The organism is Microbacterium sp. NPDC090281 (assembly GCF_044769635.1).
Classification (GTDB): domain Bacteria; phylum Actinomycetota; class Actinomycetes; order Actinomycetales; family Microbacteriaceae; genus Microbacterium.
Genome location: NZ_JBIVYH010000001.1, coordinates 2,212,486 through 2,270,156, shown reverse-complemented (window position 1 = coordinate 2,270,156; position 57,671 = coordinate 2,212,486). Strand labels below are relative to the sequence as shown.

Here is a 57,671-nt window from a genome sequence, read left to right as displayed (position 1 = left end):
GACGTTCGAGTCCGCGCGGGCGGATGCACCCGCCGGTGCGCCGGAGTGGTTCTACCCGAACGCCGACACTGCATATGTGAGCAACTTCCACACGACGATCGAGGGCATCGACTTCATCGGCCTCGACTACAACGGCACGAGCACGTTCGGCTACGGCGGGCAGCGCACCGGATATCAGGCCTTCCTCACCAGCACGCTGCAGGGCATCGCTGCGAAGCCCGACTACGACCCCGCCAAGCCGATCTTCGTCTCGATCCACAGCGGCTACTCCGGCACCTCACTCGGCGGACCGTTCCACGGCGACTACGACCTCGCCGGCCCCGATCTGCAGCGCATCCTCGCCTCCTATCCCCAGGTGATGCTCGGCTCGGCGCACACGCACTTCTCATCGAACCCCGAGACGAGCATCTTCCAGAAAGACTTCACGGTCTACGAGAACGCATCGATGAACTACATCTACCAAGATGTTCCGAGCGACTTCATCGGCGGTGGGTACTTCGGTGGCAACCAGGGCGATGCCGCCGCCGGAGTACCGCAGAAGAGCGCGAACTTCGTCTCGGTGCTCGCCGACGGCAGCACCGTCATCCGCCGTTTCGATGTCACCCACCAGCGCTGGATCGGCATGCCCTGGGTGGTCGACACGGCCAAGGGCAAGAGCGGTTTCACATACACCGCCGCGCAGCGCAGTACGACCGCGCCGTGGTGGGGCGTGGCCGCTATCACTGCTACCGATGTCACCGAGGAGTCGCTCACGCTCCGCTTCGACCAGGCCAAAGACGACGAACTCGTGAACTACTACGAGGTCGAGGTTCGCGACCAAGCCGGCAATCCGGTCTCGTTCACCGCGAACCAGATGCCCGACTTCGGGAACAACCCGGCAAAGTCCGTCACCGGATCGTTCAAGGCGTACTCCCGGTTCTACATGACTCCGAACACGATGGGCTTCGACATCCGCAGCCTGAAGGCGGCCAAGAACTACACCGTCACGGTCACCGCGTACGACGACTTCCAGAACGCGTCGGAGCCGCTCACCGGCACGGTGCGCACAGCCGGTGAGCTCATCTTCCCCGACTTCCCCGAGGCACCGGCGCCCGCTCCTGACGGCGAATTCCTGCACCTCGCCTTCGAGGGCGACCTCGGCGACACCGGCTCGCACGCGGGCACAGCACCCGTGGCGAAGCCTGTGGGCTCGGTCTCCTATGTCGCCTCCGACCGCCCCGGGTCTTCGGGAACGGCCGCGCGCATCGGCGGCGGCGCAGGCAGCTACATCGACCTCGGGTCGCGCCCCGAGTTCGACCTCGGCACCGACAAGGACCTGACGATCGGCTTCTGGACGAAGGTCACCGGCGTCAGCGGGTACGGCGCGATCATCAGCAACAAGAACTGGGCGAACTGGTACCGCTCCGGCATCAACCTCGCACCGGAGGGAACCAACACCGGCAAGCTCGAGTTCACGCTCGGCGACGGCACCAACGGCGTCTACGCCACCGGCGACGTCGGCGAGTACCGCGGCTCCTGGCACCACATGACGCTCACGGTCGACCGCACGCGCAACATCGCGAGCACTTACATGGACGGCGTGCTCGCGAAGGAGACGAGCATCGCGGGCATCGGCAGCATGACCAGCGGGCTGAACATGCTCGTGGGCGTCGACGGGAGCAAGAGCTACGGCATCGGTCTCGACATGGACGACCTGAAGATGTGGGACACGGCGCTGAATGCAAGCGAGGTCGCGGGGCTGTACGCCGCGGACGATTCCTCCGCCGAGACTGCCGCTCTCGCACAGGCGGTCGAGTACGCGACCGAGCTGATGAACGCGAACGATGTCGAGGCCGTGAACGGCCGGGTCTTCGATCAGACGCTCACCGATGCACTCGCCACGGCGACGGCGAACAGCTCCGCCCTACTGGCGGGGACTGCGGCCCCGGTCGACAGTGCGGTGGCCGCGGCTGCTGCCAGGGCCGCTGCCGCGACACCGACGAAGGAACAGCTGCGCACGAGCTTCGATGCGCTGAAGACCGCCGTCGACGCGGTGGAGGCGCAGCCCGTGCGATTCAGCTATCGAACCGAGGTCCGGGGCGGGACCGTGTCGCCTGCGGAAGGCGTCGCCGATCGTGGCGGCGTGGTGCGCCTGGCACTCGCTCCGGCTGACGGCTTCCGGATAGAGGGCTCCACGGTCGCGGTCAGCGGCGTCACGAGCTTCGCCATCGAAGGCAGCGAGCTGGTGTTGACCGGCGTGGAGAGCAGGGTGCTCGCCTCGGTGGAGTTCGCCCAGGTCGATGACGGCGGCCCCGGGGAAGGCGAGAACGGCGGCCCCGGCAACGGCGGCAACGGGAACGACGGCACCGGCGGCACCGGCACGAAGCCCGGATCCGATGACGCGTCGAAGGCCCTGGCCACGACGGGTGCGGACGCAGCGATGGGCTGGGTCTGGGCGGGCCTCGCCGCGACGCTGATGGCTGCCGGCGCCTGGCTCCTCCGCCTGCGTCGACGCTCGGCCTAGCAACGCTCGATGCTGCCCCCTGCATCCGATCCCGTCCGCGGATGATCGGATGCAGGGGGCAGCATCATTCCCGGCGCGACGGGCCGCTCCCGCCGCGCGCCTGGCCTGCACCGACCACTAAGACGGGGCACGTCTCAGCCCGCGACGGCGCCACCGTCGCCGGCCAGCCCGAGCGCTGCCAGAGCATCCCGCGCTTGTGCACCGGCGGTTGCCCGATCCGGCGCAGGGCGCAGACCCAGTAGGCGCTGACGATGGGGCTCCCCGAGAAGCAGCGTGAAGAGCTCCTCGGCGCGGACGACGTCATCGTCCGGCAGCAGCGACTGCAATCTCGCGATGTACCCACGAGGGCCCTCCTCGTAGAACCGGCGAGCGAGCTCGGGGAACCGTCGAGCCTCGCCGATCATCAGTCCATGCAGGCCCACCGCCTCGTCCGACTGCAGCGTGAACACGATGTCTTCGGCGAGTTGCTCGAGACCTTCGTCCGGCTCGTGCTGCCGGAGCGTCCGCTCGCGGAGACGTTCCACCGCAGCGAGGAAGATCTCGGTGCGGTCGCCGATGTAGACGTAGATCGTCCGCTTCGTCACGTGCGCCTCGGCGACGATGTCGTCGAGTGTGACCTGTTCGAACCCGCCCTCGACGAAGAGCCGCACAGCGGCGTCGAGGATGTCGTCGCGGCGCTGAGCCCGCTCATCCGCGGTAGGCCGACCGCGCTTGCGTCGTGGCGGGCTGTCCTCGATCTCCGGCATCCGATCCTCCTCGTGCACAGAACAACTATCATCGATTCTGGAATGATCCGTAGTTAGTTTCATTACTGGCGCGACGATCGCACCGCTCACCCCAGGCGAGAAGGAGAACCCTCATGCCCCCAGCCCGCACCGCCCGAACGACGAAGACCACGGCCGCACGTCCGCCGCAGTCCTCCCCCTCCGACGACCAGCTGCGCGCCCTCCATCGTCAGATGGTCCTGATCAGACGCTTCGAAGAACGAGCCGCACGCGCATACGCCGAAGCCAAGGTCGGCGGATACTGCCACCTCAACCTCGGAGAAGAAGCGACCGTCGTGGGGCTCATGGCCGCCCTCGAGAAGAGCGACTACGTCTACGCCAACTACCGGGAGCACGGCTACGCGCTCGCCAGAGGGATTTCGCCGGAACGGGCGATGGCCGAGCTCTACGGACGCACGGACGGGGTCTCGCGCGGGTGGGGCGGGTCCATGCACATGTTCGATCTCGACTCCCGATTCATGGGCGGCTATGGAATCGTCGGCGGACAGATCCCCCTCGCTACGGGCACCGCACTCGCGATCGACTATCGCGGCGGCACCGAGGCCGTCATGTGCCTCATGGGCGATGGCACGACGAACATCGGAGCCTTCCACGAGTCACTCAACATCGCCGCGCTCTGGGAACTGCCGATCGTGTACGTCGTCAACAACAACGGACTCGGGATGGGGACGACCGTCGAGCAGTCCTCGGCAGAACCTGAGCTGTACAAGCGCGCCTCCTCGTACCGCATGGCTTCCGCCCGCGTCGACGGTGGTGACCCGGTCGCCGTGCTCGATGCCGCACGCATCGCACTCGCCAGCGCCAGGGCAGGCCGGCCCTATCTCCTGGAGACGATGACCGGCCGGATGAAGGGGCACTCCGTCGTCGACCCCGCCCGCTACCGCTCCGAAGACGAGCGCGCCGCCGCCCGAGCCGCCGATCCGGTCGCGATTTTCGCCGCTTCCCTGCGCGAACGAGGCGTCCTCGGAGAGGGGGAGATCGAGAAGATCGATGCCGAGATCACGGCCGACGTCGCCGCCGCGGCGGCATTCGCCGACGCGAGCCCGGAACCAGACGTCTCCACGCTCTTCGACTACACGTACGCGACACCCGTTCCGAACGACTCACGGCGCCTCCCCGGCGACGCTCTCTTCCCCGCACCGCCGAGACCGCACGAGCTCGTATCCCCAGGGGGTGTCCGTTGAGCGTCATCAGCTACCGGCAGGCTCTGCACGATGCACTCCGTCTCGAGATGCTGCGAGACGACGACGTGTTCCTCATCGGAGAGGAGATCGGGCGCTTCGAAGGGTCTTACAAGATCACGGCCGGCCTGCTCGACGAATTCGGCCCGAAACGCGTCCGGGACACCCCCATCGCGGAAGAGGGCTTCACCGGTGCGGCGATCGGAGCGGCGATGGTGGGGCTCCGCCCGGTCGTCGAGATCATGACGATCAACTTCTCGCCGCTCGCGCTCGACCAGATCGTGAACCACGCCGCGAAGATCTACGGCATGTTCGGCGGCCAGGCCCATGTGCCCCTCGTCATCCGCACCCCCGGAGGCGGCGGGCAGCAGCTCGGCGCGACCCATTCGCAGAACATCGAGCTGTACTACGCGTTCGTCCCCGGGATGAAGGTCGTGGCCCCTGCCACCCCCGCCGATGCCAAGGCACTGATGCTCGCCGCCATCCGCGATGAGGATCCCGTCCTCGTCCTCGAGAACCTGGCGCTGTACAACACCACCGGCGAGGTGCCCGACGAACTCGAGCCGGCCGAGATCGGCCGCGCCTCGGTCGCCCGTGAGGGCAGCGACATCACCGTGGTCGCCTACTCCCAGATGACGCTCGTCGCTTTGGAGGCCGCTGAGCGCCTGGCCGCCGAAGGCATCGACGTCGAGATCGTCGACCTGCGCAGTCTGCGGCCTCTCGACCGCGAGACCATCGTCGCATCCGTGCGCAAGACGAACTGCGCCGTGACCCTGGAAGACGACTGGCTCACCTACGGCATCGGCGCGGAGATCGCCGCCACGATCAGCGACGGCGCCTTCGACTGGCTCGACGCCCCAGTCCGCCGGGTCGCCATGGCAGAGGTGCCGATGCCGTACGCCAAGTCCCTGGAAAGCGCCGCGCTGCCGTCTGTCGACGACGCCGTCACCGCCATCCGCGAAACGCTCGACGCCGTCGCCCGGCGCCGATGAGAACGAAGAAGAGACCATGATCGACATCCTCATGCCCCGCCTCTCCGACACGATGACCGAGGGAGCGATCGCCGCCTGGCACAAGAAGCCGGGCGACGTCGTCGCCCCCGGCGATCTCCTGCTCGAGGTCGAGACCGACAAGGCCCTGATGGAACAGGAGGCCTATGACGCCGGCGTGCTCGCGGAGATCCTCGTACCCGAGGGCGAGAACGTCGCCATCGGCACACCGATCGCACGGCTCGACGACGGCAGCGGCACCCCCGCCCCTTCGGCAGGAGACGTCCCCGCCCCGAACAGCGCCATGCCGGCACCATCCGCTCCGGTGCCGACGAGCGTCGAAGACGCGACAGCGACGGCGGTTCCGGCAGCGGCGGCGCGCGTGGCGGCGACGCCGCTCGTGCGCCGCATCGCCAGGGAGCACGGAATCGACCTCTCGGTGGTCACCGGCACGGGACCAGGAGGGCGCATCGTCAGGGCCGACCTCGACAGCCCGATCGTCGCGCCTGCTCCGGCGCCCGAAGACCGCGCACTCGCTGCGGACGTGGTCCCCTTCGACGCCACTCGCCGGATCATCGCCGCGCGGATGTCTGAGACCACGTCAATCCCGACCTTCACAGCGACATCCTCGGCACGGATCGACGAGCTCCTCGCGCTGCGCGCGCGTATCAACGAGACCACGGCGTCCGCGGCGCGCATCAGCATCAACGACCTCTTCGTCAAGGCGGTGGCCCTGGCCCTGCGGGCTCACCCCGGGATCAATGCCTCCTACTCCCCTGCCGGCGGCGGCGCCACGCTCCTGCACCGCGACGCCCATATCGGAGTGGCGATGGCGGCTCCCGCAGGACTGGTGGTCCCCGTGGTGCGTGCGGCGGACGCCGCGACGATAACGACCATCGCCGCTCGCACACGGGATCTCGCGGAGCGGGCCGCTGAGCGCCGGCTCAGTGCGGCAGAGCTGAGCGGTGGCACCTTCACCGTCAGCAACCTCGGCATGTTCGGCGTCGACCACTTCACGGCGATCATCAATCCGCCGCAGGGAGCCATTCTCGCGGTCGGAGGAATCCGCGAGGAGCTGACACTCGTCGACGAGCGGGTGATCGCCCATCGGCGGATCAGCTACACGCTCACGGCCGATCACCGGATCATCGACGGCGCCCTGGGCGCTCAGTTCCTGGCGACGCTGACGCACCTGCTCGAAGAACCGCTGCAGCTGCTCCTGTGAGCCGAAGTGCGGGGGCTTCAGGGCTCCCGCACCTGGCGGTCGATCACTTCCACGCACGCCTCGGAAACGAAGAAACCCCCGCCTGAGCGGGGGTTTTCATCTTGCTGGGGTACCTGGACTCGAACCAAGAACAACGGAACCAGAAACCGCCGTGTTGCCAATTACACCATACCCCAAGGGCGAAACCTGAGCCTCGCACCGAGATTCAAGCTTACCCGAGCGACGGCCGAACGCCAAAACCACCGGCGTGTGCCGCCGCTCGGGCGCGTCGCACCTCAGCTCGCGAGGAAAGCGGAGAGCGCGCGCAGACGGCGCAGGGACTCGTCCTTGCCCAGCAGCTCCATCGACTCGAACAGCGGCGGCGAGATCCGCCGGCCCGTGATGGCCACGCGCGGCGGGCCGTAGGCGATGCGCGGCTTGAGCTCGAGCTTCTCGACCAGCTCTGCGGCCAGCGCCTCCTGGATCTTCTCGGGCGTGAACTCCTCCACCGGCTCGAGAGCCACGATGCACGCGTCGAGCACCTCGGCGGCGTTGGCCGGCAGACCCTTGAGCGCATCCTCGGCGTACGAAACCTCGTCGCTGAAGAGGAAGCCGACCATACCGGGGACCTCACCCAGCAGCTGCACGCGCTCCTGCACGAGGGGCGCGACGCGGAACGCCATCACCAGCTGCTCGTGCGTGGGCTCGTCGAAGAGACCGGCTGCGGCGAGGTACGGGATCGTCCGCTCGGCGAAGTCCTTCTCCCCCAGCATCCGGATGTGGTCGCCGTTGATCGACTCGGCCTTCTTCTGGTCGAAGCGTGCCGGGTTCGGGTTGACGTTGACGATGTCGAACGCGGCGGTGAACTCGCCGAGCGAGAACACGTCGCGGTCGGGGCCGATCGACCAGCCGAGAAGCGCGAGGTAGTTGAGCAGCCCCTCGGGGATGAAACCGCGGTCGCGGTGCAGGAACAGGTCGGCCTGCGGGTCGCGCTTGGAGAGCTTCTTGTTGCCGGTCTCGCCCAGCACGAGCGGCATGTGCGCGAAGCGGGGCACGAACGTCGTGACGCCCGCGTCGATGAGTGCGGCGTAGAGCGACAGCTGGCGCGCGGTCGACGGCATGAGGTCTTCGCCGCGCAGCACGTGAGTGATGCCCATGAGCGCATCGTCGACCGGGTTCACGAACGTGTACAGCGGCACGCCGTTCGGGCGCACGACCACGAAGTCGGGGAACGAGCCGGCGGGGAACGTGACCTCGCCGCGGATGAGGTCGACGTAGGTGACGTCTTCGTCCGGCACGCGCAGGCGCAGGGCGGGCTGACGGCCTTCGTCGCGGAACGCCGCCTTCTGCTCGTCGGTCAGGTCGCGGTCGAAGTTGTCGTACCCGAGCTGCTTGGCACGGCCGGCTGCCTCGTTGCGGGCGTCGATCTCCTCGGCCGTCGAGTAGCTCTCATAGAGCGCACCCGTGGCGATGAGCTTGTCTATCACCTCACGGTAGATGTCGTGGCGCTCCGACTGCCGGTACGGAGCGTGCGGTCCGCCGACCTCGACACCCTCGTCCCAGTCGATCTTGAGCCACGTGAGAGCGTCGACGAGCTGACGGAAGCTCTCCTCGCTGTCGCGGGCGGCGTCGGTGTCCTCGATGCGGAACACCATCTTCCCGCCGTTGTGGCGGGCGTAGGCCCAGTTGTAGAGAGCCGTGCGGACCATGCCGACATGCGGCAGACCGGTCGGCGAGGGGCAGAAACGGACGCGGACGTCGGCACCACTGACAGTCGTGGTGAGGGGGTGAGGGGTAGCCATAGCCCTTCGATTCTACGGGGACGCCGCGTTCCGCCGTCGGCCTTCCGGACCGCTCAGTCGGCGGTGCCCACCGCCGCGCTGCAACCTCACCCTCCCGGGCAGTCGCAGTCGCCTCCGCTGTGGCATTGGCAGACCGGTGGCGGGTAGTCCGCCACCGTGACCACCTCCCGTACCTGCAGGTCCCCGAAGGGTACGACTTGTTCGTAGCCGGCTACATCGGCGACGTCACCGCATGCGGCACCCTCCACGCGGATCTCGGCGGCGGCCGTCGGGAAGACGAGATCGATGCAGGTCACGGCGTTCGACTGCTGGTACCCCAGCCCTCCGCCTGTCTGCGCGCCGCCGTCTACTGCGAGGGTCAGGGTGACGCTGTCCTCGGACTCGTCCAACGCCAACAGGGTGTACGAATGGTTGCCGTCGTCCGCACCGACTCGCGCATCACCGATGAAGTCGAGTCCCGCGATGGCGGCTTCCGGGTCGCTGACGATCTGGTCGCGGTACTCCCACAACACGTCTTGGGCCCCTTCGACCGCGTCAGCGAGGCTGTCCCTGACCAGGGTATCGATGCTCGGTGCGCAGCCTGTGGTCACGCCGATCGTCAGGGCGAGCACGACGCCCGCGGCGACTCGTCCGGCGAGGTGGGTCATGGATATGACCGTAGCGCAGGGCCGTGCCCCATCCGCGAACGCTCAGGGCAGCGCTCGCGGCCCCGCGCTCACGGCCACCGCCGCGCGATGCTCCAACGGCAGCGCCCCCTGCACACTCCGCTCGGCCGCGACCACCTCGAACGCCGCGCGGAAGCGGTGCCGGTCAACAGGTTCGAGCCCCGCATAGAGGGCCCCGGCGCCGGCCACTCCCCCTTCGACCGAGCGCCACAGTGCGGCCGGATCCGCGTTCCAGATCCAGCCGACCTCTGTGACCGTGACGGACCGCAGCCCGGCTTCCTCCAGCATCCGCCCGAATCCGTCGGCCGTCCGCTCGAAATCCTCGGTGGTCGGGAGTCGATCGCCCGCTAACGGAACGATCCCGGCACGCTCACTGATCTCGGCCCAGAGCCAGGAGGGCGAAAGCGTCCAGGTCGTCGCCACGACGGCACCCCGGCTGATCCGTCGCAGCTCCGCAGCGGACGAGCGCGGAGATGCGACATGATTCAGCACGAAGTTCGCGACCGCGACGTCGAACGCTCCGTCCGCGAACGGAAGTTCAGGAAGTGCGCCGTCGATCGTCTCGATCAACGGGTGCAGCCGACGCGAGGCCGCGCGCATGGTGGGCTCCGGTTCACATGCGCTGACACCCCAGCCCTCCGCCGACCATGCCGCCGCGAGCGTGCCGTCTCCGGCGCCGACGTCGACCAGGCGGCGGCCGTTCGGTTCCCCCAGCGCATCGCGCATCGTGGGGAACGTGCCCGCGCACAGGGCGGCGTACGACGCGGAGTAGGCCTCGCCGACACCGGCCCAGTCCTTCATCGTGCCCCGGAGCGCGCCAGTGGAGACAGCGCGACGATCGCGACGACCAGGACGAACGCGGCGATGCCGAGGCCCGAATACTGGAAGTTCGACAACACCACACCGGCCAGCACCGAGCCTGCCGCTGCCGAAAGACTCATCAGAGAGTCGCTGCGGCCCTGTCGGCGCGTGCGGAGCTCGGGTGCCGAGGCCTCGGTGAGTAGAGCGGCACCTGCCACCGTCGCCGCGCTCCATCCCAGGCCCAGCAGAATGAGCGCGACCATCACCCCCCAGGCCTCCGTGCCCGTGAACACGGCGAATGCGAGGGCGCCGGCGAGCAGTATCTGTCCGAGCAGCACGACCCTGAGTCGGCCCCAGCGGTCGGCCAGCACACCGAACACCGGAGACAGAGCGTACATCCCGCCGACGTGCAGAGCGATGGTGATCCCCACCAGCGCAGACACATCAGCCGGAGTCGCGGCCATGCCACCGGCGCCGTGCGCCATGTGCGACAGGTGCACTGGCGTCATCGCCATGACCGAGGCCATGACGACGTGAGAGCCGGCGATCGCGAAGATCGCATATCGCGCGACTCGCGGGCGGTCGGCCTGGGACACCCCTGTCGCGGCAGCCGCCGCCTTCGCCAGACGCTGTGCCGCGAGGAGCGGGTCCGGGCGCAGGGCGACGATGTACAGCACCAAAGCCACGCACTGCGCGACGAAGGAGAACAGATAGGAGCCGGTCTGCGGCGGCATCCCGACCGCCTGGCCGACGATCTCGCCAGGACCGAGCAGAAGCGGCCCTGCGACTCCGCCGATAGTGGTCGACCAGACGACGATCGAGAGATCGCGGCCCCGATGCTGCGGCGCGGCGAGATCGGTCGCGGCGAATCGCGACTGGAGGTTGCCGGCGTTGCCCGCGCCGATCATCAGGATGCCGGCGAGCAGAAGGGGGAACACCCGCAACGAGGCGGCGAGGATCACGACGGCGATGCCCACCAGCGCGAAGAGGTTGCCGAGCGTGAGAGCACGACGCCGTCCGACGCGAGCCGCGAGCCGGGCGAGCGGGATGGCACATGCCGCCGCACCCAACGTGACGGAGGCCGTGGCGAGACCCGACAGTGCGTCGTTCCCCGAGATGTCGGCCGCCAGGAGCGCGCCGAGCGAGACCGTGGCCCCGAAGGCGATCCCACCCAGCACCTGCCCGAACGACAGCACCAGCACGGTGCGCCGCTGGACCGCCGTCTGCTGCGCCGCCGTCAGGGCGACGTCGGTCATGGCGCTGGTACGGCGTCGCGCACGGTGTTGCGCAGGATTCCCAACCCCGAGATCTCGACCTCGACGACGTCTCCGGCAACGAACGTGCCGACACCGGCCGGCGTTCCCGTCATGATGACATCGCCGGGAAGCAGGGTGAACACCGCCGAGGCGTATTCGATGATCGCCGGCACCGAGTGGATCATGTCGGTGAGCGGCGCGTGCTGGCGCACCTCGCCGTTGACCCGTGTCTCGATCGTGGCCTTCGAGGAATCGAAGTCGGTCTCGATCACCGGCCCGAGCGGGCAGAACGTGTCGAAGCCCTTCGCACGCGCCCACTGGCCGTCCTTGCGCTGCAGGTCGCGTGCGGTCACGTCGTTGCCGATCGTGTAGCCGAGCACGTAGTCGAGCGCGTTCTCCGCCTTCACGTTCTTCGCGATCTTCCCGATGACCACGACGAGCTCGCCCTCGTACTCGGTGCGCTCGGACAGCGTCGGGCGCACGATCGTGTCGCCGGGGCCGATCACAGAGGTGTTCGGCTTGAGGAACAGCAGCGGCTCCTCGGGAGCCACTCCCCCCATCTCAGCGGCGTGGTCGTGGTAGTTCTTGCCGACGCAGACCACCTTGGACCGCGGAATCACGGGCGCGAGCAGAGCCGCATCCGCCAAGGGCACGCGTGCCCCGGTGGTCTCGTACCCTGCGAACATCGGGTCTCCGGCCAGCACCACGAGCTCACGCTCGTCGATGATCCCGTACATGATGGCTTCGTCGTGGCTGAACCGGGCGATCTTCATGGGATCCAGCCTACCGAGCGCAGTCCACCTCGCCGAGACCCACCGCAGACGCCGAGACCCACGCCCGCAGGTGGCAGCAGGCGTGGGTCTCGGCGGTGAGCGTGGGTCTCGACCGATCAGGCGTCGAGGCGCAGGAGCCAGCCGTGCTTGTCCTCGCGACGGCCGTACTGGATGTCGGTGAGCTCCTCGCGCAGGGAGAGCGCGAGCTCGCCCAACGGCTGCGGCTCGTCGAAGCCCTCGCCGACGAGCGCGCCGATCGGGGTGACGACCGCGGCCGTGCCGCACGCGAACACCTCGACGATGTCGCCGGAGGCCACGCCTTCGCGCCACTCGTCGATCGAGATCGGTCGCTTCTCGACCGTGTAGCCGCGGTCCTCGGCGAGCTGCAGGAGAGAGTCGCGCGTGATGCCCTCGAGGATGCTGTCCGACTCCGGGGTGACGACACGGCCGTCCTTGAAGACGAAGACGACGTTCATACCGCCGAGCTCCTCGACGTTGCGGTGCTCGTTCAGGAACACGACCTGGTCACAGCCCTTGGCACTCGCCTCGCTCTGAGCGAGCAGGCTCGATGCGTAGTTGCCGCCGGTCTTCGCCTTGCCCGTTCCGCCCTTGCCCGCGCGGGCGTACTCCTCGGAGAGCCAGATGCGCACCGGCTTCACACCGCCGGAGAAATAGGCGCCTGCGGGGCTCGCGATCACGTAGTAGGCGACCTTCTGCGCCGCCCGCACGCCGAGGAACGCCTCTTTGGCGAACATGAACGGGCGCAGGTACAGGCTCTGGTCGGCTCCGCCCGGCACCCAGCGTCCGTCGACGGCGACGAGCTCGCGCAGCGACTGGATGAAGTACTCGGTCGGCAGTTCGGGCAGCGCGAGGCGACGAGCACTGGCCTGCAGACGCGCGGCGTTGCGGTCGGGCCGGAAGGTGTGGATCGAGCCGTCGGCGTGACGGTAGGCCTTGATGCCCTCGAAGATCTCCTGCGCATAGTGCAGGACGGAGGCCGCCGGGTCGAGCGGGATCGGACCGTAGGGCTGCACACGCGGACGGTGCCATCCGCCCTTGGCCGACCAGCAGATGTCGACCATGTGGTCGGTGAAGACCACACCGAACCCAGGATTCTCCAGTGCCTCGGCGAGCCGGGCAGGTGAAGCCGCGTTCAGGTTCTTCATGACGAGGAACTCCAGTGGAGCCACGGTCGCCTCTGCATCGATGGTCGTCATCTCGTCTTCCATTCCTCGTGGGTGGGCGCATCTTCGCGCCCGTTCAGCCTACGCCTGCGGTCAGAGGCGTGCAGCGATCGCGGAGCCGATCTCCGCCGTCGTACGGGCCGCCGTGCGGGCGGCGATGTCGGCCTCGACCGCGGCGCTCACGCGTGCGGATTCCTCGGCGAGACCGAGGTGGTCGAGCAGCAGCGCGATCGAGAGGATCGCGGCGGTCGGGTCGGCCTTCTGCTGCCCCGCGATGTCGGGAGCGGAGCCGTGCACGGGCTCGAACATCGAGGGGAACGCACCGTCGGGGTTGATGTTCCCCGATGCGGCGAGGCCGATGCCGCCGGTGACCGCGCCGGCGAGGTCGGTGAGGATGTCACCGAACAGGTTGTCGGTCACGATCACGTCGAAGCGCGAGGGGTCTGTGACCAGGAAGATCGTGGCGGCGTCGACGTGCAGGTAGTCGACGGCGACGTCGGGGTGCCCGGCTGCGACCTCGTTCACGATGCGCTGCCAGATCGCGCCGGCGTGCACGAGAACGTTGGTCTTGTGCACGAGCGTCACCTTCTTGCGACGACGCTCTGCGAGCTCGAACGCGTAGCGCACGACGCGCTCGACGCCGAATGCGGTGTTCACCGAGGTCTCGTTCGCGATCTCGTGCGGCGTGCCCTTGCGGATCGCGCCGCCGTTGCCGACGTAAGGTCCCTCCGTGCCTTCACGCACCACGACGAAGTCGATTTCGCCCGGGTCGGACAGGGGGCCGGGCGCACCGACGAAGAGCTTCGACGGACGCAGGTTCACGTAGTGGTCGAGAGTGAAGCGCAGCTTGAGCAGCAGCCCCCGCTCGATGTTGGCGTCTTTCAGGCGCGGGTCGCCGGGGGTGCCGCCGACCGCGCCGAGCAGGATCGCATCGTTCGATGCGATGGCTGCGAGGTCGTCATCCGTGAGCGTGTCGCCGGTCTCGAGGAAGCGTCCTGCACCGAGCGAGAAACGGGTCCTATCGAAGACAACTCCGCTGTCGGCCGTGACGGCGTCGAGCACCTTCTCCGCCTCGGCGATGACCTCGGGTCCGATGCCGTCACCGGGGATGACGGCCAGCTTCACGACACGCGACATTGACACTCCTTGCGCACTGCACGGGGATGGACCGGCCCTGGCCCGACGAGTGTCGAGCGAGCCGGTCCTCCCAGCGTACTGGTCAGTGCGAGGGGGCCTTGCGCAGTGTGACGGCGGCGATGACGCCGGCGACGACCACAAGCCCTGCCCCGATCAGCGAGGTGACCATCACACCGGAGCCGAACGCGGCAGCAGCCGCATCCCAGAGCGCCGTCCCGAGCTGCCCCGGAAGCGCCTGCGCCGCCGTGTATGCGCCCGCGAGCGTCTCCCCCGCCGCATGTGCGACGTCGGCCGGCAGCCCTTCCGGGAGCACGAGCGCGCCACGATAGAAGGCTGTGATGATGCCGCCGAGCACCGCAGTGCCGAGCACGGCGCCGAGCTCGTACGCCGTTTCGGAGACGGCACTGGCCGCGCCGGCCTTCGCCGCAGGAGCACTCGACAGGATCAGCTCATTGGAGATCGTCTCGGCCGCGCCGATTCCGATGCCGAGCACCACGAATGCGACCACGAGAGGCAGGACGCCGTGCTCATGGGTCGTGAACGCGACGATCAGGTATCCGGCGACCGAAAATGCGAGTCCGACGGGGATCACGATGTGCGGCGGCACCCGACGCGAGACCGGTACTACTGAGAGACCGGCGACGATCATCGCGAGCATTCCGGGGACGAGCGCGAAGCCGGCCATCATCGGCGACAGTCCGAGGACGAGCTGCAGATGCTGCGACACGAAGTACAGGAATCCGACCAGCGCCACCACACTGAGCAGGTTGACCAGGATCGCTCCGGAGAACGACCCACGCTTGAACAGAGCCATGTCGAGCATCGGACTCTTCACGCGCAACTGGCGACGCACGAACAGGTATCCCATGCCGAATCCGAGCAGTGCCCATGCGCCTGCCGTCAGGCTCGGCCCGTCGACGGCCAGCGACTTGATCGCGTAGACCACAGGGATCATCGTGGCCATCGACAGCGCGATGCTGACCAGGTCGATCCGGCCGGGGTTCGGGTCGCGGCTCTCCGGTACCAGCAGCGGCGCGGCGATGAGCAGCGGGATGAGCACCGGGACGGCGATCAGGAAGACGGAGCCCCACGCGAAGTGCTCGAGGAGGATACCGCCCACGATCGGGCCGAGCGCGGAACCGGCGGAGAAGGCCGAGGCCCACACCGCGATGGCCATGCGGCGCTGGTCGCGGTTCTGGAAGATGGAGCGCAGGAGGGAGAGGGTCGACGGCATCAGCATGGCGCCGAAGAAGCCCAGGAGCGCACGGGCGGCGATGAGCAGTCCCGCTGTCGGTGCGAAAGCGGCGAGGGCCGAGACAGCAGCGAAGCCGGTCGCGCCGATCAGCAGCATCTTCCGGCGGCCGAAGCGGTCACCCAGCGTGCCCATGGTGACGAGGAGACCCGCGAGAACCAGCGGGTACACATCGATGATCCACAGCTGCTCAGCACCCGTCGGCGCGAGCGCGATGGAGATCTCGGGGAGCGCGAAGCTCAGCACCGTGTTGTCCACCGACACCAGCAGCACCGGCAGCATGAGGACGACGAGCGCCGCCCAGCCGCGGGCTCCGACGCGGGGAGCGTCCGTCTCTGTCGTCGGGATCGACGCAGTACGGGTCATGGAACACCTCTCAGGAATCGTGATGGCTCGGTTAGTGAACCGTCCAGATGGTATAGTAACAGAATTCCCGCCCGTCACCTGTGCAGAGGAGCCACGATGCCCCGACCTCCGCTCGCCCGCGAGAAGGTTCTCGACGCCTTCGAAGCGATCCTCATCGAAGACGGTGAGCGGGCAGCAACGCTCGACGCGACGGCCAAGGCCGCAGGCGTCTCCAAGGGTGGGCTCCTGTATCACTTCGGCTCGAAGGATGAGCTGGTGGCAGGCCTCGTAGAGCGCCTCGACCGGCTCACGAACCTTGACCTGGAGCGGATGACGGCGGCCGAGGAAGGCCCCGTCGCCTACTACGTACGCACATCTGTGATGGAGGACGACGCCCTCGATCGGGTCCTGATCGCCGCGACCCGGCTGGCGCAGGGCGGATCGGTCCCCGCAGCCGACATGCTCCGCGAGACGCGAGGCCGCTGGGCGGACACGATCCGCCCCCATGTGCGAGACGCCGCGAGCCTCGACCTCGTGATGCTGGTCAGCGACGGCCTCTACTTCAACAACTCGCTCGACGTGCACGGACCGGAGCGACTGGTCCCCCGCAGCCACGAACTCGCCGAGCTGATCGCTCTGGTGCTGAAGGCGACGGCCTGATCCCGGCTGCAACGAGAGAGGGCGGGAGCATCGCGCTCCCGCCCTCTCTCGTGAATCTGCCGATCAGATCTCGGTGATCTCGATCTGACGGAAGAGGTCGGCGTCGATCGCGTGGCGCACATCGTCGAGCAGCTCGTCGGAGACCGGCGAGTCCAATGTCAGGACACTGAGCGCCTGCGCACCGGCCGCCTGCCGAGCGATCTGCATGCCGGCGATGTTGATGCCCGCCTCGCCGAACTTCTGGCCGTACACAGCCACGATGCCAGGACGGTCGGTGTACAGCATGACCACGTGGTGCTTCTCGATCGGCAGTTCGAGTGCGTGATCGTTGATCCCGATCAGCTTCTCGGCCTGCTTCGGACCGGTGAGCGTGCCGGACACGGACAGCTGCGTGCCGTCGGACAGCGCCCCGGCCAGCGTGATCACGTTGCGGTACTCGTCGCTCACGTCATCCTTGATGAGGCGCACCGCGATGCCGCGCTGGTCGGCCAGGAGCGGCGCGTTGACGTAGGACACCGTCTCACTGACGATGTTCGTGAAGACGCCCTTGAGCGCTGCGAGCTTGAGGACGCTCACGTCATAGTCGTTGAGTTCGCCGTGCACTTCGACATCGAGGCTCGTGAGCGGCGACGTCGCCAGCGAGGCGAAGATCTGACCGAGCTTCTCGACCAGCGAGATACCCGGGCGTACGTACGGGTCGATGATGCCACCGGCGACGTTCACCGCGTCAGGGACGAGGTCGCCACCCAGAGCCAGTCGCACGGAACGGGCGACCGAGACTCCAGCCTTCTCCTGCGCCTCTTCGGTGCTGGCGCCGAGATGCGGTGTGACGACGACGTTCGGCAGGTCGAGGAGCGGGCGTGCGGTGCCGCCTTCCGCCGGGGGCTCCGTCGTGAAGACGTCGAGGCCTGCGCCAGCGATCTCACCGGCAACGAGCGCGGTGTGCAGCGCCTCCTCGTCGATCAGTCCGCCGCGGGCCACGTTCACGACGAAAGCGGTCGGCTTCATGGCCTTGAACTGCTCGGCGCCGATCATGCCCGTCGTCTCGGGCGTCTTCGGCATGTGGATCGTGAGGAAGTCCGACTCGGCGACGAGCTCGTCGAGCGAGAGCAGCTGCACGCCGAGCTGCTGTGCACGGGCGGAGGTGACATAGGGGTCATAGGCGACGACGCGCATGTCGAACGCCGCCAGACGCGCGGCGACGAGGGCGCCGATACGGCCGAGTCCGACGATGCCGACGGTCTTCTCGAACAGTTCGGCACCGGTGAAGGAGCTGCGCTTCCACGCACCGGCCGACAGCGAGGCGTGAGCGGCCGGGATGCGACGGGCGAGGCTCAGGATGTGGCCGACCGTGAGCTCGGCGGCCGAGACGATGTTCGAGGTCGGCGCGTTGACGACCATGACCCCGGCAGCAGTTGCCGCCTTGATGTCGACGTTGTCGAGGCCCACTCCGGCGCGGGCGACGACCTTCAGCTTCGGGGCGTGCCCCAGAGCCTCTTCGTCGATGCGGGTCGCCGAACGGACCAGCACGGCGTCGGCATCCGCGAGTGCCGCGAACAGCGCCTCGCGGTCGGTGCCATCGACATCGCGGACGTCGAAGTCGGGACCGAGAGCGTCGATCGTGGCGGGAGAGAGTACTTCGGCGATAAGCACGACAGGCTTCGGCACAGTGGATCCTTCGGGGCAGCGCGGCAGGGGCCGATGCGCCGCACACCATGGGGGCGCGATCGCGTCAACTCTACCGGAGCAGTCACCACGCTCCGTGCCGTGTGACGCCGCGCGAACCGCGTCTCAGGCGCTCGGCATCGTGAGGCTCAGCGCGATCAGGCTCATCCAGAACACCGCGACGATGCCGAGGCCCGCGAGGAACACGAGAGCGAGCTCCCCCACTCGACGCCGCCTGCCGATGACATACGCGAAGGCGAAGACGATGGCGGGGAAGACCACGCCGAACAGCAGCGTCGCCCATCCACCACCGGTGAGCCCGGTCTGCGCCATCGTGATCAGATGCGCCACCGCGTTCCACACCGCATAGGCGTAGAACAATCCCGCCAATCCGATGACGAGTCCGACGAGCCAGCGCGGCGATCCTGCAGAAACCTGCTGTGCGGTCTGAGAGGTACTCATGATCCGATCACCCCCACAGTGACGAAGGGCCAGGGAACGAGGAGGACCACTCCGGCGAGCAGCACGGCGACGCGGATCCAGGCCGCTCTCCCCCGCGTGAGCACCCAGCTCGCCAGGAACCACAGCGCGGGCGCCGCGACAGCGAGGAAGAACCACGGCAGGAACATCACGTCGGAGACGAGGAACGACGCCAGCGGCTGGAGCCGGAGTCCGCCGATGATCCAGCCGATCGTGTAGAGGAGGTAGACACCGCCCACGATGCCGACCAGCAGCAGCATCGGCGTGCTCAGCCCCGCGGGCTCGTCCGCCTGTGCGGGCGTGATCGTGCCGTCATCCTCGATGGTGCCCACGTCGTCACTGCCCTTGCCGACGGCGTTCCAGCCCTGCGGAAGCGCGCGATCCTGCGGCGGAACGGCCTCGTCACCATCCCAGTTGAGGGCGTCGTCGGAATCGGAAGTCATGTCCCCAGCGTAGGACACCGATTCCACTAGGCTCGGGGTTGCCTTGAGCCGGATCGGCGGGCATCGGAGGGGAAAGGGAGCACCGTGGCTGCGAGCGACAACGCCGAGAGCGACAAGATCAACGCCGGCGTCGAACCGTCGGTGAACGGCGCGAACTCCGAGCCGCCCGCCGGCTGGGTCCCGACCGCCACTGCAAAGGCGAAGGCCACCCGCTTCCGCTGGATCGCCGCGATCCTCTGGGCCGTGGCCATCATTGGAGAGGCCGTCGGCATCTTCTGGCTCCTGCGCCAGCGTGTGTTCGTCGGCGAAGACGGCACCCTCGTGCGCAACCCCGACACCGGCCTCCTGGAGGAGCACGGCGTCACCGCGACTTTCCCGCAGTGGGCGTTCATCACCCTCCTCGTGCTGCTCGTCGTGATCGCCGCGCTGTCGATCACCGGATCGGTGCTGTGGAAGAAGGCGAACCGCCTCGATCCCGCACGCAAGGCCGACAAGACACGGTTCTTCGTGCAGAACCAGCTCGGGGCGATCATCGCTATCGTCGCGTTCCTCCCTCTCGTCATCCTGATCTTCCTGAACAAGGACATGGACAAGGGACAGAAGACCACGGCCGGCATCGTCGGCGTCGCGCTCGCCGCTCTCGCGGTCTTCATCGGCGTGGACTTCGCCCCGCCGTCGGTCGAGCAGTACACCGCCGACCAGTCCGCGGTGATCCAGCTCCTCGGCAAGGACGAAGTCGTCTGGGTCGACGGCGGCAAGGTCTACCACGTGTGCGACGAGGTCTCCGCGATCCAGACCGGCAGCGAGATCCGCACCGGCACGACCGCAGAAGCCGTCGAAGCCGGCAAGATCCGGCTGACGCTCCAGTTCGCCTCCGAACTGCGTGCCTGCGACCTTCCCGTCCCGACGAACGACGAGGAGATCGCCGAGGCGCTGCGCGAGATCCAGGCGGGCCAGGTCGACACCGTCCTTCCGCAGCCGGTCTGGGCCGACCCCTCCGAAGCGCCGATCGTGGTCGAGGAGGCCCCGGCCGAGTGACGGACCCTCGGCGCTAGTCCGCGTCGAGCGCCTCCACGAGCCTTTCCTCGGCTGAGGAGAGGTGAGCTTCGAGAAGCCCAGCCGCACGTTGTCCATCCCCTGATGCGACCGCGTCGAGGATCTCGGCATGCTGGGCGGCGATCGCTGATGCGTCGAGCAGCCGTCGGCCCTGCACCTGCGCCATGCACAGCCGCACCTCGTCGAGGACGCTGAGATACATCCGGCCGGTGCGCTCGCTCTCGAGCGCGTCGATGAGCGCGGTGTGGAAGCGCAGGTCGGGGTCGACCGTCGCCGGGTCGGGTCCCGGAGGCATCCCGACGATCTCGGCGTTCGCGTCGACGGCCGCCTGCGGCACGGTCCTCGTCGTCGCGAGCTCACGCAGAGCGGCGCTCTCCAGACGTGCCCTCGTCCGATAGACGTCGCGCACGGTCTCGGGGTCGATCCCGACCACACGAGCACTCCGATGCGCAGTCCGCACCAGGAGTCCATTCGCGACGAGCTGTTCGATCGCAGCCTTCGCGCTGGGCCTCGCGACGCCGAAAGTCTGCGAGACCGCAGCTTCGGTGACGGGGGCGCCGGAACGGATCTCGCCGCTGAGGATGCGTCTGCGCAGCTGGGCGGTGACGGCGTCCACCACACCGATGATCCCGAGCGGCGCGTCCGAGGTCGTGGTCATGCGGTCAGCCTATCGAAGGCATCGCGAGTCGGTACACTTGTCTGACAATCTTTCGACGGAGTAGAGGAGCACCGTGACGACCACACTCGCCGAACCGCTCGATCCCGCCCTGCTGGGCTCGACGACGCAGGTTCACTCCCGCTCCATCGACCGCTTCGCCAGGGCGCACGATGCTTCGCACTACCTCCTGATCCCCGACGCGGTCCTCTCCCCTGCAGACGCCGAGGGCGTCGCGAACGCGTTCGGAGCCGTCCGCGCCGCCGGGCGCACCATGACTTTCCGATCCGGGGGTACGAGCCTCTCCGGGCAGAGCGTGAGCGGCGACATCCTCGTCGACACCCGCAGCAACTTCCGCGACATCCGTGTGGAGGATGACGGCGCCACGGTGCGCGTCGGCCCCGGCGCGACCGTGCGCCAGGTCAACACCAGACTCACCCGGTATCGCCGCAAGCTCGGCCCCGACCCCGCGAGCGAGATCGCCTGCACGATCGGCGGGGTCGTCGCGAACAACTCCAGCGGCATGGCGTGCGGAATCACCGAGAACTCCTACCAGACCATCGAGTCGATGACGATCGTGCTCCCGAGCGGCACGATCCTCGATACCGGCCGACCGGATGCGAACGAGCTGCTGCGCGCGGCAGAACCCGCGATCACCGACGGGCTCCTCTCCCTGCGGGCACGTCTGCTCGCCTCGCCCGAGCACGTCGCGTTCCTCCGCCAGCAGTTCTCGATGAAGAACACCATGGGGTACGGGCTCAACGCGCTGCTCGACTTCGACGACCCGGTACGTATCCTCGAACACCTCATCATCGGCTCCGAGGGCACGCTCGCCTTCGTCGCCGAGGCTCGCTTCCGCACGATCGAGGTTCGTCCGTCGATCGCGACAGGGCTGCTCGTGTTCGAGACCCTGTCGGCCGCGATGACCGCGCTTCCCGACCTGGCTCGCCTCGGCCTCGCCACGATCGAGCTGATGGATGCGGCATCTCTGCGCGTCGCACAGGGGCTGAGCGACGTTCCGGGCGCCATCGCCGAGATCGAGGTCCGGGGTCATGCCGCGCTCCTGGTCGAGGTCCATGCCGCCGATGCGGATGCGCTCGAGGAGGCGCGTTCGGCCGCACAGACGCACTTCGAAGCCCTGCCGCTGGCCGTCGCCCCGCGCCTCACCACTGATGCAGGCGAACGTGCCGCGCTGTGGCACGTTCGCAAGGGCCTCTACACCGCGGTCGCCGGCGCCCGCCCGTCGGGCACGACCGCTCTTCTCGAAGACATCGTGGTCCCCGTGCCGCGACTGCTGCACACCTGCGAGCGTCTGATCGAGCTGTTCGCCGAGCACGGCTACGAGGGCTCCGTCATCTTCGGGCACGCCAAAGACGGCAACGTCCACTTCCTGCTCAATGAGCGCTTCGACGACGCCGACAGCGTCGCGCGCTACCGGCGCTTCACCGACGACCTGGTCGAGCTCGTGCTGTCGCAGCAGGGGTCCCTCAAGGCCGAGCACGGCACCGGACGCATCATGGCACCGTTCGTGCGTCGTCAGTACGGCGACGAGCTCACCGACATGATGTGGGAGATCAAGAGCCTCTTCGACCCCGACGGCATCCTGAACCCGGGAGTGGTCCTCTCCGACGACCCCGACTCCTACCTGCACGACCTCAAGCGGGTGCCGACGGTCGAGAAGGAGGTCGACCGCTGCGTCGAGTGCGGCTACTGCGAACCGACCTGCCCGAGCAAGAGCATCACGCTCACCCCTCGACAGCGCATCGTCATCCGCCGCGACATGGCGTGGGCCGAGGAACAGGGCGACACCGAGCTGCTGCGAGACCTGCAGAAGGACTACGACTACGACGGCGTGCAGACCTGCGCGGTCGACGGCATGTGCGGCGTCGCATGCCCGGTCGACATCAACACCGGAGACCTCGTGCGCCGTCTTCGGGCGGAGCAGACGAATGCGGTCGAGGGCGCCGTGTGGGGCGCCGCCGCCAAGCACTGGGGCACGGTCACCCGCGCCGGAGGTGTCGCACTCACCGTCGCCGATGCCCTCCCCACTGCGCTCGTGCGTGGGGTGACACACGTCGGCCGCGCCGTCCTGGGCGCCGACACCGTGCCGCTCTACGACGGCGGGCTCCCCCATGGCGGTTCGAAGCCGCCGCGACCCGAATCACCGACCGATGCGCAGGCGGTCTTCTTCGGCGCCTGCATCGGCACGATGTTCGGCGCAGAAGCAGAGGGCCAGGGCTCTCGGGATGCGCTGAGCGCTCTGCTGGACCGTGCAGGCATCCCGGTCGTGATCCCGGAGGAGAACGGTGGCCTCTGCTGCGGCACGCCGTGGAAGTCGAAGGGCCATCTCGACGGCTATGCGCTCATGTCGGACCGGGTGCTCGACTCGCTCTGGGAGGCCAGCCGACACGGCGAGCTTCCCGTGGTGTGCGACGCCGCCTCGTGCACCGAGGGGCTCGACGTGATGCTCGCGCAGTCCGTCGCGAAGAATCCCCGCTACGCGGGGCTGCGGATCGAGGACGCGACGACCTTCGTGGCTCGCGAGGTGCTGCCGAAGCTGAGCGTGTCCGAGAAGCTCCCGACCGTCGCCGTGCATCCGACCTGCTCCACGACCGCGCTCGGGGCGACGGGAGCTCTCACCGCGATCGCCGAGGCCGTCGCGGACGACGTGTTCGTCCCGGAAGGCTGGGGCTGCTGTGCATTCGCCGGTGACCGCGGAATGCTGCATCCGGAGCTGACCGCCAGCGCGACCGCCCAGGAGTCCGCGGAGATCGCCGACGCCGAGAGCGAGCGCGGCGGTTTCGATGCGTTCGTCTCGGCCAACCGCACCTGCGAGATCGGTATGACGCGCGCCACCGGCCGGCCGTACCGCCACGTGATCGAAGTGCTCGAGGAACTCACCCGGCCCTGACGCACCGCACACACAGTGACGGCCCTCCCGAATCCGCTCGGGAGGGCCATCACGTCGTCGCGATCCGATCCGTCTCAGCCTGCGGAAAGGACCGCGACAGCCTCGCCGCGGAGCCCTGCGGGGATCACCACGACCGTGCTGTCGTCGACAGACCGCTCGACGATGCTGCCGTCGACCCAGCGCAGGTTCGACGCCAGGAGCTCGTCTGGCAGTTCGAGCGTTCCGACGCTCGGGTCGAGAGCGTGCACGTGCACGGTCGACCCCGTGGTCGTGTAGCGACGCGGGGCGCCGTTGCGCTCCCCCATCCGGATCCACGGACGCGTGCCGTAGATCGCGCCGCCGTTCGTCTGCAACCACGCACCCAGCTCGCGCATCGCACGCCGCTGCAGCTCCGGGATCGAGCCGTCGGCTGCGGGACCCACGTTGATCAGCAGATTGCCGTTCTTCGCCACGACGTCGACGAGCAGCCGGATCAGCGCCGCACCGGACAGCGAGTGCCGCTCGTCCTCGGCCTGGTTGAAGCCGAACGAGTAGCCGAGGCCGCGCGTCGACTCCCACGGCTCCGGGATGATCTCGGGGATGTCCGTGTACTCCCGCGTCAGGAAGCCGTAGTACGGCACACCCCAGCGGTCGTTGACCACGCCATCGGGCACTGCGTCGAAGTATCGCTCCAGGAGTGCGGCGACCGCGAACTCGTCCCCACCCTTGCCCCCATCAGGCCACTCGATGTCGTTCCACAGCACGTCCGGCGAGAATCGTGCGACGAGCTCGTCGAGCTGCGCGGCCGAGTACCGGGCGAAGTGGGCGTCATTGCGGCGGAAGCGGAACAGATCGGTGTCGGACTCGATCGGCGGGAAGTCGCTCACGTGCCAGTCGAGCGCTCCGGAGTAGTAGACGCCGAACTTCGCGCCCGCTCGACGGGTGGCGTCGTGGAACTCGGAGATCAGGTCACGGCGCGGGCCCCGAGCGGCCGCGTTGAAGCCGGTCGTTGCCGTGTCCCACAGGCAGAAGCCCTCGTGGTGCTTCGTGGTGGGGACGATGTACTTCGCGCCCGCGCCGACGAGCTCGCCGACGAACGCATCCGCGTCGAAGGACGTGGCATCCCACTGATCCGCCAGGTCCTCGTAAGAGGTGCCCGGTCCGAAGAGCTGCTGATGCCGCTCCCACGTCGGGCTGCCCGCGATCCGCACCGTGTTGCCGTACCACTCGGCGTACTGGTGCCAGGCATAGGCGTCTTCGGTGGGGATGTTCACACCTTCGCCGTGCTGCACCGCCCATGCCGGCACCGAGTAGAGCCCCCAGTGCACGAAGAAGCCGAGCTTCGCGTCGCGATACCAGTCGGGCACACCCTGCGTCGGATACACCGGAGCACTCGCCCCGAAGTCCGGACCCGTGCGCTTCTCGAAATTCATCATGCGTTCTGCTCCTCGGAGGCTCCGCGGCGGACGACCACCGCTGTCAGGTCGGGATCCCCGTCCAGGTCGAAGGGATAGACACCGGGCTGCAGGCGGTGATGCCCCAGACGCAGGAGGTCCTGGTCGACGCCGCCGGGTGTCAGAGCGAGGGTCCACCCCGCAGCGAGCTCGTACAGCTCGGGCTCGAGGTAGCCGATCTTCACCACGACGATGTCGGCGGTCGTGGGCTCGAGGCCCAGCATCCGGAAGTCCGAGAGGTGGTGGAACGGCTTACGGCGCTCCGTGATGATGGCGTGCAGCCCGCCCACTTCGATCACGACCTGTGTTCCCGCGTCCGAATCGCCCTCGGTGATGGAGAATACGGTCCCGGTGATCGCCACAGGGCCATGCGGGCCCGCGTCGACCCCGGCTCCGGCATCGAGTGTGACTGCGGCACCGACGCCGGCGGCGACCGCGTGCGCGACGGCCTCGCGATCGAAGATCGAAGCGACCAGGGTGGTCCGGCTACCGTCGGTGAGCTCCGGACGCTCGAGCAGGTGCGCGAGCGTCCAGGTCACATCGCCGGCCCCGCCGGCGGTCGGGTTGTCACCGGAGTCCGAGATCAGGTACGGATGTGGCGCGCCCGGAGCGAGGGCCTTCTCGAGTGCCTCGTCGAGCGAGCCGGTCTCGGCCACGAACACGAAGTCCTCACGAGCGTCCCAGAACATCCGCGCGACGCGCTCCGCCTCCTGCCCGATCAGGTTCTCGTCGTCTCCGGTCACCACGACGTACGCCTGGCACCGCGGCTCATCCGCCCACGCGTAGCCGATCCAGACCGAGGCGTCGACGACGCCGGGAAGCGCCTCGATGACGGGCAGCTCTGCGTAGATGCTGCGTGCGGGTTCGAGTCGCGTACTGGTCTTCTCGCCGGGCAGCAGCACCGGGACAGGCACCCACGCCGAGAAGGGGCGGCGACGCACCGGGTCGGTGCCGTACGGCCCTCGCAGCCGGGCGAGCAGGTTCCACACCGCACGCTCCTTGGTGTTCATCCAGTCCTCGTGCGGCGCCATCCGGTAGCAGGTCAGCAGATCGACCGCGTCGCGCAGCACCTCGGAGACGTTGCCGTGCAAGTCCATCGAGGTCGACACCAGGGTGTCCGGGCCGAGCGCCGCACGTACCGCGAGCGCGAGGTCGCCCTCGGCATCGTCCATCCCGACGACGCTCATCGCGCCGTGGATGTCGAAGAAGAACCCGTCGAACGGGCCGTGCTCGCGGATGCCCGCGACGATCGCGTCCTTCATCCGCCGATAGGTGTCTGGCGCCACGGCGCCTCCGGGCAGTGAGCGACCGTGCGTGAGCGGTACCCACTCGGCAGCGGCGGCGAGCTCACGCCCGTCATCGAGGAAGGGGTAGTACGCCCGCAGCGTCTCTCCGGTGCGGACCGTGAAGGCCTCGTCCCCGGAGATGTGCGGGGAGAACGTGCTCGACTCGATCGAGATCCCTGCGATGCCGATGCGGGGCCTCGAGAGCCCGCCGTCAGCGACGATCGGAAGAGGACCCATCCAGACCTCGTGGGCTTCGGGACGTGCGGTCACGTGATGTGCTCCTTGTCAGTGCGAGGGTCGAGCTCAGTGTGCGCCGGCCGGCACGAGGGCGCGGCGGGCGGTTTCGATGGCGCCGAGTGCGACGGCATCGGAACCGAGGACAGCGGGGATGATGCGCAGCGGAATGCCCGACACCGGCGAATCCGTGCGCAGAGTGCGGGTGATCGCCGGCGCGAGGAGATCCCAGGCCGCGGTCACTCCACCGCCGACGATCGCACACGGCAGATCGAGGATCGTGGCCGCGCTGGCACAGGCGAGTGCGAGCGCGCGACCGGCGGCGTCGAACACCGCGATCGCATCTGCGTCACCACTTCGGGCACGGTCCGCGACCTCCCTGGCATCGAGCACCTGACCCGCCGTGCGCTCCTGATAGCGCAGCGCGATCGAGGTGCCGGATGCGAGGGTCTCCAGGTGTCCGGTCTGCCCGCAGGTGCACACCAGGTCGCTGTAGCCGGGAGTGTGACCGATCTCCCCCGCCGCGCCGTGCGGGCCGTGGTGCAGCTCGCCGTCGATGATGAGAGCCCCGCCGACGCCCGTGCCGAGCATGACGCCGAGCACGTCGCGGTCTGTCCTGCCATCGGCCGCCGCCTCACCGAGGAGGAAGGCGTTCACGTCGTTCTCGACACGCACGGGAACCCCGAGTCGCGCTTCGAGCTCGTCCGCCAACGGAAAGCCCGCCCACCCGACGAAGGTCGCCGATGCCGCCCTGATCGTGCCGGTCTCGTGGTCGATGACCCCCGCTGCGCCGACCCCGGCTGCCGCGAGCGTCACGTCGGCTTCAGCGACGAGGGCGCGGACAAGACCTGCCGCCGCATCCGCCATCGCGCCTCCGCCGAGAGCGGCGGGAGCGGGAACACTCCCCCTTGCGAGCACCGAGCCCTCTTCGCTGACGAGGAGTGCGGCGATCTTGGTGCCGCCGATATCGATCCCGACCAGTCCCGCTCCGGGCCCCGAGGAGGCGTAGATGGGCATGGTGATCCCGTGTTCTTGACCGACCATGCTCAGCGTCCGCCCAGTCCTGCCATCGCGATGCCCTTGACGAGGTGCTTCTGCAGCACGATCACGAGAATCGTCGTCGGCACCATCGAGATGATCGCCGCGGCCATCTGCAGGTCCCACCGCGTGCCGGTGAGCCCGGCGAAGCTCGCAAGCCCCACCGGGAGCGTGCCGTGCGCGTTGTAGTCGACCGTCACGATCAACGGCCACAGGTAGCTGTTCCAGAAGGAGAGGAAGGTGAACACGGCCAGCACGGCCACCGCCGACTTCGACAGCGGCAGGATGATCTGCACGAACGAGCGCACGGGACCTGCGCCGTCGACGCGGGCCGCCTCTTCGAGCTCGTACGGGATGCCTCGGAAGAACTGGCGCATCAGGAACGTTCCGAACGCGCCGAACGCGAACGGCAGGATCAGCGCCTGGTAGGTGTCGACCCAGCTGAACCACTGCATCACCTGGAACATCGGGATCACGAGAACCTCGGCCGGCACCATGAGCGTCGCGAGGAACAGCACGAAGACCGCGTCGCGGCCTTTCCAGCGCAGGCGCCCGAAGGCGTATCCGGCCGTGGTCGAGACGACCAGCACGACGAGCGTGCCGCCGATCGCGACGATGAAGGAGTTCATGATGTAGGTCAGGAACGGACCGTACGCGAAGACGTCGACGAAGTTGCTCCACCGCAACTCCGACCCGATGAGGGCCGGCGGCATCGAGAACATCTCGGCGTTCGGCTTCAGCGCCGAGAAGAAGGCGTAGATCAACGGCGAGATGAAGATCAACGCTGCGACGTAGATGCCGACGTGCGCGAGGATCAGACGCACCCGCGCGGCCGGCGTCGTGGAGGCGCCGCGCGCGCGGTCGCGGTCGGAGCGGCCGGCACGACCCGTGGGGCGGACGAGGGTCTCAGTGCTCATAGTGCACCCACTTCTTCTGCGCGGCGAACTGGAGACCGGTGATCGCGATGATGATCGCGAACAGGATCCAGGCGGCTGCGGCGGCGAGGCCGAGATCACCGAAGGTGAATCCCTGCTCCCAGATGTACATGACGAGAGGCTTGGTCGCGTTGCCCGGTCCACCGCCGGTGAGCATCTGCGGCTGCACGAACACCTGCAGGGAGGTGATCATCGTCATGATGGTGGCGAAGAAGATCGAGGGCGAGATCATCGGGATGATGATGCTCCACACCCGCCGGAATCCTCGGGCACCATCGATGCTCGCAGCCTCGAGCACGCTCTCCGGCAGCTGCTCGAGAGCGGCGGAGAAGATCAACATGTTGTAGCCGAGTCCCTGCCAGACACTCATCACGACGACCATGATCATGGCCCACGACGGGTCGGCCAGGAAGTTCGGCAGCTCGATCCCGAACCAGGTCTGCGAGAGACCGTTGAAGAGTCCCTGCGGCTGCAGCATCATCTTCCACACCAGCACGTTGGCGACCATTGGGGTCACGACGGGGATGAAGAAGAGCACGCGCAGGGCGCCTCGTCCGCGGATGCGCGAGCTGAGGCCGAGGGCGAGCACGAGCGAGAGAGCGACGCTCAACGGCACGTAGAGCAGGGTGTACACCGCCGAGTTGCGCAGCGCCGGCCAGAAATCGGGGCTGCTGGTGAACAGCTTGATGTAGTTGTCCACCCCGTTGAAGGTCCGCTCGCCGAAGGTCGGCCAGTCGAAGACGCTCATCACGATCGAGAGCCCGACGGGCACGATCGTGAACACGGCGAGCCCGATCAGGGCTGGGCTTGCGAATCCCAGCGCCTGACCGGCCTCCACCTTGGCGAGCGATCGTCGACTTCTCGTCGTGATCGTCATCTCAGTTCTTTCTCTGTTGCTGCGTTACTGCTGCGGTGGCCGGAGCCGGGTCACTCGCCGAACTGCGCCTGCGCGTTCGAGAGCAGCTCTTCCATCGTCATCTGGCCGTTGTAGACGCTGACGAGGTTGGGCTGGATGTAGCTGTCGAGCTTCTGCCAGTTCTTCGTCATGTACAGCGGGACGGTGTCGGCGAACGCCGCCTCGAAGACGGACTGCACCTGGTCGCGGTACTGCTCGTCGATCGACTCGAAGTACAGCGGCTGCGAAGACGTGCGCGCGGGGTACGAACGGCCGGAGGAGGCGATGTAGTCCTGTGCGTCCTCACCCAGCAGCGACCCCATGACCTTGAGTGCGTCCTCGGGGTTCTTGCAGTTCGCCGAGATGCCGTATCCCGAGCCGAGGATCGGGCCGGGGTTTCCGTCGACACCCGCGGGCAGCGGGACCATGCCGGCGGCGAAGCCGGACTCGTTGTCGAGGTAGCTGACCGCGTTCCAGGTTCCATCGACCGCCATGGCGGCGTTGGCGCCGGTGTACTGGTTCTCGCCCCAGCCGGTGTCGGAGGCGGATGCCACGGGGGCGGCGACCTTCTTCTCGGTGACGAGCTCGGCGTACCAGGTCGAAGCATCGACGAAGGCCTTCTCGTCGATGTGCAGCGTGCCGTCCTCGGAAGCCGGCTGCGTCGCGGAGTACGCGATCGGCATCGACATCCACTGGTAACCGCCCATGCCCATGCCGAAACCGAACTTGCCGTCCTTCGTCGCGTCGGCCGCGATGGTGTCGAAGTCGTCGAAGGTCCAACCGATCTCGGGGGTGGCAGCGCCGGTCGCGGTCAGCATGTCCTGGTTGTAGTAGACGAGCATGGTGGCCACGTCGAACGGCACTCCGTAGGTCTTGCCCTCGAAGCTGAGGATGCCGTCGGCACTGGGGTTGAACTCGGCCCAGTCGATGCCGGCCGTCTTCAGGTCGGCGTCGCTCAGCTCGCGGAATCCGCCCGTGTAGCCGCCGAGCTGCGCGCCGCTCATTCCGGTGACGCAGGCCATGTTGCCGCTGGCCATGTTCGTGGTCAGCTTCGTGAAGAAGTCGCTCCACGGCGACGTCTGCAGCTTGATCTTGATGTCGGGGTTCTGTTCCTGCGCCAGAGCGACCTGAGCCTCGAGGGCATCGACGTCGGACTCACTCCCCGCCCACATGTCGACCACGATCGTGTCGCCGTCGGCGGAACCGCCCGTGCCGCTGCCGCTCGCGCAGCCGGTCATCGCGACTGCGACGCCTGCGACGGCGACCACAGCCCCTACACGCAACTTCTTCATTGAATGCCTCCTGGAAGGGAACTGGTTAGTTCGAGGCTCGAATTAACCTAGTAGGATTTCGTATGAAGTTACCGTTTCATACTTCGCAAGTGGCCGCAAGCCGAACATCCGATGTTTATCGGAGCTTGATAATTCGTAACTCCCGGGAAACACGACCATCCCCCGCTACGCTGACGATGCTCCGACCAGGAAAGTGCTCCCATGACCAACTCCGCTGACACCGCAGTCGACGATCCGCAGACGCGACGGATCCTCGACCTCGTCGCACGGGGCGAAGCCCGCTCCCGCTCAGAACTGGCCGCACTGCTCGGTGTGGCCGCATCGACGGTCGGACTCCGCGTTCAGGCGCTCCTCGATGCCGGCGTGCTCCGCGAAGCCGGAGACGGCACGTCACGCGGCGGGCGACGCCCACGGGTCCTCCAGATCGCCGCCGACGGCTTCGTGCTCACCGCCGACATCGGCGGCGGACATGCCCGGATCGGCAGGCACTCGCTCAGCGGCGCGCTCCTGGACAGCGAGTCGATCGCCGTCGACGTGACAGAAGGCCCGGAAGCCACACTCGACCGTCTCGCCGGGGTGTTCGACCGCCTCACGACCACGGGCAAGGTGCACGCGATCGGAGTGAGCCTCCCTGGACCCGTCGACATCGCGACAGGCTCCGTCGACCAGCCCTCACGGATGCCCGGGTGGCCCGGCTTCCGCGTCGGAGACCACCTCTCCGCGCGTTATGGCGTCCCCGTCGCGGTCGACAACGACGCCAACCTCGCCGCCCTCGGCGAGCACCGAGAACGGTTCGGGCACACAGGCCACAGCATCACGGTGAAGGCGGGAACCGCGATCGGCAGCGGAATCATCGTCGACGGCCGGGTGCATCGCGGGGCGACCTCTGCCGCCGGCGACATCACACACACCCGTATCGACGGGAGCGGAGACATCCCCTGCTCGTGCGGCAACACCGGCTGTCTCGAGACGGTGGCCAGCGGTGCGAGCCTCGTGCGCCAGATGCGCGACCGCGGTATCGAGACCGTGCACACGACGACCGACGTGCTCAGCCTCGCCCGCGACGCGGACCCCCTGGCCACGACGCTGGTCCGCACTGCCGGGACTCACCTCGGACAAGCGCTCTCCGGCGTGGTCAACTTCTTCAACCCGCACGCGGTGTTCCTGACCGGCAGCATGAGCGCGTCAGAACCGTTCATCGCGGCCGTCCGCAGCCGCGTGTACGAGGCATGCCACCCGCTCGCGACCCAGCGCCTGCAGATCGAGGCGGCGACCACCGGAGCCGACGCGATCCTGCACGGCGCCGCGCGCCTCGCGCTCGAGGGCATGGACATCCCCGTGGCGACGGCCTGATCCGCCGCCACGACTCGGATCAGTCCTCGATCAGCGTCAGCTCGATCACGGGGACCAGCACGTCGGGGCGGCGCACCGGCAGATGCACGGTCAGCGTCCCCTCCGCCTCGCCGGCCGGTGTCATCAGATCCGCCTCACGGTCGGGGTCGGACACACTCGTCTTGAGCCAGGACCCGTCGTTGAGCAGCCGCGCGTAGGAGACCTTTCCGGCGAGCTCCGGCAAATGCACGAAGCCCATCGGCCAGCTGAAGAGACTCAGGTAGAGGCGATTCCCACGTCGGGTGTACACGCCTTCACGCGGCGGCGTGAACGGAGCGTGCCCCGCGCCGACCACAGCACTGCGATGCAGGCGCATCCATTCGCCGATCTCCCCCAGCGTCTGCGCATCGCGCGGTGCGATCGCCCCGCGACCGTCCGGACCGATATTCAGCAGCATGTTGCCGCCCATCGACACCGAGTCGACCAGCATCTGCACGAGCAGCGTGGGCGACTTCTGGTCGGTGTTGTCACGGTGGTAACCCCAGGAGCCGTTGAGGGTCTGGCAGGCTTCCCAGATCAGTGGCACGCCGTCACGCACGATCGGCGCGGTCGGCTGGTACTGCTCGGGCGTGACGAAGTCGGCCGGGATGCCGAGACGATCGTTCACGAGCATGTCCGGCTGCAGCCCACGGCACAGGGCAAGCAGTGCGGTCGCGTCCCAGTCCTCCGGCCCCTTGCCGGCCCAGCCGTCCTTCTCCTCGGGATACGTGAAGTCGAAGAACAGGTAGTCGATGTCGCCGTACTCCGTGAGGAGCTCCCGCACCTGACCATGCAGATAAGCACGATATGCAGCCATGTCGCGCCCGACGTTCAGCTCGTGCGCGCCCTCGTCATCACGACGAGGATGATTCCAATCCACCGTGAAGTCCGGGTGATGCCAGTCGATCACCGAGTGGTAGAGCCCGACCTTGATCCCCTCGGCCCGGAGCGCATCGACGTATTCGCGCACGAGGTCGCGTCCTGTGTTCGCGACGGACGTGAAGTCGGTCAGCCTCGAGTCCCACAGGCAGAAGCCGTCGTGGTGCTTCGTCGTGAGCACCACGTATCCCATACCCGTCTCCTTCGCTGTGCGCGCGAGCGCAGCGGCGTCGAAGAGATCGGGGTCGAAGTGCTCGAAGTACTGCCGGTAGTCCTCGTCGGTGAGGCGCTCGTAGTTCTGCACCCATTCGTGCCGCGCGGCCCCGCTGTAGAGGCCGAAGTGGACGAACATGCCGAACCGGGCCTGATCAAACCATTCCTGTCGCATGGCTTCCATCCTGGCATAGACATCGGATGTTTAGGTCGCGCCAGAGCCCCGACAACGAAGAACGGGCGCCCCCGAGGGGACGCCCGTTGTTTCGAGAATCGAATCAGCGCGCTGCGCTGCCGTCGATGTAATCCTCGTCCTGCTGCTTCCAGGCGAAGAGCGAACGCAGCTCCTTGCCGGTGACCTCGATCGGGTGCTGCTCCTCCTTGGCGCGCAGCGCCAGGAACTCCTCCGCACCGTTGTCCTGGTCATCGATGAAGCGCTTCGCGAAGGCGCCGGACTGGATGTCGGCGAGCACGCCCTGCATGCTCTCCTTGACGCGCTCGTCGATGACGCGGGGACCGGAGACGTAGTCACCGAACTCGGCCGTGTCGGAGATCGACCAGCGCTGCTTGGCGATGCCGCCCTCCCACATCAGGTCGACGATGAGCTTGAGCTCGTGCAGCACCTCGAAGTAGGCGATCTGCGGCTGGTAGCCCGCCTCGGTCAGCGTCTCGAAGCCGGCCTGCACCAGGTGGCTCACGCCACCGCAGAGCACAGCCTGCTCGCCGAACAGGTCGGTCTCGGTCTCTTCGGTGAAGGTCGTCTTGATGACGCCGGCGCGGGTGCCGCCGATGGCCTTCGCGTACGAGAGCGCGAGGTCCCAGGCCTTGCCGGAAGCGTCCTGCTCGACGGCGATGATGTCCGGGATGCCGCGGCCTGCGACGAACTCGCGGCGGACCGTGTGACCCGGCGCCTTCGGGGCGACGAGGATGACGTCGACGCCCTCGGGAGCGTCGATGTAGCCGAAGCGGATGTTGAAGCCGTGTGCGAAGGCGAGCGTCTTGCCTGCCGTGAGGTTCGGCGCGATGGACTCGCTGTAGATGATGCGCTGGTGCTGGTCCGGCGCGAGGATCATGATCACGTCGGCCCACTCGGTGGCCTCGGCGACGGTCTTGACCGGGAAACCGGCCTCCTCGGCCTTGGCGGCGGACTTGGAGCCCTCCTTGAGGGCGATCGCGACCTCGACACCCGAGTCGCGCAGGTTCTGCGCGTGGGCGTGGCCCTGCGATCCGTAGCCGACGATCGCGACCTTCTTGCCCTGGATGAGGGACAGGTCTGCATCTGCGTCGTAGAAGATCTCGGTGCTCACTTTGTGTTTCTCCTTGTTCTTTGCGTTTCGTCTTGCTTCGCGTGCTCGGTGAGCGGCGAAAACTCGGTAGTCAGGTTGGTCAGCCGCGCAGGACGCGTTCGGTGATGCTCTTGCCGCCGCGGCCGATCGCGAGAAGGCCGGACTGCGCGATCTCCTTGATGCCGAAGGGCTCGAGTGCGCGCAGCATCGCATCGACCTTGCCCTTGTCGCCGGTCACCTCGATCACGAGCGCATCGGAGGCGTAGTCGACCACGGATGCGCGGAAGAGGTTCACCACCTCGATCACGTTCGAGCGCGTGGCGTTGTCGGTGCGCACCTTCACGAGCATGTGCTCGCGCTGCACCGAGGTGGCGAAGTCGAGCTCGACGATCTTGATCACGTTGATCAGCTTGTTCAGCTGCTTCGTGACCTGCTCGAGCGGGAGCTCATCCACGTCGACGACGACGGTGATACGGGAGATGCCCGGCACCTCCGTCACGCCGACGGCGAGGGAGTCGATGTTGAAGCCGCGACGGGCGAAGAGCCCCGCGACGCGGGTGAGAAGGCCGGGGGTGTTCTCCACCAGCAGGCTCAGCACGTGGGTCGACATGGCTCAGACCTCCTCATCGAATTCGGGCGCGTGTTCGCGGGCGTACTGCACGTAACTGTTGCTGACGCCCTGCGGCACCATCGGCCACACCATGGAGTCGGCACTCACGACGAAGTCGATCACGACGGGGCGGTCGTTCGTCTCGAGCGCGAGCTTGATGGCGGCGTCCACCTCTTCCTCCTTCTCCACGCGGATCGCAAGGCAGCCGTAGGCCTCGGCGAGCTTGACGAAGTCAGGGATGCGCACAGTGCCGTGCCCGGTGTTGAGGTCGGTGTTCGAGTGGCGACCGTCGTAGAACAGCGTCTGCCACTGGCGCACCATGCCCAGCGACGAGTTGTTGATGATCGCGACCTTGATCGGGATGTTGTTGATCGTGCAGGTCGCGAGTTCCTGGTTGGTCATCTGGAAGCAGCCGTCGCCGTCGATCGCCCAGACAGGACGATCCGGTTCGGCGACCTTCGCGCCCATCGCCGCGGGGACCGAGTATCCCATGGTGCCGGCACCACCGGAGTTCAGCCAGGCGTTGGGGCGCTCGTACTTGATGAACTGCGCAGCCCACATCTGGTGCTGCCCGACGCCGGAGGCGTAGATGCCCTCAGGCCCGGTGAGCTCACCGATCCGCTGGATCACGTACTGGGGGGCGAGGAGGCCGTCCGTCGTCGGCGCGTAGCCGAGCGGGAACTCGGTGCGCAGCCCGTCGAGGTACGACCACCACTCCTCGATGTCGGGCTTGGTGTCGGCGGTCGCGCCGCGGAAGGCCGCATCGAGGTCGGTGAGCACATCGCGCACGTCGCCGACGATCGGGACATCGGCGGTGCGGATCTTGGAGATCTCGGCAGGGTCGATGTCGACGTGAACGACCTTGGCGTTGGGGGCGAAGAGTGCCGCCTTGCCGGTCACGCGGTCGTCGAACCGGGCGCCGAGCGACACCAGGAGGTCGGCCTCCTGCAGCGCCAGCACGGCCGGGACCGTACCGTGCATCCCCGGCATGCCCAGGTGCTGCGGGTGCGAGTCGGGGAACGCGCCGCGGGCCATCAGCGTGGTGACCACCGGCGCACCCGTCGACTCAGCGAGCTCGAGGAGCTCGGCCGATGCCTTGCCGCGGATCACACCGCCGCCGACGTACAGAACCGGCTTCTTGGCTGTGGCGAGCAGTGCAGCAGCTGCCTGGATCTGCTTGCCGTGCGCCTTGGTCACCGGACGATAACCGGGAAGGTCGATCTTGGGCGGCCAGACGAAGGGCGCCATCGCCTGCTGAGCGTCCTTCGTGATGTCGACGAGAACCGGCCCGGGGCGACCCGTACCGGCGATCTCGTAGGCAGCAGCGATTGCAGCGGGGATGTCAGCGGCGTCCTTCACCAGGAACGAGTGCTTCGTGATCGGCATCGTGATGCCCACGATGTCGGCTTCCTGGAACGCGTCGGTTCCCATCAGCGTCGAGAACACCTGGCCGGTGATGGCCAGCATCGGCACCGAGTCCATGTATGCGTCGGCGATCGCGGTGACGAGGTTCGTGGCACCGGGGCCGGACGTCGCGATGCAGACACCCACCTTGCCGGATGCGGACGCGTAGCCCTCGGCCGCGTGGCCGGCACCCTGCTCATGCCGCACCAGGATATGGCGCAGGTCCACTGCATCCATCAGCGGGTCATAGACCGGGAGGATCGCTCCACCCGGAAGCCCGAACACGTCGGTCACACCCAGGAGCTCGAGCGAGCGGACGACGGCTTCGGCACCCGAGATCTCCGGGGCAGAGGATTGACGGGCGGGTGGCCTCGGCACGGCCGGGGCGGAATCAGCAGTCATGAGTTTCCTTCTGATGATCTGTGGAGGACGCCGGATGCCGGAGCGTCCGGATCAGCCGGTGGTCGCTCCCTCGGCGGCGGACCGCACGAGGCGCGAATACTTGGCAAGAACGCCTCGGGTGTAGCGCGGGGGAAGTGGCTCCCAGCCAGAGCGGCGGGAGGCGAGCTCAGCTTCGTCGACGAGTAGGTCGAGAGAGCGAGCTGCGATATCGACCCGTATCAGATCACCATCGCGCACGAAGGCGATAGGACCTGCGTCCACCGCTTCGGGTGCTATGTGGCCGATGCACAGGCCGGTTGTGCCGCCTGAGAATCGTCCGTCAGTCAAGAGTAGTACATCTTTTCCGAGCCCCGCGCCCTTGATGGCCGCGGTGATGGCGAGCATCTCGCGCATGCCGGGTCCGCCCTTGGGGCCTTCGTAGCGGATGACGATGACGGTGCCGGGTTCGATCTCACCGTCTGCGACGGCATCCATCGCTGCGCGCTCGCGCTCGAACACCCGAGCCGGGCCCTCGAAGACGGCGGCATCGAAGCCGGCGGTCTTGACGACCGCGCCCTCAGGAGCGAGCGATCCGTGCAGGATCGTGAGCCCGCCGGTCGCGTGGATCGGGTTGTCGAACGTGTGGATGACCTCGCCGTCGATCGGCTGCGGGTCAAGGTCCGCGAGGTTCTCGGCGAGCGTCTTACCCGTGACGGTGAGAGCATCGCCGTGAAGCAGGCCCTCGTCCAGCATCGCCTTCATGATGACCGGGATACCGCCGTGACGGTCGACGTCGTTCATGACGTACTTGCCGAAGGGCTTCATGTCGGCGACGTGCGGAACCTTGTCGCCGATGCGGTTGAAGTCGTGCAGGCTCAGCTCGACATCGGCCTCACGGGCGATCGCGAGCAGGTGCAGCACCACGTTCGTGGAGCCGCCGAGAGCCATCGCCAGCGCGATAGCGTTCTCGAACGCCTCCTTGGTGAGGATGTCGCGGGTCGTGATCCCCTGTCGCAGGAGATTGACCACTGCCTCGCCCGAGCGGTGGGCGAAGTAGTCGCGGCGGCGATCAGCCGCGGGAGGTGCTGCCGAGCCCGGGAGGCTGAGTCCGAGGGCCTCGGCGACCGACGCCATCGTGTTGGCCGTGTACATGCCGCCGCAGGCGCCTTCGCCGGGGGCGATGGCACACTCGATGCGCTTGAGGTCTTCCTCGCTCATGAGACCCGCGCGGCAGGCGCCGACGGCCTCGAACGAGTCGATGATCGTGACGTCCTTCTCCGTGCCGTCGGAGAGCTTGACCCAGCCGGGAGCGATCGATCCGGCGTACAGGAAGACGCTGGAGAGGTCGAGGCGGGCGCTGGCCATCAACATGCCGGGGATCGACTTGTCGCAGCCGGCGAGCAGGACGGAGCCGTCGAGTCGCTCGGCCATCATCACGGTCTCTACGGAGTCCGCGATGACCTCGCGCGAGACGAGCGAGAAGTGCATCCCCTCGTGGCCCATGGAGATGCCGTCCGAGACGGAGATCGTGCCGAACTGCAGCGGGTATCCCCCACCCGAATGCACGCCCTCCTTCGCGCCCTGCGCGAGCCGGTCGAGGCTCAGGTTGCAGGGAGTGATCTCGTTCCAGCTGGAGGCGATGCCGATCTGCGGTTTGTCCCAGTCCGCGTCGCCCATGCCGACGGCACGGAGCATGCCTCGGGAGGTCGTAGCCTCGATGCCGTCGGTGACGACGCGGCTGCGGGGCTTGATGTCGATGGGTGCGCTGCTGGAGGGATCATGCGAGGACATGACGGAAGTCTATTGCCGCGCAGAGGTACGTTCGTCCGCCAACGCCTCCAGAAGCGCGGCGATCTCTTGTGGAGTGTCCACACGCAGGGTCGCCACGCTCTCGCCCGGACCGACACGCACGCCGAGGTCGCCGGGCTGCAGCACTCGCATCGCATCCTCATCCGTCACGTCGTCGCCGGCGAACAGGATGCCGGTGGCGTCGAATCGCTCTCTGAGCGCCGACATCGCCGCGTCCTTGCCCTCGGTACGCGAGGAGAACTCCAGCACCCGATGCCCCGCACGCCGCCGCCAGTGCGGGAAGCGCTCGGCGACGAGTGCGTCGATCTCCGCGAAGACGCGCTCCTCGGTCTCTCGGTCGGCGCGTCGGGTGTGCACGCCCATCCCGAACGTCTTGGGCTCGAACTCGGCACCCTCGAAGCGCTCGATGATCGGCTTCGCAGCTGCCCAGAGCTCCTCGCGAGCGCCTTCCTCGGTGGCCTCGCCCGGGGCGTCGGCGTCGCCTTCTCCGGGGAACCAGTACTGAGCGCCGTGCGAGCCGGCGAGTGCGATCGCCGAGTCGTCGGTGTGCTCGGTGATCACCCTCAGGTCGTGCATGCTGCGTCCGGAGACGTAGGCGACGACCGTGTCGGGCAATGCCGCCAGCCGCTCGACCTGGGTGGCGACTTCCGGAAGTGCCCTCGCAGCCATCGGATCGGCGACCAGGGGTGAGGCGGTCCCATCGAAGTCGAGGGCCACCACCAACCGCGGCGTGGCGGCGAGCGTGGTCAGGTCGTCGTCGACTGTTCCGGGGGTCCAAGGGCGCGTCACAGATTTCTCCTATCGCAGGGGGGTGGTTCTCAGTATCGCGGCCGCGCGAGCGCTCAGCGGCCACGGACCTCGGAGAGGGCTGCCAGGAACGACGATGACCAGGCATCGACGTCGTTGTCCAGCACGCGTCGCCGAAGTGATCTCATTCGGCGCCCCTGCTCGGTCGGCGTCATCTCGACCGCCGTCATGATCGCGTCCTTGAGGCCCTCGATGTCGTGCGGGTTGACCCGCACCGCTTGCCGCAGTTCGTCGGCAGCTCCGGTGAACTCGCTGAGGACCAGTACACCGCGATCGTCGACGCGGGTCGCGACGTATTCCTTGGCGACGAGATTCATGCCGTCGCGCAAGGCGGTCACGAGCATCACGTCGGCAGCCAGGTACAGCGCGACCATCTCTTCGCGCGGGAACCCCTGGTGCAGATAGCGGATCGCGGAGTGCCCCATCGTGTCGGTGTCGCCGTTGATGCGGCTGACGGCGAGCTCGATTTCGTCCCGCAGGTGCACGTAGGCGTCGACGCGCTCCCTGCTGGGACTTGCGACCTGGACGAGGGTGACGTCTTCGACCTTCAGACGCCCTTCCGCGAGCAGTTCGCCGTAGGCCTTGATCCGGTGGCGAATGCCCTTGGTGTAGTCGAGCCGGTCGACCCCGAGCAGGATGCGCTTGGGGTTGCCGAGGCTCGCACGGATCTCGGCTGCGCGCGCGCGGACGTCTTCCCTCGCGGCGAGCTCGAGATACGGCGTGGTGTCGATGGAGATCGGGAACGCCCGCGCCATCGCCGTGCGCACTCCATCGCCATCGGGGACGGAGACGTGCGCGCCTTTGACCTCGTAGCGCAGTCGCCGCCGCACGGCGGTAAGGAAGTACGTGGCGTCCTGCGCACGCTGGAAGCCGATGACGTCGGCACCGAGCAGTCCGCGCAGCACCTGATCACGCCAGGGCAGCTGCGCGTACAGGCCGTGGGCGGGGAACGGGATGTGGTGGAAATACCCGATCGTGACGTCCGGACGCAGCTCCCGCACCATCTGCGGGACGAGCTGCAACTGGTAGTCATGCACCCAGACCGTGCCTTCGGGCGCTGCGGTGGCAGCCGCGGCCTCTGCGAAGCGGCGGTTCACTGTCACATACGCATCCCACCACTCTCGGTGGTACTGCGGCGGGGCGATGACGTCGTGGTACAGCGGCCAGATCGTGTCATTGGCGAAGCCCTCGTAGTACTCCGCGACCTCCTCGGCACTGAGTGCCACGGGGATCAGCCGGATCCCGCCCGCCTCGAACGGCTCGAGCTCGACGTCGGCTTGTCCTGCCCAGCCGACCCACGCGCCGTTGACATTGCGCATCATCGGTTCGAGGGCAGCGACCAGTCCACCTGGCGATGTCCGCCAGACCTCCTCGCCGTCAGGTCCTTCCACCCGGTCGACGGGCAGCCGGTTGGCGACGACGACGAAATCTGCAGCTGTCAAGTGGGACTCCTCACACCAGCGGTTGTATCCAACCTACCCAGGATGGTGAGATTCCGCCCCGGTCGTCAGGCGGCGACCGGCGAACGCCGCCGACCGTCGCCACTGAGCACCCAGTTCGCGACACCCGCCGCGAAGGCGATGAACGCCGCGACCATCGGCAGCAGAAGCGCAGCAGGCGTTCCGATGTTCTCGGCGATCTCACCCGCGACGGCGGCGCCGATCGACTGCCCGACCACGACGCCGGATCCCAGCATCGTCATCACGGTCGCCGAGCGTCCGCGCGGACTGCGCGCCGCGCCGAAGCTGTACTGCGTCACCAGAGTGGGGCCGATGCCGATGCCCATGATCGCCAGCGCGACCATCATCGTGCCGGGCGAGTCGACGAAGCCGAGCAGGAGCGTCCCTGCCAGCAGGATGCCGGAGAACACGAGCCAACGCGCACGCATAGAGAATGCCGGGGGAAGCCAGGCGACGCCGAGCGCGAGGATGGCAGAACCGACGCCCATCACGCCGTAGAGCAGGCCTGCCTGTTCGGGAGCGCCACGGTCTGCCATGAACGAGGTCAGCGCGGTGAGCATCGTGCCGAAGAAGATCCCGACGCCCAGGATGCCGAGGACCACGATCAGCAGCTGCGGACGGAACAGTTCCGACACGGCAGAAGGAGCCTTGCCGTCGGCATCACGGTCCTGGGACACATGACGCCCGCTGGGGTGCAGCGCGAACGCGCCGACGAAGACGACCGTCAGCACCGCGGCCCCCACCAGCGGCGCCCACGGGGCGAGCACGGATGCCAGGATGCCGACCAGGAAGGGGCCGAAGACGAACACGGTCTCGTCGGCCGCGGACTCATACGCCATCGTGCCCGAGACGGTCTTGTCCCGCCGCTCCGTCGGCATCCGCTCGCTGATGATGGTGACCAGACGCGAGCGCGAGAGCGGGGCGACCTGTGGGGCGGTCGCGCCGATGCCGACTGCGGCGAGCAGTACGAAGCCGTCGGCAGCTGTCCCGTAGACCACGAACGTGAAGAGCAGGAGCATCGCACCGTTCGCGAGCGCGAGCACGATGAGCACTCCTCGCTGGCCGAAGCGGTCTGCTGCTGCCCCCAGCAGCGGTCCGAAACACGCGGTGCCCAGTCCGACGGCCGCGGAGGTGAGTCCGCCGAGCGACAGGGATCCTCTGGCCGAGACGACCACGGTGAGGACCCCGACGACCATCATGGCGAACGGAAGCCGAGCGATGAAGGCGATGAGGAAGTAGGGAAGGCCTGCGAGCTGGAGAAGGCTCCGCTGGGCGGGTTGCTGCGATGTCGTTGCGGGTGTCATGGCTCTCGCGCGTCGAAGACGCGAAGTCGGGTGCCGCCGCTGTCCGTCGGAAAGCCGACGGCCGGTAGATACACGGTTGTGCGGCCGCGGCGAGCCGCGACACCGCCATGATAGCGCGCGCACCCGACCACTGGCAGGGAAACGGGCGGCCAGCGACGGGTCTAGTCTGGGCGGCACCCACCGCACGATGCGCTCCCCGAGGAGGACCCCGTTGCCCACCGTCCCGCAGGCCGCTGCCCCGTCCCTCGCCCTTCCCCCGCGGTCCCGACGCGTGGGAAGCGCCAAGACCTCGCCGGTCCGCGACCTTCTCGCACTGACCGAGCGCCCCGAGGTCATCTCCTTCGCCGGCGGCCTTCCGGCGCCTGAGCTGTTCGACCTCGAGGGGATCCGCATGGCGTTCGACGCGGCACTCGGCTCCCCCGGCGTGCTCCAGTACTCGACCTCGGAGGGGGACCCGATGCTGCGAGACGAGATCGCGAGGCGCTACTGCGCTGATGGGCTTCCCACGGAGCCGTCCGATCTGATCGTGACGACGGGATCGCAACAGGGCCTCGGACTCCTCGCGTCGACGCTGATCGATCCCGGTGACACGATCCTGGTCGAGGAACCCTGCTATCTGGCCGCTCTGCAGACTTTCGCCCTCGCCGGTGCCCGTGTGGTCGGTGTGCCCTACATCGGTGACGACCTCGACCTCGAGGCGCTGGAACAGCTCGCGGCCGAGCATGCCCCGAAATTCTTCTACACCGTGCCGACGTTCCAGAACCCGACGGGGCGCACCCACGGACTCGAAGCGCGCCGAGCGATCGCCACGATCGCCCAGCGTCGCGGGTTCCGCATCATCGAGGATGAGCCCTACCGTCAGCTGCGATACTCCGGTGACGCCCTGCCATCGCTGTCCGAGTTCGCGCCCGAGCATGTCATCAGCCTCGGCAGCTTCTCGAAGGTGATCGCGCCCGGCCTCCGCATCGGCTGGATCCGCACCACCGTCGACATCCGTTCCTCGGTCACGATCGCCAAGCAGGCCGCCGACCTGCACACCTCCACGATCGATCAGGCGGCGGCCGCCCACTACCTCGCCTCAGGCCGAGGCGAGCCTGCACTCGCACGCATCCGTGAGGCATACGCCGCACGTCGCGACGCGATGCTCGACGCCCTCTCCAGCGCCCTTCCCGAGGGGAGCACGTGGAATCGACCTGACGGCGGAATGTTCATCTGGGCACGACTGCCGGAGGGAATGGACGCCGCGTCCTCGCTCACGCGGGCCCTCACACGCGACGTCGCATTCGTTCCCGGCACATCGTTCTTCTCCGGCCGGGCCGACGAGCGAACGCTCCGCCTGTCGTTCACGACCTACTCCCCTGCCAGGATCAGGGAGGGCTTGTCAAGGCTCGGTACGACCTGGGGTGCGGGAAGGTAGCGTTAGGGAATGCGCTACCTCTTCAGCACCGGACTCATCGCGGCGATCTCGGCTGGGGTCTCCCTGCTGCGCGGCACTCGCGAGCAGCCCATCACCTGGCGCGCCGTGTTGTCCTGGGCGAGCTGGGGCATCACCATGGCTCTGGCCGTCGGCGCCGTCATCGACATGAACCGCGAGCGCCGCGGCGTGCTGGTCGATGCGGACTCCCCGCAGTCGGTCAAGAAGGCGAAGAAGGCTCAGCGGCTCCAGTTCCGCTCTCAGAAGGCCCTCGCCGACACGCAGGACCACGCCAAGGACCAGCGCTCCTGAATCCGGTGCGACTCAGCGGGTGAGGATGAGCGCCTCGCCCTGACCGCCTCCGCCACACAGTCCGACGGCTGCCGTCCCGCCACCTCGGCGAACGAGCTCGTGCGCGACGTGTACGACCAGTCTGTTGCCGGACGCGCCGATCGGGTGGCCGATCGCGATGCCTCCGCCATGGATGTTCACGATGCCCTCATCCAGACCGAGTTCGACCTCAGATCGTGCCACGACAGCGCCGAAGGCCTCGTTGATCTCGACCAGGTCGAGGTCCGACGGAGCGATGCCCTGCTTCTCACATGCGCGCTCGATCGCCCGAGCCGGCTGCGCCTGCAGGGAGTTGTCGGGTCCGGCGGTCTGGCCGCTCGCGCCGACCGTGACGAGCACGGGCCAGCCCTTGGCCTCAGCAGCGCGCCGCGTCGTGACGACCACTGCGGATGCCCCGTCGGAGATCGGCGAGGAGTTCCCGGCTGTGATCGAACCGCCCTCCACGAAGGCGGGACGAAGACCCGCGAGCGTCTCGACCGTGGTGTCGGGGCGCACTCCCTCGTCTTTGGTCACGCGCACCGGCTCGCCCCGACGTTGCGGAACATCGACGGCGATGATCTCTCCGTCGAACACTCCGGCCTCCTGCGCAGCGGCCGCACGCTGGTGCGACAGTGCGGCGACCCGGTCCTGCGCCCCCCTGGTGAGCTCAAAGCGTGCGTTGTGCCGCTCGGTGGACGCCCCCATGCTCTCCCGGTCGTAGGCATCGGTGAGCCCGTCGTACGCCATGTGGTCGAGCACTTCGACGCTCCCGTAGGTCCAGCCGTCGCGCGATCCCATGAGCAGGTGCGGTGCCCGCGTCATCGACTCCATCCCCGCGGCGACCACGACATCTGCATCGCCGGTGCGGATCATCCGTGCGGCGTCGATGATCGCTGTCAGGCCTGAGAGGCACACTTTGTTCACCGAGTGCGCGGGGACGTCCCAGCCGATGCCTGCGCCGATCGCCGCCTGGCGTGCCGCATTCTGCCCAGATCCCGCAGCGAGCACCTGACCGACGATGACGGCATCGACGTCCCCCGGGTCGATCGATGCCTGTTCCAGCGCGCCACGGATCGCGAAGGATCCGAGTTGAGGCGCGGTGAAGGAGGCCAGCTGTCCTTTGAGGCGCCCTTGCGGGGTGCGGGCAGCGGCGACGATGACGACGTCGTTCTCAGTCATGGTCATGGGTCCTTTCGGTGAGCAGGGCATCGGAGACGATGAGGGGCGGTCGGGTGGCGGCGATGATCTCCTCGACGGTGACCCCCGGTGCGGTCTCGACGAGCACGAGGCCATCGGGGGTGATGTCGATCACCGCCAGATCGGTGATGATCCGGTCGACAACGCCGCGCCCGGTCAGGGGCAGCGAGCACTCGTCGACGATCTTCGCCGATCCGTCCTTCGCCACGTGCTCCATGAGGACGATGACCCGGCCGGCGCCGTGCACGAGGTCCATGGCACCGCCTGGGCCCTTGACCATCTTGCCGGGGATCATCCAGTTCGCGAGGTCGCCCGTCGCAGAGACCTGCATGGCCCCGAGGATCGCAGCATCGATCTTGCCGCCACGGATCATCCCGAAGCTCATCGCCGAGTCGAAGAACGCAGCCCCTGGGAGCGTGGTGACCGTCTCCTTGCCCGCATTGATGAGGTCCGGGTCGACGGCATCCTCATGGGGATAGGGACCGACGCCGAGGATTCCGTTCTCCGATTGCAGGACGACAGTGATGTCGCTCGCCATGTGGTTCGGGACGAGCGTCGGCAGGCCGATGCCGAGGTTGACGTACGCGCCGTCCGCGAGCTCCGCAGCTGCACGAGCCGCCATCTGGTCTCGGGTGAGTGCCATCTCAGGCTCCTTCCGCAGCGACGGTGCGCCGCTCGATGCGCTTCGGGGCGTCGGTGCCGACCTCGACGATGCGGTGCACGAAGACCCCGGGGAGGTGGATGCTGTCCGGGTCGAGCTCCCCCGGTTCGACGAGTTGCTCGACCTGGGCGATGCAGATGCGGCCGGCCATGGCGGCCAGCGGATTGAAGTTGCGGGCCGCTTTGTTGAAGACGAGGTTGCCATGGCGGTCACCGCGGGCGGCATGGACGAGCGAGAAGTCGGTGGCGATCGCCTCCTCCAGCACGAACTCCCTGGGCTCACCGTTCACATCGAAGGTACGTACGTCTTTGGTCGGCGAGGCGACCGCGATCGTGCCGTCCGGGTTGTACCTGCGGGGTAGTCCGCCTTCCGCGACCTGGGTGCCGACACCCGTCTGCGTGAAGAATGCGGCGATCCCCGAGCCGCCGGCCCGCAGCTTCTCGGCCAGGGTTCCCTGCGGGGTGAGTTCGAGCTCGAGTTCGCCACTCAGGAACTGGCGTTCGAACTCCTTGTTCTCCCCCACGTACGACGACGTCATCTTGCGGATGCGCTGTGCAGAGAGAAGGACACCGAGACCCCAGTCGTCGACGCCGCAGTTGTTGCTCACCACACTCAGGTCCTTCGTGCCCTGTGCGAGCAGGGCTTCGATCAGAGCGATCGGGTTTCCCGACAACCCGAACCCGCCGACCGCGAGCGACGATCCGTCCTCGATGTCGGCGACCGCGGCGCGCGCAGATTCCCATTGCTTGTCGATCACGTCGGCTCCTTCGATCACGTGCTCCCTCCAGCATCCGCCCCCGACCCCCGCGTCCGGTAGTCAGGTCTTGCGATGTGGCCGATCGCGGAGGTAGCGTCCACATTATGGAACCGCTCGGCCACCCCGTCCCCGGAGCGCAGGCGATCGCGCGCGCGGCGCGCCTCTTGCGCCTGGTCACCGCCGCGGGGATCGACGGCGCCGCGCTGCACGACCTCGCCCGCGAAGCCGACCTGACGCGATCGACCACCCACCGCCTGCTGAGCGCCCTCAAGCTCGAAGGACTCATCGATCGCGACGACGAGAGTGCTCGCTGGATGCCGGGACCGGAGCTCTACCTCATGGGTTCAGTGGCCGCGGCGCGATACGACGTGACCGCACTCGCTCGAGACATCGTGCGGTCACTTGCCGTCAAGACCGAGGAGAGCGCATTCTTCTCGGTGCGGCGCGCGGATGAGACGGTATGCCTCCTGCGCGAGGAAGGAGCGTTCCCCATCCGCTCATTCGTCTTGAGCGAGGGCGTGCGTTTCCCCCTCGGCGTTGCCAGCGCCGGGCTCGCGATCCTCGCATTCCTTCCCGACCACGATGTGGACGCGTACTTGGAGCGACACCCCGAGCTCGAGGCCGGGTGGGGTCGTCCGCACGGCCGTCGGGCACTGCTCACGCGCCTCGCCGAGACCAAGGAGCGAGGATACGCGGTGAACCCCGGACTGATCGTGGAAGGCAGCTGGGGCATCGGCGCCGCGGTCTTCGATCGCTCGGGGCGCCCGGAGTGGGCTCTGAGCCTGACCGGGGTCGAGTTCCGCTTCGGCCCGGATCGAATGGCGGAACTCGGCCGCACGCTCCTCGCGCACGCGCACCAGCTCTCCGCACGGATCGCGAGCACCCGACGATAGAACCGCAATACATACCAATGGGTATATACTTGGTGGTATGAATCGTTCGGACGTGATCCCCTCCCTGGTGCTCTCCGGGTACGCACTGGGACGCATCGCAGCCCAGGATGCCGGCAACGACGCACCCGCCGCGCAGTGGCGCGTGCTCAGCCTCCTGGAACAGGCGGGCTCTCGACGAGTGGGAGAGCTCGCAGCGGCCGCGCGCACCACGCAGCCGGGCATGACCCGTCTCCTGGGTGGGTTGGAGCGCGACGGACTTGTCCTCCGCTCCCCCGATCCCGACGATTCACGAGCCACCGTCGTGGACATCACCCCACACGGCACCGCAGCGCTCACGGCCTGGCGCGCGGAGTTCCGTGAGACGCTCGCGCCGCGATTCGCCGCTCTCAACGACGAAGAATGGTCCGCTCTCACACGCGCCGCCGAGATCCTCGCCGCGCATACCGCCACTGAACGAAAAGGAGAATCTCGGTGAACACCAGCACCACCCCCTCGGTGTGGAAGCAGCCGGCGCAAGTGTGGGCGGTCGCATTCGCGTGCGTCGTCGCCTTCATGGGCATCGGACTCGTCGACCCGATCCTTCCCGCGATCGCCGAATCGCTCCAGGCATCGCCGGTAGAGACCGAGCTGCTGTTCACCAGCTACCTCCTCGTGACCGGGCTGGCGATGCTCGTGACCAGTTGGATCTCCAGTCGCATCGGGGCGAAGGCCACTCTGCTCATCGGACTCGCACTCATCGTCGTCTTCGCGCTCCTGTGCGCGCTGAGCGGCAGCGTCGACGCCGTCATCGGGTTCCGTGCGGGCTGGGGCCTCGGGAACGCCCTGTTCATCTCCACAGCCCTCGCGACGATCGTCGGCGCTGCCTCCGGCGGCAGCAGCGCGGCGATCATCCTCTACGAAGCGGCTCTGGGTCTCGGTATCGCCGTCGGTCCTCTCCTGGGCGGCCTCCTCGGCGAACAGAGCTGGCGCGGACCGTTCTTCGGCGTCGTCGTGCTGATGGCCATCGCGTTCGTCGCGGTGCTCGTACTGCTGCGCGGTCCTGGCGAGAAGCGTGTGCCGGTGCCGTTCTCGGCCCCGTTCACCGCGCTGCGGCGTCCGGCACTGGCGGTTCTCGCGATCGCGGCGCTCTTCTACAACATCGGCTTCTTCGTGCTGCTGGCGTTCTCGCCGTTCCCTCTCGGCTTCGGGGCGATGGGCATCGGGTTCACGTTCTTCGGCTGGGGCGTCGCCCTCGCTGTCACGAGCGTCTGGGTGGCACCGGTCCTCATGCGCCGGATGCCCCGAACCCGCATCATCCTCATCGTCCTGCCGCTGCTCGCACTCGATCTCGTCGCCGCAGGTTTCCTCGTGGGTAACGCCGCAGCCCTGGTCGCCTGCATCGTCGCGGGTGGGCTCCTGCTCGGTGTGATGAACACCGTGCTGACCGAGGCCGTCATGGAGGCGACCGACCTGCCCCGCTCGGTCGCATCGTCGGCATACTCGGCCGTCCGGTTCCTCGGTGGTGCGATGGCTCCCCCGATCGCAGCGCTCCTGTGGCACGCGTTCAACGCGACGGTGCCCTACCTGTTCGCCGCTGCATCCGTCCTGCTCGCCGCGCTCACCGTGTTCTTGGGACGCCGAGTTCTCGCCCACATCGACGACCAGCCGGCGGACGCCGCCGTGGAGGATGCTGCCGCGATCCTCGTGGGCGACGCCGCCTGAGCGAGACCGCAGCGTCGGACCGGGCATCGGCGCCCGATCCGACGCAGCTGCATCCGGCCCTTGGATATCGTGGGGCGATGAAAGAACCCTCTCATCTCCCTGAACGCAGCAGGCTGGTGCATAGACACTTGACGCATGCCGGTGTCGAGACGGAGATCCGGGTGCTTCCCGACTCGGCCCGCACCGCCCAGGAGGCGGCATCCGCAATCGGGTGTGACGTAGCGGCGATCGCGAACAGCCTGATCTTCCTGGCCGACGGTGAGCCCGTGCTCGTGATGACCAGCGGCGGGCACAGGGCCGACCTCGAGGCTCTGAGACTGCACATCGGCGCTGCAGAGGTGGTGATGGCGCCCGCATCGGTAGTGCGCTCCGCCACCGGCCAGGCCATCGGCGGCGTCGCTCCCGTCGGACACCCCGCTCCGATTCGGACGTTCATCGACGAAGCATTGCAGGACCACGAGGAGCTCTGGGCAGCTGCAGGTCACCCGCACACAGTCATGCCGTTGACGTTCGATCAACTCTGTCGTGTCACCGACGGAGCGGTCATCGCCGTCGTCTGAGTCTCTCGGTTCCGACAGTGCCCCGGCATCCGTGGACGGCGGAGACGACGAAGCCGGTGCCGGGAAGCACGAAGCTTCCCGGCACCGGCCGTGTCCGATCGATCAGTCCTGCGTCAGGCGCGCACGTGCGCGCGCGGCGCCGAAGACGGTGAGCGCGAGGCCGAGCACGACCGCGGCGCCACCGGCCCAGAGAATCCCGGCAGGCATGTCCGCGCCCGTGGTCGCGAGCGACGAGCCACCGGTCAGGGGCAGCTCGGTCGGCGGCGTGACGGCGGTCGGCGGCGTCGGGGGCGTGGTCGGCGGGACCACTGGAGGCTTCGATGCAGCGGTGTTGGTCAAGGTGACCGCCACCGTCGCCCCCTCCCCGACTGTGAGCTGGGCGCCGCCATCGGCAAGTGCACGCACGCCGGTACCGGAGAACACGGGCGTGCCCCATTCGATGCCGTCGACGGCCGGCGGGGTCAGCTCCCCCAGTGTGACGACGGTTCCGGCGGGAAGCTGGATGAGGGGCGACGTGGCTCCGGCCGTGACGGCGACGGTGCGCTCGACCGCCGGGTCGCCATAGCTGTAACGCACCGTGTACACCGCGTCCGTCGGCACGGCAGACGCACCCGAACCTGCGACGGCCTTGGTCACCGTGAAGGCACCCGAGGCATCCCCGTCACCGGTTCCACCGCCTGTGACGCTCCAGACGGCCTTCTCCTGGAGCTTGACCCCGTTGACGTCCGCGACGTTGCCGTAGGTGGCTCCGTCGACCTGGGCGCTGGGCACCGTGAAGTACTTGACGAGATATGTCCGCGCCGGATCGATCGGGCCCGGGATCTCGAGGTGGAATGACGTTCCCTCCGCGTTCCAGGAACCGGTCCAGTTCGTGATCGTCTGCGGATCCTGGTCCTGTGTGTCGGTGCTCCAGACGACGAGCTGCCGGTCTTCGTTGTGGTGCTCGGCGACCCCGTCGCCCGCACCCGTCAGAGTGTCGTCGATTATCATCGATTCCGCCCCCTCGAAGCTCGCGCCGGGCAGCACCAGCTGCCAGGCGATCCGGCCGTCGGCCGTCTGCCACGACCACTTCTGCGGTTCTGTCGGCAGCGGGGCGGACGGACCGATGCCGCCGCCGGGCACCTCGACCGGGGTGATCTTGCCATCTACCGTGAATCCCACCGTGGTCTCCGTGGTCTGCTCGTCGGCGCTCGCGACGAACCAGAGCGAGCCGGTGACTCCGGTGCGGCCGTTCACGTAGTCGGTGAGCGTGCACGTCACCACGGGTGCAGCGTCGCTGCTCACGGTGCACTCGGCGATCGACTTGCTCGGGTCTTCCGCCGACGGAACCGAGAACGTCGTACCGGCGCCGGCGAACTCCTTCGGGAGCGTGAACCCGAAGGTCTGACCGCCCACCGCGCCGTCCGGAACAGACCAGTCAGCGTCGACTCGCACGTGGTCCCACTGCGACACCGTGCCGCCGCCACCGACTGTCGTCACGGTGATCGACGAAGGGTCGATGGCTGCCGGATAGTCGTACTCGGCTGCCGAGGCGACTCCCGCGCCGGCGAGTGTGATCCCGGCGGTGAGAGCTGCCACAGCGGCAGCGATGATCGTTGTTGTCGTCTTGCGGCGCGCGCGGGCGCGCCCGATGCTTCTGTACAAGGTGTTCCCCAGTTTCTTGATGAAGCCCCACCCGTCGGTCATGCGTCGCTCAGCGACGCATCCGATCGAGGTGACGCGGATGTCCCCATATGAGAGACGTACTCAGGGGGATTCCATTACGCGATACACGGGGATTCAGTCCGAACACGGAAAAGCACTGGGGTGGTTCCGGCGGCGCTCCAACGCTCAGAAGGAGCGGTTCGCCGCGGCAGAATCTGGCGCTGGCACGTGCACCGCGCTCCCCCAAGGCGCAGAAAAGCCCTGTCGACACTGGCGAGAGTGTCTACAGGGCTGTTCCGTGCACCCCCTCGGACTTGAACCGAGAACCCACTGATTAAGAGTCAGTTGCTCTGCCGATTGAGCTAGAGGTGCGTGGCCCGGGATAACCCCGACCGAGGAATTACATTACCAGTCGACCGGGTCCATGTGAAATCGAGCTCGGACCCCGGGCGTGCCGCCCCCGCGAGGGCGCCGAAATGTGGCCTTTCGACACTCGGGGCCCGCCGATCCGGCCAGTATTCTTAGACCGTGACCACCTCCCCCGATAGCCTCCGCAGCGACCTCGACCTCGCGCTGCGCCTCGCCGACGCTGCAGATGCCCAGTCGCTCCCCCGGTTCGATGCCGACGACCTCGAGATCTCGACCAAGGCCGACAACTCGCACGTCACCGACGCCGATCTCGCAACCGAACGCGCGATCCGCAGCATCCTGGAGGCCGAGCGTCCCGAAGACGGGATCTTCGGCGAGGAGTTCGGCGCCCAGGGCAGCACGCACCGTCAGTGGATCATCGACCCGATCGACGGGACGGCCAACTTCCTTCGCGGGGTGCCGTTGTGGGGAACGATGATCGCCCTCGCGATCGACGGCGTGCCACAGGTGGGCGTCGTCAGCATGCCGGCACTCGGACGACGCTGGTGGGCATCGGCCGGAGAGGGCGCCTGGACCGCCGCCGAAGCCGAGCCGCGTCAGCTCCAGACCTCCTCGGTCTCGTCTCTCGACGATGCCAGCGTGAGTTTCCAGAGCATCGCGCAGTGGTCGGATGCAGGCCGCCTGGACACGCTGCTGAAGGTGGCCGCGCGCGTCTGGCGCGACCGCGCCTACGGCGACGTCTACGCGTACATGCTCCTTGCCGAAGGTCGCATCGACATGGTCGCCGAGTTCGGAGTCAAGGAGTACGACATCGCGGCCGCCGTCCCGATCGTGCGCGAGGCCGGAGGACGGATGACGGCTGTCGACGGCGCGGAGACGATCTCCGCGCGCTCGACACTCGCTACCAACGGCACCCTGCACGATGACTTCCTGACGCTGCTGCAAGACTGATCCGAAGGACGAGGCCCGCGATGACTCCCCGCACAATGTCCGCCACTGCGGGCGTCTTGCTGCTGCTCGCGGCCCTCACCGCATGCGCTGGGCCTTCGGAGCCTCGTTCCTCGCCGACCGCGGAGCCTGCCCCTCCCACACCCACAGCGAGCACAGCGCCCGTCGGCTCGCCCGCTCCGGAGTCGCCTGCCGCGGAAGTCACGTGCGAGTCGATGATCTCGGACGGCACGGTCGCAGCCCTGGCCGATGCCGGCTGGACGGCCGAGACGAAGGAGTTCGTGGTCGGCGGTGTCGAGTTCACCGACGGCCTGCTCTGCTTCTGGGCCGACTACACCGTCGGGTCCGACCACGGTCAGCTCTACGGCTGGGCAGCGGTGGACGAGGCGGACGCCGCAGCCGCGCAGGCAGGTCTTCTCGAGGAAGGCTGGAAGCGCGAGGACGGTCCGGACGGAATCTATTACACCGAGGACCCGCGCTACGCGATGGGCACCGATGAAGACGGCTACGGGATGACGTACCTCTTCGGCGACGGCTGGGTGCGGCTCGCCGACACCCGTCAGGGACTGATTCTCATCGAATGGCCGGCCTGACCGCCGAGGATCGATCACCCCTTTCGGGGCACGCCACCACCACCGGATTTATCAAGGCGTTCAGAGAAACTGTTCGGGGGCACCGCCGCCGCGTACGCCCGCGCAAGACGAGGGCATCGGCCCACGCACCCGACGTCGATCAGCACGCTGACGCCCGCCTTCGGAACTCAGGGCGGTACGGCGAGGAGAAGCGAACCCTCACGGTCCCGCAGCGCCCATCGAACTCTCGAGGATCCTGCCGAAACCTCGCGCGACCGGCGGAGTCCACAGCAGCACGATGATGGCGGTGGCGATGGCAGCGGTGATGGCCGCTCCCCAGTCCCAGCGGTCGCCGAAGAGGAGTACGACGGCGCTGAGCGCGATGGCGATCCCGAGGAAGATCGTGAGCATGAGCCGCGAGAGTCCGCGGCCACGCCGCACACCGGCCGCGACGGCGAGTACCAGCAGCCCGAACAGGGCGATCGCCGCACCCGCGACCGAGAATACCGAGGTCGCCACATCCGCGTCGTACCGTCCGAGGAAGACCAGGATGCCGAAGCCCGTCGCGAGCACTCCGAAGGCGTAGGCGAGCACCGCCACCACCGTGGTGATGATCGAGGCCACGACGGGGGAATCAGACGGGGATGGCGCAGTCGCCGCTGGTGCCGCACTCATCGCGCTGTCCGACGGCGCCGAGAGGACGAGACGACGGTGCAGCAGCCGCACCACCTCGATGGCGGCGACCATCACGATCGTGATCCCGGTGAGCGCGACCGCCAGGTCTTCGCCCGGGTCCACCAAGACGAAGAACTGTCGGGCCAGCGGGATCGTGAAGACGGCGATGAGCAGAACGAACATCGCACCGACGACCAGCACCTTGAAGCGGTTGAGCGGGCGGGCGAGCACGGCCAGCACCCAGATGCCGACGACCGCGAGGATCACGGTGGCGCCGGTGCGCAGCTGTTCTTCGTGGACCCCGAACCCTCGTGCGACGAACGTGTACCAGGTCAGACCGAGCGCGACGACGATCCCAGACGGAATCGCGAAGCTCAACGACCGCCGGAGGAACCCCGGCACATACCGTGCCGCATTCGGCATGAGCGCGAGGAAGAACGCCGGAATGCCGATCGTGAGGCCGTCGGTGATGGACAGTTGGCGAGGCAGGAACGGGAACTCGAGCACGAAGACCCCGAAGATGATCGCGAGCAGAGTCGCGTAGACCGTCTTGTTCAGGAACAGCATCGACACCCGCTCGATGTTCGCGATGACCTGACGGCCTTCCGCAACGACATCCGGCAGGTGGGAGAATTGGCCGTCGAGCAGTACCAGACGCGCGACAGCCTTGGTGGCGGGTGAGCCGGAGTTCATCGCGATCCCGATGTCTGCAGCCTTGATCGCCAGCGCGTCGTTCACTCCGTCACCCGTCATCGCGACGGTGTGCCCGTGACTCTGCAGAGCGGTGACCATGCGCTTCTTCTGCTCTGGCGTGACCCGCCCGAACACCGCATGCTGGTCGAGCACGTCTGCGAGTTCGGCATCGTCCTGCGGAAGTCGTCGCGCATCGAAGCCTTCGGAGACGTCGAGACCGACCTCACGAGCGATCGCGGCCACCGTTCGCGGGTTGTCTCCCGAGATGATGCGGATTCCGACCTGCTGGCGCGCGAAGTACGCGAGCGTCTGCGCCGCGTCCGGGCGCACCTGTTCGCGGAAGGTGAGGACCAGGATCGCGGCGAGGCCATCGGGGAGGCGCTCGGACTCGACGTCGTCTTCGGACAGCGTGGAGTCCGAGTATCCGATCACCAGCGTGCGGCGGCCGGTTTCGGCGAGTTCGGTGACCGTGCGGCCGAGCTCCGTCTCGGTCGATGTCGCGGCGTCGCCGAACACCATCTCCGGCGCTCCCATCACCCAGGTTCCGGTGCTCTCCGCGAACGAGACCGCGCTCCATTTGCGTGCTGACGAGAAGGGGATGTACCCCGCCACGACGAGCGGCGCAGCGACCGGATACGCCGTTCGCATCGACCGTGCCGTCGCATTCGCGTCCGGAGATGCGGCATACCACGCAAGCGCCGCCGCCACGGCATCCTCCCGTTCGGGGGTGAGCCCGGTGAGACCGTGGGCTTGGTCGAATCCGATCTCGCCGACCGTGAGGGTGCCGGTCTTGTCGAGGCAGACGACGTCGACCCTCGCGAGTCCTTCGACTGCGGGTAGCTCATTGACCAGCACTTGTCTGCGCGCCAGCCTCGATGCACCGACGGCAAAAGCGATGCTGGTCATGAGCACGAGGCCGAGGGGTATCATCGCCGTCAGCGAGGCGATGGTGTTCACGACGGCCTGCACCCAGGCACCGTTCGAGAACACGTTGGCATACCCGCCGAGGACGACGATCTGAGCGTTCAGGACCAACAGGCCGACGGGCCCGATGATCCAACTCACCCACTTCAGGGCCCGATTGACCGAGGTGCGAAGCTCGCTGGAGACGAGGGAGAAGCGCTTGGCCTCACCGGCGAAGTGGTTCGCATACGAGTCGGCACCCACCCTGGTCGTGCGGGCGGTGCCCTCCCCCGCGACGACGACCGCGCCGGAGAGAGCTTCGTCCCCCGGCTGCTTCTCCACCGGGTCGGACTCCCCGGTGAGCATCGACTCATCGATCTGCAGACCGCGCGCGGTCATGACGTCGGCGTCAGCAGGCACCTGTTCCCCGGCACGAAGCACGAGAACGTCATCGAGGACGACCTCGCCTGGCGCGATCTCCGCCTCCGTTCCGTCTCGCAGCACCAGTGCTCGCGGTGCGTTCATCAGCGCGAGACGGTCGAGTGCGGACTTCGCACGGAACTCCTGAACGCACCCGATGATCGCGTTCGCGAACGCCGCGAGCCCGAAGAGCGCATCCTGCCAGCGCCCGACGAGGAACAGCACGAAGAAGCAGGCGAAGACGATGCCGTTGAAGAGCGTGAAGACGTTCGCTCGTACGATGCTCCACGCGCTCCGACTCGTATCGGCGACGAAGGCGTTCGTCTTCCCCGCAGCGACACGCTCGGAGACCTGAGCTCTCGTGAGACCGGTCGAGACGTCTGCGGGGGTCGTGTCCACAGACTTCAATATAGGTCCACGACGACGACATCCAGGCGTCTGCGCAGACATGGAAAAACCCGCCTCCCCAGTTCTCACTGGGGAGGCGGGCCTCAATTCCTGTGACAGCGACGTGGTGGAGCTGGGGGGAATCGAACCCCCGTCCAACGCTGAGTCTCCACGCCTTCTCCGGGCGCAGTCTGTGAAGACGTTCTACTCGGCTCCGACCTTTGTCACAGACACCTAAGTCGACAAGCCCAGCCTGGGAAGAGTCCCACGTGACGTCCAGACGCCATCACGCAGCAAGATTCCTAAATGACGCCAGGATCCGTATCGGAATCACATACGGCCTGACGGACTATCGGGCTCGCTTATGCAGCGAGGGCGAAGTCGTTGCGCTTGGTTTCGGCAACTATTTTTTTGCAGAGAGCGTTTACGAGATAACTCTGCATCCTCGGCCCGCTTCTCGTGGATTCACAGGCGCTGTCGAAACCGATCAGCCCCGTGGTCCTTCTCTCGAAGGAGCCGCTGTCACACTGTGGAATTGCCAACTCGGGAGACAAGCACCCGAGCCCTAAAGCCTACAACGTTCGCGGCCGCTCCGCCATTCCGCTGACGTTCTGTCCCCTGGCGTAGAGTCGCCCCATGAGCGAAGTCACCGTCACCGTCCGCGGCGAGCATGAGGCGCGCATCGCGCCTGAACGCGCCACCATCCACGTCGGAGTGCGCGCTGAAGGCCCCGAGCGCACCACGGTGGTCGAGCATGTGATGCGCCTCGCCGAGCCCGTCCGCAGCAGCATCACGGAACGGGTCGAGGCCGGCTCTGTCGTCGACTGGACCAGCAAGCGGCTCTCCGTCCGGGCGGAACGGCCCTGGAACAACGAGGGCAAACGCCTCGCGCCGGTCTACTACGCGAGCATCGACTTCACGGCGACGTTCTCGGAAGCCTCCGAGCTCTCCATCTGGGTCTCCGACATCTCCCCCTGGGACGGAGTCGAGGTGGGCTGGATCGACTGGCACCTCACTCCCGTGACGCGGGCCAAGGTCGAACGCGATGTCGCGGCCGAGGCGGTGAGCGTCGCCGTCACCCGCGCCAAGGCATATGCCGGTGCCCTCGGCCTGGAGGAGGTGACGCCGTCAGAGATCGCCGATGTCGGCCTGATGTCCAGCGG

General features: G+C 67.6%; 49 protein-coding genes, 2 tRNA genes and 1 other RNA gene (2 of these 52 only partly in view). 17 read left to right on the top strand and 35 right to left on the bottom strand.

Annotated elements, in window-relative coordinates; genetic code table 11:
• Window positions 1-2,503 carry the 3' portion of a LamG domain-containing protein gene (locus tag ACIQTX_RS10860; protein ID WP_402972039.1) on the top strand. 551 nt of this gene lie to the left of the window's left edge, so only the last 2,503 of its 3,054 coding nucleotides appear in the window; the start codon falls outside the window, past its left edge; it ends in the stop codon at window positions 2,501-2,503.
• Window positions 2,504-2,637: 134 nt separating this feature from the next.
• On the opposite strand, the gene ACIQTX_RS10855 is transcribed toward ACIQTX_RS10860, so the two are convergent.
• Window positions 2,638-3,249, bottom strand: a complete 612-nt coding sequence (locus ACIQTX_RS10855) for a TetR/AcrR family transcriptional regulator (RefSeq protein ID WP_105525497.1) — start codon at window positions 3,247-3,249, stop codon at window positions 2,638-2,640.
• Window positions 3,250-3,362: 113 nt separating this feature from the next.
• Between ACIQTX_RS10855 and pdhA the strand changes: the two genes are divergently transcribed.
• Genes pdhA through ACIQTX_RS10840 form a run of 3 tightly spaced genes read left to right on the top strand, consistent with a single transcriptional unit; the run spans window position 3,363 to window position 6,683 of the window.
• Entirely contained in the window at window positions 3,363-4,472 is a 1,110-nt protein-coding gene (gene pdhA, locus ACIQTX_RS10850; RefSeq protein WP_402972036.1) for a pyruvate dehydrogenase (acetyl-transferring) E1 component subunit alpha, read from the top strand.
• Window positions 4,469-5,461: an alpha-ketoacid dehydrogenase subunit beta gene (locus tag ACIQTX_RS10845; RefSeq protein WP_402972034.1), complete on the top strand. Its 993-nt coding sequence runs from the start codon at window positions 4,469-4,471 to the stop codon at window positions 5,459-5,461. The genes pdhA and ACIQTX_RS10845 overlap by 4 nt, the downstream gene beginning before the upstream one ends.
• Before the next feature lie 16 nt (window positions 5,462-5,477).
• Window positions 5,478-6,683 (top strand): dihydrolipoamide acetyltransferase family protein, encoded by a 1,206-nt coding sequence (locus ACIQTX_RS10840; RefSeq protein ID WP_402972032.1) that lies wholly within the window; start codon window positions 5,478-5,480, stop codon window positions 6,681-6,683.
• Between the two features lie 104 nt (window positions 6,684-6,787).
• Here the strand turns inward: ACIQTX_RS10840 and ACIQTX_RS10835 are convergent.
• The 9 genes from ACIQTX_RS10835 to ACIQTX_RS10795 form a co-directional block, all read right to left on the bottom strand.
• Window positions 6,788-6,859 (bottom strand) — tRNA-Gln (locus ACIQTX_RS10835).
• A 99-nt stretch (window positions 6,860-6,958) separates the two neighbouring features.
• Window positions 6,959-8,464, bottom strand: coding sequence for a glutamate--tRNA ligase (gene gltX / locus ACIQTX_RS10830; RefSeq protein ID WP_402972030.1), 1,506 nt, complete (start codon window positions 8,462-8,464; stop codon window positions 6,959-6,961).
• A gap of 86 nt (window positions 8,465-8,550) precedes the next feature.
• Entirely contained in the window at window positions 8,551-9,111 is a 561-nt protein-coding gene (locus ACIQTX_RS10825) for a hypothetical protein (RefSeq protein ID WP_402972028.1), read from the bottom strand.
• A 42-nt stretch (window positions 9,112-9,153) separates the two neighbouring features.
• Window positions 9,154-9,930 carry a class I SAM-dependent methyltransferase gene (locus ACIQTX_RS10820; protein WP_402972026.1) on the bottom strand — a complete coding sequence of 259 codons (777 nt, stop codon included), beginning with the start codon at window positions 9,928-9,930 and terminating at the stop codon, window positions 9,154-9,156.
• On the bottom strand, window positions 9,927-11,186 hold the full coding sequence (locus ACIQTX_RS10815; protein ID WP_402972024.1) for an MFS transporter: 1,260 nt from the start codon (window positions 11,184-11,186) through the stop codon (window positions 9,927-9,929). Before ACIQTX_RS10815 ends, ACIQTX_RS10820 begins: the two co-directional genes overlap by 4 nt.
• On the bottom strand, window positions 11,183-11,959 hold the full coding sequence (locus ACIQTX_RS10810) for a fumarylacetoacetate hydrolase family protein (RefSeq protein WP_028502742.1): 777 nt from the start codon (window positions 11,957-11,959) through the stop codon (window positions 11,183-11,185). Before ACIQTX_RS10810 ends, ACIQTX_RS10815 begins: the two co-directional genes overlap by 4 nt.
• Window positions 11,960-12,075: 116 nt before the next feature.
• Window positions 12,076-13,176, bottom strand: a complete 1,101-nt coding sequence (locus tag ACIQTX_RS10805) for a branched-chain amino acid aminotransferase (RefSeq protein ID WP_402972022.1) — start codon at window positions 13,174-13,176, stop codon at window positions 12,076-12,078.
• Between the two features lie 60 nt (window positions 13,177-13,236).
• Entirely contained in the window at window positions 13,237-14,280 is a 1,044-nt protein-coding gene (locus ACIQTX_RS10800) for a 3-isopropylmalate dehydrogenase (protein WP_402972020.1), read from the bottom strand.
• 82 nt (window positions 14,281-14,362) lie between these two features.
• Window positions 14,363-15,898 (bottom strand): MFS transporter, encoded by a 1,536-nt coding sequence (locus ACIQTX_RS10795; RefSeq protein WP_105525505.1) that lies wholly within the window; start codon window positions 15,896-15,898, stop codon window positions 14,363-14,365.
• 96 nt (window positions 15,899-15,994) lie between these two features.
• Here ACIQTX_RS10795 and ACIQTX_RS10790 point away from each other — a divergent pair, with 96 nt between their 5' ends.
• Window positions 15,995-16,537 carry a TetR/AcrR family transcriptional regulator gene (locus ACIQTX_RS10790; protein ID WP_028502746.1) on the top strand — a complete coding sequence of 181 codons (543 nt, stop codon included), beginning with the start codon at window positions 15,995-15,997 and terminating at the stop codon, window positions 16,535-16,537.
• Window positions 16,538-16,600: 63 nt separating this feature from the next.
• On the opposite strand, the gene serA is transcribed toward ACIQTX_RS10790, so the two are convergent.
• The 3 genes from serA to ACIQTX_RS10775 all read right to left on the bottom strand — a co-directional run bounded on the left by serA (window position 16,601) and on the right by ACIQTX_RS10775 (window position 19,125).
• On the bottom strand, window positions 16,601-18,205 hold the full coding sequence (gene serA, locus ACIQTX_RS10785; RefSeq protein ID WP_402972017.1) for a phosphoglycerate dehydrogenase: 1,605 nt from the start codon (window positions 18,203-18,205) through the stop codon (window positions 16,601-16,603).
• 123 nt (window positions 18,206-18,328) lie between these two features.
• On the bottom strand, window positions 18,329-18,664 hold the full coding sequence (locus ACIQTX_RS10780; RefSeq protein ID WP_402972015.1) for a hypothetical protein: 336 nt from the start codon (window positions 18,662-18,664) through the stop codon (window positions 18,329-18,331).
• Window positions 18,661-19,125 (bottom strand): hypothetical protein, encoded by a 465-nt coding sequence (locus ACIQTX_RS10775; protein WP_036274376.1) that lies wholly within the window; start codon window positions 19,123-19,125, stop codon window positions 18,661-18,663. The genes ACIQTX_RS10780 and ACIQTX_RS10775 overlap by 4 nt, the downstream gene beginning before the upstream one ends.
• A gap of 84 nt (window positions 19,126-19,209) precedes the next feature.
• Here ACIQTX_RS10775 and ACIQTX_RS10770 point away from each other — a divergent pair, with 84 nt between their 5' ends.
• Entirely contained in the window at window positions 19,210-20,163 is a 954-nt protein-coding gene (locus ACIQTX_RS10770; RefSeq protein ID WP_402972013.1) for a hypothetical protein, read from the top strand.
• Between the two features lie 13 nt (window positions 20,164-20,176).
• Here ACIQTX_RS10770 and ACIQTX_RS10765 read toward each other — a convergent pair whose 3' ends face one another.
• Window positions 20,177-20,839: a GntR family transcriptional regulator gene (locus ACIQTX_RS10765; protein ID WP_402972011.1), complete on the bottom strand. Its 663-nt coding sequence runs from the start codon at window positions 20,837-20,839 to the stop codon at window positions 20,177-20,179.
• A 73-nt stretch (window positions 20,840-20,912) separates the two neighbouring features.
• On the opposite strand from ACIQTX_RS10765, the gene ACIQTX_RS10760 reads away from it, so the two are divergent.
• On the top strand, window positions 20,913-23,747 hold the full coding sequence (locus tag ACIQTX_RS10760; protein WP_402972009.1) for an FAD-binding and (Fe-S)-binding domain-containing protein: 2,835 nt from the start codon (window positions 20,913-20,915) through the stop codon (window positions 23,745-23,747).
• Window positions 23,748-23,821: 74 nt separating this feature from the next.
• On the opposite strand, the gene ACIQTX_RS10755 is transcribed toward ACIQTX_RS10760, so the two are convergent.
• The 6 genes from ACIQTX_RS10755 to ACIQTX_RS10730 form a co-directional block, all read right to left on the bottom strand.
• The gene (locus ACIQTX_RS10755; protein ID WP_402972007.1) at window positions 23,822-25,162 is read right to left on the bottom strand and encodes an alpha-L-fucosidase; all 1,341 of its coding nucleotides are present in this window, start codon (window positions 25,160-25,162) and stop codon (window positions 23,822-23,824) included.
• Window positions 25,159-26,703 (bottom strand): M81 family metallopeptidase, encoded by a 1,545-nt coding sequence (locus tag ACIQTX_RS10750; protein ID WP_402973030.1) that lies wholly within the window; start codon window positions 26,701-26,703, stop codon window positions 25,159-25,161. The genes ACIQTX_RS10755 and ACIQTX_RS10750 overlap by 4 nt, the downstream gene beginning before the upstream one ends.
• A gap of 66 nt (window positions 26,704-26,769) precedes the next feature.
• Window positions 26,770-27,717, bottom strand: coding sequence for an ROK family protein (locus tag ACIQTX_RS10745; protein ID WP_402972005.1), 948 nt, complete (start codon window positions 27,715-27,717; stop codon window positions 26,770-26,772).
• A gap of 29 nt (window positions 27,718-27,746) precedes the next feature.
• Entirely contained in the window at window positions 27,747-28,655 is a 909-nt protein-coding gene (locus ACIQTX_RS10740; RefSeq protein WP_402972003.1) for a carbohydrate ABC transporter permease, read from the bottom strand.
• Complete coding sequence (locus tag ACIQTX_RS10735; protein ID WP_402972001.1) at window positions 28,645-29,550, bottom strand: carbohydrate ABC transporter permease; 906 nt, start codon at window positions 29,548-29,550, stop codon at window positions 28,645-28,647. Before ACIQTX_RS10735 ends, ACIQTX_RS10740 begins: the two co-directional genes overlap by 11 nt.
• Before the next feature lie 50 nt (window positions 29,551-29,600).
• Complete coding sequence (locus ACIQTX_RS10730) at window positions 29,601-30,860, bottom strand: ABC transporter substrate-binding protein (RefSeq protein WP_402971999.1); 1,260 nt, start codon at window positions 30,858-30,860, stop codon at window positions 29,601-29,603.
• A 201-nt stretch (window positions 30,861-31,061) separates the two neighbouring features.
• Between ACIQTX_RS10730 and ACIQTX_RS10725 the strand changes: the two genes are divergently transcribed.
• A complete protein-coding gene (locus ACIQTX_RS10725) occupies window positions 31,062-32,213 on the top strand; it encodes an ROK family transcriptional regulator (protein ID WP_105525516.1) in 1,152 nt (383 codons plus the stop codon).
• 19 nt (window positions 32,214-32,232) lie between these two features.
• Here ACIQTX_RS10725 and ACIQTX_RS10720 read toward each other — a convergent pair whose 3' ends face one another.
• From ACIQTX_RS10720 to ACIQTX_RS10685, 8 genes are all read right to left on the bottom strand, one after another.
• Window positions 32,233-33,507 (bottom strand): alpha-L-fucosidase, encoded by a 1,275-nt coding sequence (locus tag ACIQTX_RS10720; protein ID WP_402971997.1) that lies wholly within the window; start codon window positions 33,505-33,507, stop codon window positions 32,233-32,235.
• A 94-nt stretch (window positions 33,508-33,601) separates the two neighbouring features.
• Window positions 33,602-34,630, bottom strand: coding sequence for a ketol-acid reductoisomerase (gene ilvC / locus ACIQTX_RS10715; RefSeq protein WP_036274380.1), 1,029 nt, complete (start codon window positions 34,628-34,630; stop codon window positions 33,602-33,604).
• Between the two features lie 79 nt (window positions 34,631-34,709).
• Entirely contained in the window at window positions 34,710-35,219 is a 510-nt protein-coding gene (gene ilvN / locus ACIQTX_RS10710) for an acetolactate synthase small subunit (RefSeq protein ID WP_017830816.1), read from the bottom strand.
• Between the two features lie 3 nt (window positions 35,220-35,222).
• On the bottom strand, window positions 35,223-37,025 hold the full coding sequence (locus ACIQTX_RS10705) for an acetolactate synthase large subunit (RefSeq protein ID WP_105525518.1): 1,803 nt from the start codon (window positions 37,023-37,025) through the stop codon (window positions 35,223-35,225).
• 51 nt (window positions 37,026-37,076) lie between these two features.
• A complete protein-coding gene (ilvD, locus tag ACIQTX_RS10700; RefSeq protein ID WP_028502763.1) occupies window positions 37,077-38,795 on the bottom strand; it encodes a dihydroxy-acid dehydratase in 1,719 nt (572 codons plus the stop codon).
• A gap of 9 nt (window positions 38,796-38,804) precedes the next feature.
• Window positions 38,805-39,602 carry a trehalose-phosphatase gene (gene otsB, locus ACIQTX_RS10695; RefSeq protein WP_105525519.1) on the bottom strand — a complete coding sequence of 266 codons (798 nt, stop codon included), beginning with the start codon at window positions 39,600-39,602 and terminating at the stop codon, window positions 38,805-38,807.
• A 53-nt stretch (window positions 39,603-39,655) separates the two neighbouring features.
• Window positions 39,656-41,062, bottom strand: a complete 1,407-nt coding sequence (locus tag ACIQTX_RS10690) for a trehalose-6-phosphate synthase (protein WP_402971993.1) — start codon at window positions 41,060-41,062, stop codon at window positions 39,656-39,658.
• Window positions 41,063-41,127: 65 nt separating this feature from the next.
• The gene (locus ACIQTX_RS10685) at window positions 41,128-42,384 is read right to left on the bottom strand and encodes an MFS transporter (RefSeq protein ID WP_105525521.1); all 1,257 of its coding nucleotides are present in this window, start codon (window positions 42,382-42,384) and stop codon (window positions 41,128-41,130) included.
• A 211-nt stretch (window positions 42,385-42,595) separates the two neighbouring features.
• On the opposite strand from ACIQTX_RS10685, the gene ACIQTX_RS10680 reads away from it, so the two are divergent.
• Window positions 42,596-43,801 (top strand): PLP-dependent aminotransferase family protein, encoded by a 1,206-nt coding sequence (locus ACIQTX_RS10680; protein ID WP_402971990.1) that lies wholly within the window; start codon window positions 42,596-42,598, stop codon window positions 43,799-43,801.
• Window positions 43,802-43,810: 9 nt separating this feature from the next.
• Window positions 43,811-44,110 (top strand): hypothetical protein, encoded by a 300-nt coding sequence (locus ACIQTX_RS10675; protein WP_028502768.1) that lies wholly within the window; start codon window positions 43,811-43,813, stop codon window positions 44,108-44,110.
• Between the two features lie 12 nt (window positions 44,111-44,122).
• Here the strand turns inward: ACIQTX_RS10675 and ACIQTX_RS10670 are convergent, their stop codons facing one another.
• The 3 genes from ACIQTX_RS10670 to ACIQTX_RS10660 are packed head-to-tail and all read right to left on the bottom strand — an operon-like array spanning window position 44,123 to window position 46,743.
• The gene (locus ACIQTX_RS10670) at window positions 44,123-45,307 is read right to left on the bottom strand and encodes an acetyl-CoA C-acetyltransferase (protein WP_402971988.1); all 1,185 of its coding nucleotides are present in this window, start codon (window positions 45,305-45,307) and stop codon (window positions 44,123-44,125) included.
• Complete coding sequence (locus ACIQTX_RS10665; protein ID WP_402971986.1) at window positions 45,300-45,968, bottom strand: 3-oxoacid CoA-transferase subunit B; 669 nt, start codon at window positions 45,966-45,968, stop codon at window positions 45,300-45,302. Before ACIQTX_RS10665 ends, ACIQTX_RS10670 begins: the two co-directional genes overlap by 8 nt.
• 1 nt (window position 45,969) lies before the next feature.
• Entirely contained in the window at window positions 45,970-46,743 is a 774-nt protein-coding gene (locus tag ACIQTX_RS10660) for a CoA transferase subunit A (RefSeq protein ID WP_402971984.1), read from the bottom strand.
• A 104-nt stretch (window positions 46,744-46,847) separates the two neighbouring features.
• Here ACIQTX_RS10660 and ACIQTX_RS10655 point away from each other — a divergent pair, with 104 nt between their 5' ends.
• From ACIQTX_RS10655 to ACIQTX_RS10640, 4 genes are all read left to right on the top strand, one after another.
• Window positions 46,848-47,636, top strand: coding sequence for an IclR family transcriptional regulator (locus ACIQTX_RS10655; RefSeq protein WP_402971982.1), 789 nt, complete (start codon window positions 46,848-46,850; stop codon window positions 47,634-47,636).
• Between the two features lie 37 nt (window positions 47,637-47,673).
• The gene (locus tag ACIQTX_RS10650; protein WP_402971980.1) at window positions 47,674-48,111 is read left to right on the top strand and encodes a MarR family winged helix-turn-helix transcriptional regulator; all 438 of its coding nucleotides are present in this window, start codon (window positions 47,674-47,676) and stop codon (window positions 48,109-48,111) included.
• Window positions 48,108-49,337, top strand: a complete 1,230-nt coding sequence (locus tag ACIQTX_RS10645) for an MFS transporter (protein ID WP_105525526.1) — start codon at window positions 48,108-48,110, stop codon at window positions 49,335-49,337. The genes ACIQTX_RS10650 and ACIQTX_RS10645 overlap by 4 nt, the downstream gene beginning before the upstream one ends.
• A gap of 77 nt (window positions 49,338-49,414) precedes the next feature.
• Complete coding sequence (locus ACIQTX_RS10640; RefSeq protein WP_105525527.1) at window positions 49,415-49,897, top strand: YbaK/EbsC family protein; 483 nt, start codon at window positions 49,415-49,417, stop codon at window positions 49,895-49,897.
• A gap of 102 nt (window positions 49,898-49,999) precedes the next feature.
• On the opposite strand, the gene ACIQTX_RS10635 is transcribed toward ACIQTX_RS10640, so the two are convergent.
• Both ACIQTX_RS10635 and ACIQTX_RS10630 read right to left on the bottom strand, forming a co-directional pair.
• Entirely contained in the window at window positions 50,000-51,541 is a 1,542-nt protein-coding gene (locus ACIQTX_RS10635) for an Ig-like domain-containing protein (protein WP_402971977.1), read from the bottom strand.
• Between the two features lie 299 nt (window positions 51,542-51,840).
• A tRNA-Lys gene (locus ACIQTX_RS10630) sits at window positions 51,841-51,913 on the bottom strand.
• Between the two features lie 156 nt (window positions 51,914-52,069).
• Here ACIQTX_RS10630 and ACIQTX_RS10625 point away from each other — a divergent pair.
• Window positions 52,070-52,861 (top strand): inositol monophosphatase family protein, encoded by a 792-nt coding sequence (locus tag ACIQTX_RS10625; protein ID WP_402971975.1) that lies wholly within the window; start codon window positions 52,070-52,072, stop codon window positions 52,859-52,861.
• 20 nt (window positions 52,862-52,881) lie between these two features.
• Window positions 52,882-53,451, top strand: coding sequence for a hypothetical protein (locus tag ACIQTX_RS10620; RefSeq protein WP_402971973.1), 570 nt, complete (start codon window positions 52,882-52,884; stop codon window positions 53,449-53,451).
• Window positions 53,452-53,649: 198 nt separating this feature from the next.
• Here ACIQTX_RS10620 and ACIQTX_RS10615 read toward each other — a convergent pair whose 3' ends face one another.
• Together ACIQTX_RS10615 and ssrA are read right to left on the bottom strand one after the other, a co-directional pair.
• A complete protein-coding gene (locus ACIQTX_RS10615; RefSeq protein WP_402971971.1) occupies window positions 53,650-56,571 on the bottom strand; it encodes an HAD-IC family P-type ATPase in 2,922 nt (973 codons plus the stop codon).
• 62 nt (window positions 56,572-56,633) lie between these two features.
• Window positions 56,634-57,003: a transfer-messenger RNA gene (gene ssrA, locus ACIQTX_RS10610) on the bottom strand.
• Between the two features lie 141 nt (window positions 57,004-57,144).
• On the opposite strand from ssrA, the gene ACIQTX_RS10605 reads away from it, so the two are divergent.
• Window positions 57,145-57,671, top strand: the 5' portion of a protein-coding gene (locus ACIQTX_RS10605; RefSeq protein ID WP_402971969.1) for an SIMPL domain-containing protein. The gene runs 139 nt beyond the window's last position; 527 of the gene's 666 nt are visible here — the first part of the coding sequence; it begins with the start codon at window positions 57,145-57,147; its stop codon lies beyond the right edge, outside the window.

Bases quoted from the DNA above. Each gene is read 5' to 3' on its own strand.
- ACIQTX_RS10855 (WP_105525497.1), bottom strand. From the start codon at position 3,249: ATGCCGGAGATCGAGGACAGCCCGCCACGACGCAAGCGCGGTCGGCCT.
- pdhA (WP_402972036.1), top strand. From the start codon at position 3,363: ATGCCCCCAGCCCGCACCGCCCGAACGACGAAGACCACGGCCGCACGT.
- ACIQTX_RS10840 (WP_402972032.1), top strand. From the start codon at position 5,478: ATGATCGACATCCTCATGCCCCGCCTCTCCGACACGATGACCGAGGGA.
- gltX (WP_402972030.1), bottom strand. From the start codon at position 8,464: ATGGCTACCCCTCACCCCCTCACCACGACTGTCAGTGGTGCCGACGTC.
- ACIQTX_RS10825 (WP_402972028.1), bottom strand. From the start codon at position 9,111: ATGACCCACCTCGCCGGACGAGTCGCCGCGGGCGTCGTGCTCGCCCTG.
- ACIQTX_RS10820 (WP_402972026.1), bottom strand. From the start codon at position 9,930: ATGAAGGACTGGGCCGGTGTCGGCGAGGCCTACTCCGCGTCGTACGCC.
- ACIQTX_RS10815 (WP_402972024.1), bottom strand. From the start codon at position 11,186: ATGACCGACGTCGCCCTGACGGCGGCGCAGCAGACGGCGGTCCAGCGG.
- ACIQTX_RS10810 (WP_028502742.1), bottom strand. From the start codon at position 11,959: ATGAAGATCGCCCGGTTCAGCCACGACGAAGCCATCATGTACGGGATC.
- ACIQTX_RS10805 (WP_402972022.1), bottom strand. From the start codon at position 13,176: ATGACGACCATCGATGCAGAGGCGACCGTGGCTCCACTGGAGTTCCTC.
- ACIQTX_RS10800 (WP_402972020.1), bottom strand. From the start codon at position 14,280: ATGTCGCGTGTCGTGAAGCTGGCCGTCATCCCCGGTGACGGCATCGGA.
- ACIQTX_RS10795 (WP_105525505.1), bottom strand. From the start codon at position 15,898: ATGACCCGTACTGCGTCGATCCCGACGACAGAGACGGACGCTCCCCGC.
- ACIQTX_RS10790 (WP_028502746.1), top strand. From the start codon at position 15,995: ATGCCCCGACCTCCGCTCGCCCGCGAGAAGGTTCTCGACGCCTTCGAA.
- ACIQTX_RS10780 (WP_402972015.1), bottom strand. From the start codon at position 18,664: ATGAGTACCTCTCAGACCGCACAGCAGGTTTCTGCAGGATCGCCGCGC.
- ACIQTX_RS10775 (WP_036274376.1), bottom strand. From the start codon at position 19,125: ATGACTTCCGATTCCGACGACGCCCTCAACTGGGATGGTGACGAGGCC.
- ACIQTX_RS10765 (WP_402972011.1), bottom strand. From the start codon at position 20,839: ATGACCACGACCTCGGACGCGCCGCTCGGGATCATCGGTGTGGTGGAC.
- ACIQTX_RS10755 (WP_402972007.1), bottom strand. From the start codon at position 25,162: ATGATGAATTTCGAGAAGCGCACGGGTCCGGACTTCGGGGCGAGTGCT.
- ACIQTX_RS10750 (WP_402973030.1), bottom strand. From the start codon at position 26,703: ATGGGTCCTCTTCCGATCGTCGCTGACGGCGGGCTCTCGAGGCCCCGC.
- ACIQTX_RS10745 (WP_402972005.1), bottom strand. From the start codon at position 27,717: ATGCCCATCTACGCCTCCTCGGGGCCCGGAGCGGGACTGGTCGGGATC.
- ACIQTX_RS10740 (WP_402972003.1), bottom strand. From the start codon at position 28,655: ATGAGCACTGAGACCCTCGTCCGCCCCACGGGTCGTGCCGGCCGCTCC.
- ACIQTX_RS10735 (WP_402972001.1), bottom strand. From the start codon at position 29,550: ATGACGATCACGACGAGAAGTCGACGATCGCTCGCCAAGGTGGAGGCC.
- ACIQTX_RS10730 (WP_402971999.1), bottom strand. From the start codon at position 30,860: ATGAAGAAGTTGCGTGTAGGGGCTGTGGTCGCCGTCGCAGGCGTCGCA.
- ACIQTX_RS10725 (WP_105525516.1), top strand. From the start codon at position 31,062: ATGACCAACTCCGCTGACACCGCAGTCGACGATCCGCAGACGCGACGG.
- ACIQTX_RS10720 (WP_402971997.1), bottom strand. From the start codon at position 33,507: ATGGAAGCCATGCGACAGGAATGGTTTGATCAGGCCCGGTTCGGCATG.
- ilvN (WP_017830816.1), bottom strand. From the start codon at position 35,219: ATGTCGACCCACGTGCTGAGCCTGCTGGTGGAGAACACCCCCGGCCTT.
- ACIQTX_RS10705 (WP_105525518.1), bottom strand. From the start codon at position 37,025: ATGACTGCTGATTCCGCCCCGGCCGTGCCGAGGCCACCCGCCCGTCAA.
- ilvD (WP_028502763.1), bottom strand. From the start codon at position 38,795: ATGTCCTCGCATGATCCCTCCAGCAGCGCACCCATCGACATCAAGCCC.
- ACIQTX_RS10685 (WP_105525521.1), bottom strand. From the start codon at position 42,384: ATGACACCCGCAACGACATCGCAGCAACCCGCCCAGCGGAGCCTTCTC.
- ACIQTX_RS10675 (WP_028502768.1), top strand. From the start codon at position 43,811: ATGCGCTACCTCTTCAGCACCGGACTCATCGCGGCGATCTCGGCTGGG.
- ACIQTX_RS10670 (WP_402971988.1), bottom strand. From the start codon at position 45,307: ATGACTGAGAACGACGTCGTCATCGTCGCCGCTGCCCGCACCCCGCAA.
- ACIQTX_RS10665 (WP_402971986.1), bottom strand. From the start codon at position 45,968: ATGGCACTCACCCGAGACCAGATGGCGGCTCGTGCAGCTGCGGAGCTC.
- ACIQTX_RS10655 (WP_402971982.1), top strand. From the start codon at position 46,848: ATGGAACCGCTCGGCCACCCCGTCCCCGGAGCGCAGGCGATCGCGCGC.
- ACIQTX_RS10650 (WP_402971980.1), top strand. From the start codon at position 47,674: ATGAATCGTTCGGACGTGATCCCCTCCCTGGTGCTCTCCGGGTACGCA.
- ACIQTX_RS10640 (WP_105525527.1), top strand. From the start codon at position 49,415: ATGAAAGAACCCTCTCATCTCCCTGAACGCAGCAGGCTGGTGCATAGA.
- ACIQTX_RS10620 (WP_402971973.1), top strand. From the start codon at position 52,882: ATGACTCCCCGCACAATGTCCGCCACTGCGGGCGTCTTGCTGCTGCTC.
- ACIQTX_RS10615 (WP_402971971.1), bottom strand. From the start codon at position 56,571: ATGTCTGCGCAGACGCCTGGATGTCGTCGTCGTGGACCTATATTGAAG.